Raw genomic sequence first — 57671 nt, forward strand, 5'->3', positions numbered from 1 at the left:
CATTGGGACGTGATCGGCGTTGCGTCTGCTACGGTTATTTCTAACTTGGTCGCGAGTGCATTCTACGCCTTCCATATGAAAGATAAGAGCCAATTCTTAACCGTCTCCGTAAAATGGTTCAAGGCTACCAAGGACATTCTGAGCAATGTATTCAAAATCGGGGTTCCCGTCTTTATTATGAGTATCTTTTTGGGTGCAATGTCGCTCATCTTCAACCATTTTCTTGTCGAATATGGGGATCAGGCCGTAGCTGCTTACGGAATTTCATCCCGTTTATTGCAATTTCCTGAGTTTATTCTGATGGGCTTATGCGAGGGAGTCGTGCCGCTCATTGCCTTCTCTTTTACAGCAAATAAATTACGCATGAAGCATACCATTGGATTTACGGTCAAAGCGATAGTGGCGTTAGCCTTCGTGTTCGGCGTCATCGTCTATCTGATTTCCGATCACTTAATTGGTTTATTTACGAATGACCCGCAATTAATCGAAATGGGCAGCTATATTCTACATGTGACGTTCTTATCCTTGTTCATTACAGGAATGACCACGTTGTGTACGGGGATCTTTCAAGCAACAGCACAAGGAACCGCCGCGTTTATTATGTCAGTTATTCAAGGAATTACTCTGATTCCTGTGCTCTATATCGCCAATCGAATGAACGGCTTCCATGGGGTTGTCTGGTCGCTCGTCATTTCGGATGCTGTCGCGTTCCTTGTTGGAGCCATCATGCTGTATGCTTTGCGGAACAAATTGAAGCCGGATTTGGATCATTTAGTACAGTAGTAACCTATAACACGCAAAAAGGCAGATACGGGCACTCCCCGATCCTGCTTTTTTTGGGTACATGGAATTGGCTGTGTCATTTAAAAAAAGGAAATGCCCCCTATCTGCGGGAGCTTGCTTATTCGGCGCCCCCATCGGCCGGTCATTATACGGTGACGGAGAGCGGCCTTCTCATTTCCTATCGATCAGGACTGCTTCGGCTTTATAGGTACGCCCGGATCGAACCGGTCAAATCGCTAACCACACTTCCGATCTGTTCCGGTGTCAGATGAAAATCGTTCAGAGTCCATTCGATCAGCATCATATGCACGATGGAGGATAGCGATTTGCCGGCGTACAGCCCATGTGTATGACTCGCTCTCTCCCCGTTTCCGCCCGGTTCATTTCTTCTGCTCGCGAGCAGCTCGTCGAAGTAGTCACAAATGCTTTTATAGATGAGCTGCCTGATCTTGCGGTCTTTGGTCAAAATACTATGGATTAAGGCGGCAGGGGCATTGCGCTGCCAATTGCGAAACAGCAAGACGAACATCTCTTCGTCGAACGAGGTCTTCATCCCGACGCCCACATCGTGCCACATCCCTTTCATAAATCCGTCCAAATAGTTTAGCAGGATGACGTCCTTGTCTTGAAAATTACGATAAACGGTTTGCCGTGCAAGCCCGGCCCTATCCGCGATCTCGGTGATCGATATATGGGAGTACTCTTTTTTTTCCATAAGTTGAAACAAAGCCGTTTGAATCCATTCCTGCGATCGTAGAGCAAGCTTGCCTGACTGCGCGTTCAAAGTGTGCCACATCCTCTTATCGTGTAAATTTCGATCTTATTCACTCAACCGGCGCTGCATGAAAAGCTTTATCGTAACCGTTACAACTATACCATATGTTACACATGTACCATGAATGCTTGTTCAAATAAAACATCGTGTTGCGAAAAAATTTTTAAAGGAGAGCCGTTTTATACGTTGATTTGCCGGTACTAAAACGCTGGGCACGCGACATCGAGTCGCACTGGGGTTAACCGAGCGGAGCGATGCTCTTGTTCTCCTTGTCTCCGAAGAAACGGGCAGAGTTTCTTCTGCCTTAAACGGACACCTTTCCCCCGTTACGACCCGCGAATTAACATAAACGTTGAAAGAAAAGTGCTTGAGGAATTGGCTGAACGTTCAAAGTGTGACACATTCTCTTAAGTGTCTATTTTCATTCTCATTTCCTGGACAAGCATTGCATCCAAAAAGATTTTATATTAAGGTAGACAAGGATCACACGTGTTACATCTGTAACGTTTTTGTTTTCATGGAAAGACGCATCATTCAAATCAAGGGAGTCGTCTGTAAACTTCTATTGAGAATGATAATCATTTTTACAAATAAGGGAAACCGAAAGGGGTATTACTGTTGGGAAGAACAAAAAAATGGATGGCGTTGCCTCTCCTCCTCATCATGTCCTTACTTGTCGCAGCCTGCGCCAAGCCGAACGCATCCCAGCCGCCGGAAGAGAAAAGCAGCGAAGCTCCGGTCCGCATGATTAAACATGCGATGGGCGACACGCCCGTTACCGGAACGCCGCAGCGCGTCGTCGTGTTAACGAACCAAGGCACCGAATCTCTACTGGAACTTGGCATTAAACCGGTCGCTGCGGTAAAGTCTTGGATTGGCGAGCCCTGGTTTGATCATATCAAAGATAAGATGGACGGCGTCAAAGTTATCGGCGACGAGTCGCAGCCCAATCTGGAGCTTATTGCCAGCCTGAAGCCGGATATTATTTTAGGAACCAAGGTCCGCCACGAAAAAATATATCCGCAGCTTTCCGCTATTGCGCCAACCGTCTTTACGGAAAATCTCGGCGATAGCATGATTGAAAACTTCGAGCTGTATGCGAAGGCGCTAAACAAAGAAGCGGAAGGAAAAGCGGCACTGGATAGCTACAACAAGGCCATTGAGCAAACGAAGGCGGCTCTCGGCGATAAAACGAAAATGCGTGTTTCGCTGGCCCGATTCCAGCCCGGAAAAGTGCGCGTCTACTACAAAAACAATTTTGCCGGCGTCGTCTTTGAGCAGCTGGGTTTTGCCCGCCCGGAGGCTCAAAACAAAGATAAGTTCACCGACGATCTTACGACGGAACAAATCAACGTGCTTGATGGCGATGTGTTCTTCTACTTCACTTCCGACCGCAACGGTGAAACCGATGCTTCCAAAACGGCGGACGAATGGCTGAAAAGTCCTCTCGGACAAAATCTGAACGTTGTAAAAAAACAACGGGCTTTTAATGTCGATGAAGCGGTGTGGAATACATCGGGCGGTATCATCGCGGCCAAGCTTCTGGTTGAGGACATTAAAGTCCGGTTCGAGAAGCTGAGCTTATAGACGTCCCGGTGAGCGCAAGCTTCGGCTCATTCCTCCCCTTTCGAATTGGGAATGAAATTGTGAAAACTAGAAAAACAGCTCGTTCCTCATCCGAGGGCGGGCTGCTTTTGCTTTAAGTGTCTACTATATAGGATACAGTTTGTCGCGGGATGGCCTTTCTTTTTGATGCACACCCTAATAGATTGAAATGTCCGTTCCATAAAGGTGAAGACGGAGGCGTTTTGCAATAGACTGGGAAGAATAATTATCCCACGATGTACTATATAAAGGGATCCTTCCAGACTGCCGTATCGCTTGTGCCCATGAGGACGTTACGCGCATCGCATATCCTTTGCCTCGGTAATCTTTCAATGTCTCAACTCCGGCCTCTGCCGCCTTATCACTACTTCTTGCGCTAAAACAGACAGATACAGCCATGTTGTTTTCCGTCACCATGAAACAAGGCTCTCGAAACTTCAGTTCCGATAATAGGGCAGGAAACCCTGGTTCCAAACAATATTTATTGTCTTCCGTGACCAATATGGCATCTGTGTAATCCTCTACGATTTCTTGACATGCAAAAGCCGGCCCCATCCATATGCCTTTAATTCCTCTGTGCTTCTCCAAGGCACGCATAACATTAGCAAGCTGCCCGGTTGAATCACCCTGACCCACGAATTGCAGGATGTCATGGACTAAGCGAACGGGTGTGTCACTGCGGAATCTTACAATGCTGCCTGCATCGGTATGTCCCCAAAAAAATCGAGGAGCAGCCTGATTCACAGGCTCATTAATGGTTGTCATACGTCCGGCATGATCATGAGTGTAGAGAACTTCAGCTTGAATGCTCATTAGTTCCAAATGATTGTACAAAGATTTACCTCCTCTGTTGTTGGTCCTTCACCCTTTCCCTGTACAATTTAACTATCATCAAAAATCACTCGCTCTCATCATAATCTATATCAAGGATATCATGCTCTGTCATCTCGTTCATTTTTGTTATTCCCTCCTGTAACCGTAAAATTTGGTTTGTGTTGTGTTCTCTGTTTCGGGGGCTGGTAAATTACGGTGCATATTGCCCGCAACGTATATTTTCCCCTTCTCGTTGGTTTGCACGTACTACTGTGTAATTTCCTTTGCCTTACGTTCCCAATTTTTCCGTCTATACTCCTTTTCCTTTTGTCTGTTCTCTGGATTCTGACGCCACTTCCTTCTGTAGTCCCTTCCGTACTGGCGGCGTGCTTTCTGTGCTTCGGGGCTTAATTGTTTCATATGCCTAATCCTCCACTATTTCAATTATTCCGTCATCTTCATCCACTATCTCAATAACTAATTCATCCTCTGCTCGTCCCTTGGGAATTTCATTCCCATTGAGATACAAGCTTTTCCCGTTGCCGTGTTTTTTTCTAAGGCACTTTGCTAGTTCAAGTTCTCTAGGTAGTAGCATCATCTGCTTTACCCTTCCAGTTCCTTAAGTCTCGTCATCTGGTAATCCAGAGTCCGTTCTGTCTCCTGTATTCGCTCTTCCGCCCGTTGAACCATTGCCAACGCTTCTTCCTTTGCGTCCTCTAGTTCCTGCCGCTGGCGAGCCAACACACGTTCGTTAAACTGTAAAACCTCCTTCAAGTGATTATAATTTAGTCAAAATTAAAGTTGTTAACTGGCAGCGGGCATTAAGCTAACGGACAGGATAATTACAAAGACGAACAGCAACCCATTTGCCAGGAAACTGTTCGTCTTTGTCAGGATGAGGCAGTGCAATTGTTACTATTGTCTCAATCTGCTGATATAGCCACTATCAAGTACTATTTCTTTTCTAATTGTGTTTACCATCACTTGTGGTACGGTTCCCCGTAATGTATCTAAACACAAAGTTCAGTTTGACCACAAAATTTACATCTGTATATAAAGACAAAGCCACTCCTGATAATGGAGTGGTTTCTTTGGATCTTTTATTGCACTATCGTTCGCCGTAGTTGAAAATCCCTATACACCAAATTGAATTTTAATTCAATTTGGTGTATATTTATACGATAATAATTGGGAGGGTTGCATTATGTCACTTGTTATAAGAAATGCTGAAGTTGATGATTTGAACGGTTTGTCCGAATTAATGTATGAATATATAGTTGGTTTTTATAAGAAACCTCGACCTGACATTGAAAAACTACATCAATTGATTCAAACCCTTCTAAAGAAAAAGGAAGGTGTACAGTTTGTGGCATTACAAGATGGGAAGTTAATTGGTTTTGCAACATTATACTTTACATTTAGCACGATGAAGGCAGATAAATACACTGTAATGAACGACCTTTTTGTCATTGAGCCATTACGAGATACAGAAGTGGAAACACAACTGTTTTTAGAATGCCAAAAGTACACAAAAGAGCATCAATACACTCACATGTCTTGGATAACGGCTACAGATAATAAACGTGCTCAACGCTTATTTGATAAGATGGGTGGCATTCAAGGGGATTGGATTAACTACTCTATTATCTAAGCGCTTGAACCCTCTACGGTTGAGCCAGTGAAACAGAAGAACTTGCTTCACTTCATAATAAACAAGATCACAGTAAACGTTGGAAACAATCCCGACCAGAGAAGCGTCAAGGATATTGAATTGTTCTTTGACGCTTCCCTTAACGATGAGTTTGTGCTTACTTATGGTACGGTTCACCGTGGTCAATCCACAAAAAATCTGGTAATATCCCCTTACGGTAGACAACGAAAAAAAGACATCTGTTAAGATGGACTTAAACGTTGCCTACCGGAGGGGATTTTTCATGGGGAAAACAGGTCGAACAAATAACAAGTATCCAGATGAACTTAGAATAAGGGCGGTTCGACTCGTGACCGAGGAGAACGTGTCTTATCGAGAAGCCGCCAAAGAACTGGGCATACGCAATAAGAGTCAGGTACTCGTTTGGGTCCAGCGATATCGAGAGGGGCAGCCCCTTGTACAAGAGACCGCTCGTGAGGGACAACCGAAGACCGAGTTTGCGAGTATGGAAGAAGAAATGGCTTATTTAAGAGCGGAGATTGCATACTTAAAAAAGCGGTATCCAAATCTACACGGGGAGTGACGAACAAAGGCAGTCGATGTGAGATTATCGAGGAAATGAGACGAGAGTATCCGCTGAAGTGGCTGCTTCACCTGGCGGACATTTCACGGGCCGGTTACTACAAGTGGCGAAAGAGATGCTTGAGGCCAGATCCACGCAAGGAGCAGGAGTTGCTGCTAGCGGACCACTTGATGGCCATACACCGTTTGCGTCCCTACTTCGGCTACTTGCGCATGACGGCTGCTTTACGTAAGGAGGGGCTGCATGTCAACCACAAACGGGTTTATCGGGTGATGAAGAAGCTCGGCATTCAATCGGTCATCCGGAAGAAGCGCCGCTTTTTCGGTAAGCAGGTATCGGTGGTTCATCCGAATCGATTGGGGCGCGAGTTCCACGCGCAAGCGCCGCTGCGCAAACTCGTAACCGATATTACCTACATTCGTGTAGGGGATCGTTTTGTGTACCTCTCGGCAATCCAGGATCTCTACAACAACGAGATTGTGTCCTGGCACCTTTCCGAGCGTAATGACCTTGCTCTTGTGACAAAAACGCTGGATAAGCTGCGTGCACAGGCGGACCTTACAGGCGTTCTCCTTCATTCTGACCAAGGCTTCCAGTACACCTCAAGGCCATTCAACGAAAAACTCGCAAAACTGGGGATGGTGGGCAGCCATTCGAGGCGGGGAAACTGCTTGGACAATGCCTCCGTAGAATCTTTCTTCTCTCACTTAAAAACAGAGAACGTCTATCTTACTTCTCCCCAGACTGTTTCTGAACTGGAACAAACCCTTCATGACTACATCTTGTTTTACAATAATGGTCGTTTCCAGAAAAAATTAAACAACCGTTCCCCGGTTGAATACCGGGAAACGGCTGCTGCTTAATGACATGTCTTTTTATTCGCGTCTACTTGACGGGGGGATGACCGACCTTGACCGGTGTATAAGCTTTGTTCCGGTTCACTGTTTACGTTTACGCAAGCCCTTTGCCGGTTTTCGCGCAGCCGGTTTCTTTTTCACCGGTTTCTTGCTCCCTTTCCTTCGTTTGGGGGGAACCGGCAGGGGATCCCGCTGGGGAAGGACGGAGCCTGCCTCATGCCGGAACGTGTTTTCCGGCGGCTGCCTGCTTTCCTCTCTGGCGGCCTCTTCCCTTCTGCGCTCCGCCAGGAGAAGCGGCTCTTCGTAAGTACCCTGGGCCAACTCTTCCAGCTCTTGCCGAGAGATCGGCTCCTTAAGGGCTACGAAATAATACAAGATTTCGTCCACCACATTTAGCGTGGATTGCCGGAGCATACGCCGGTCTTCTTCATCGTAAATGGGAGACAGATACTGCGGCAGATAAAAGAATTCGCAGCGCAGCAGCTTTAAATCGATCTCGGCCCTGGCCCCCTTATCCCATCCGGCGGGCACGTCAGTCATATAGCTGTTTTCACGCAAAGGATCGTATACATACAACTCGTTCGTAAAAAACCGGGGCAGCTGTTCGTCAAACCAGGAACGGAACTTCGGGTTTACCGCATGATAAGAGGTATGCGCGTATGGAGTAAGCAGACAGATGACCGCTTTATGCCGGCAAACACGGTAAATCTCCTTCATCACGTTCATCAGATCGGGCACATATTCCAGCGAACGGCTGGCCATGACGAAATCAACCGTACCGGTTTCTAGAGGGATACCGTCGTTCAAATCGCACTGGAGATCAACACCGGGGAGCGGCTCTTTGTCGATGCCGATAAAACCGGGATGTTTGCGCAGGCCGCATCCCAAATCGATTTTCATACCCATCGCTCCCTATCCCTTTACCAGATACTATTACCGTATGGATGAAGAGGGTATTTGGCGTGGGTCAAGCGCCAATCTCACGGAAATTGTGCGAATCGGCTTGCCTCTGTCTAGAGGTAACGAGATCTTCAGGTTCCAGAATAAGCGTCACTTCGAGCGTGGCCGTATTTTTCCCCGTATAGATCGGTTCGAGAAGCTCGGGGATACCGAAATTTTTGGTTTCCAGGCCGCTGCACCTTGCTTTTAGCTCCATTCGACCGCCGGAATGCTTGATCTCCCCTTTAAACTGAATCGGTTGGGTCATATTCCGAACGGTCAATTCGCCCTCGATCGTCAGCGGGTGAGGTTCCCCTTCCAGCAGCGGTTTTTCGAACCCGCCGACTTTAACGATCCGGAACGAGGCTTCCGGGTAAGCTTTTACGTTAAAAAAATACCAGTCCCGCAGTTTGGCGTTCCAGGCAGGATCTTCCGAATAAAGAGAGGTCATGTCGGCAGCAACCGTACCGACTATGTGTTCCGTGTCTTCCTGGTTGATTTTTAACAGCCCCGAAAGCTTCGGAAACGTCAAATCCAGCGATTCGTGTGGAGATATGACCGAAACCGCCGCCGAAGATCCCGCAGTCACTTTCCACGTCTTTCCCAATTGGAGCGGACCCAGCTTATCCCCTTTTTGTATTTCTTTCTCCTGTATCCACAAGGGTTCCCTGGCAATTGCGATATAGCCCGTCAAACTCCCCAAAATCAGAACAGCTCCAAGCGTACCGAACCACCAATAGCGACTCCGATTCATTCGTAAGCAATGCCCCCTTTTTGGCATAACCGGATGGCCTTCTACTGTTAACATAACATATATTATGAAAACTATTTTACTTTTCTGATAAGCGCTTTCAGTTCATCTCCTAAAAGCCACCGTTATAGGAAATTTGTCCTAGGTAACTAATTCGTCATAAAAATTCATATTCCTCTCCTTATTTTTCTGGGTATACGGAATTATTCAAATTTTAAGACAATTTTTACATTTGCCAGGATTCGAGTACAATAATGGAGCAACCATTCCCTTTAAGAAGGTGTTAGCTTGAAAACTCATCTCTTGATTGCCGATGACGATGCGCATATCCGCGAGCTTCTGCAATTTATTTTCAAAAAGGAAAATTACCTCGTATCCGAGGCCGCTGACGGCGAAGAAGCCGCCGCGCTGCTGGAACGGGAGCAAATTCATCTCGCGGTTATCGACATTATGATGCCGGGCAAAAACGGACTGGAGCTTTGCGAAGAAATCCGCAGCTATTACGACATCCCGGTTATTTTACTCACCGCCAAAGGTCAACTTGAGGACAAGGAAAAAGGATATTTGTCCGGTACGGACGATTATCTCGTAAAACCGTTCGAGCCTAAAGAACTACTTTTCCGTGTGAAAGCTCTGCTGCGTCGGTATCGGCTCGTTTCCTCGGATGCTATCGCACTGAACCGGACGGTTATAGATCGCAAGAGCTATGAAATACATATGGACGGAGAGACCTATGTCATTCCGCTCAAAGAATTTGAATTGCTGGCTCAACTGGCCAGCCAGCCCGGACGCATTTTTACGCGGGAACAGCTTCTGAACCTGGTTTGGGGAGCCGACTATGAAGGAGGCAGCCGGACAATCGATGTGCACATCAAACGGCTGCGGGAACGTTTTCACGAGAAAACGAGCGATTTCGTGCTGACAACGGTACGCGGCCTCGGCTACAAATTAGAGGTGTGCTCCACATGAAGACCTTATATGTACGGATCGTCATCACTTTCCTTCTGATCGCCGTGGTCAGCAGCGCGGCCGCACTTCTCTTCTCCAACGGCTACTACTCCGCCAAGCTCCGGGACTATAACGAACAGAAGATTTTAAGAATTTCTCAAGAGATCCGGGGGCTGTACGAGGAAATTCCGGGGCTTGGGCTCGACGCGTATTTGACCCGCATCGCCAATATGGGGTTTCAGGTTTACGCGGTAGACGACGGACTCCGGGGAACTTTTTACGGGTCGCCTTTTAAACATAAGGAGATCGAACGGGACACGATTGTCCGCGTGCTGAACGGCGACACTTATCACGGAGTTATGGAAGAGCGCCACCTCCTCCTCGTCACGGGTTTTTTCGAGAACAGCATCCGCAACAGCATTGGTCTTCCGGTTCGAAGCGGCGGCAAAACCATGGCCTTGTTCATTCGTCCCGACATGGAGCAGCAGATCGGAGAAGTCCGGATTCTGATGGCGCTTCTGCTCGGTTTCACGTTTCTGCTCAGTCTGGTGCTGATTATTGTTTCCACCCGCTTTATCGTGAAGCCCGTACAGAAATTGACGGAAGCCACGAACAAGATCGTAGGCGGAGACTACAACATCCACATGGACGTCACGCGGCGCGACGAAATCGGCAACTTGGCCCGTCATTTTACGCAAATGGCGCAGTCGCTGGAGAAACTCGATCAGATGCGGCAGGAGTTTGTCGCCAATGTCTCGCATGAAATTCAGTCTCCTCTCACGACTATTCAAGGTTTTGCCCAGAGCATCCTGGAAAAAGGCGCTACACCCGAGGAAGAACGAAGATACCTCCGGATTATTGAAGAAGAAAGCCGCCGGCTGTCGTCCCTCAGCAAAGAGCTTCTGACGCTCGCCGCTCTGGACAAAGAAACGAGTGCCCTCAAACCTTCCTCCTTCCGGCTGGACGAGCAGATCCGCCAAATTTTCATTACGACGGAATGGCAGTGGACGGAAAAAGAGCTTCAGCTTCAGCTGGATCTCCCCGAACTGGTCATTCGCGCGGACTCGCAGCTTCTGCATCAGGTGTGGTTGAATCTGATTGCCAACAGCATCAAATTTACCCGGCCGGGGGACACAATCTCCGTTCAAATCCGGCAAGAACAACATGAAATCCTCGTCTCAATCGGCGATACCGGACCGGGTATCCCTCCCGAAGACCTCCCCCATATTTTTGACCGCTTCTATAAAGGGGATAAATCCCGCAACCGCTCCCGCTCCGGCAGCGGCCTCGGACTGTCCATCGCTCATAAAATCGTCACCTTGCACAAGGGCAGTATCGAAGCAACGAGCCTTCCGGGTGAAGGAACGGTGTTTCAGATCCGGCTTCCTCAGCTGTAATCTTCCGTTCATCGTCCGTTCATAATCCTGTCCTACAATTCATTTGAGAATAAGGACAGGAGGTTATGAACACCATGAACAACCCGTGGAACAAACTCGCGCGCGCCGTGAGCTCCCCCCGAGGGGCTAAAATCGTCGCCGCCCTATGGATAATCGCGATCGTGGCACTCAGCCTGGCTGCGCCGAGATCGAAACAGGTTGCCGTAAGCAGCGGAGAAGGCAGCGCCTTTAGTCAAACGCCTTCGGAAGAAGCTCAAAAAATGATGGATGAGCGGTTTCCATCCGAGGACGGTTTGACGGCGCTGCTCGTTTTTCACAGCAAAAATTCGATTACCGCGGAAGAGCGATCGAAGATCGCCGCTATCAGCGAATGGCTGGCCTCCGCCGGCAAACCGCCGCAGATTGCCGGTGCGCTCCCTTTTCATACGCTGCCCACAGCAGTCCAGGACAAGATGTTTTCCGATGACGGAACGACAATCCTGCTGAACGCCGCTTTCCATAAGGATTTGGAATCCGGACAGATATACGAAGGGCTGCAGCAAATCCGTACGCACGTCGAACAGACGGGAATCGGTTCGCTCGAATTCAAGATCACGGGCCCGGCCGGCATCGCGGCAGACACCACTTCCCTCTTCAAGAACGCCGACTTCGTCCTCATGTTCGCTACCGTCGGCCTGATCCTGGTGATTCTCATGATCATTTACCGGTCACCGCTTCTTGCCGTTATCCCTCTCGTCATTTCCGGTATGGTCTACATGGTCGTGGACCGGATACTCGGCCTTGCCGGGAAATACGGCTGGTTTCTCGTCGACAAACAGGCACTGTCCATCATGATGATCCTGCTCTTCGCCGTGCTGACCGATTACTGCTTGTTCGTACTAACCCGCTATAGAGAAGAACTCCAGACATCCGCGGACAAATACGAAGCCATGCAGCATGCCCTCAGCCGGGTGGCTGAGCCGATCCTGTTCAGCGGCGGGACGGTCCTTATCGCCATGCTCACGTTGTTTACGGCCGTTTTCAAACCGTACCACCATTTTGCGCCCGTTTTCTCGGCAGCCATGGCCGTTATCATGCTCGGCGGCCTTACGCTTATCCCCGCTGTCTTTGCCCTGCTGGGCCGGAAAGCGTTCTGGCCTTTTGTTCCGAAGCTTTCGAAATCTTCACCGGGCAAGGCAAGGGGATTTTGGGCTTCGATGGGCGGATTCGTTACGCGAAGGCGCCGTTTAACGGCAGGCGTTCTGCTCCTTGCCCTGCTCGCGTCTTCGCTTACCGTTACTTCGATGAAGCATTCGTTTAATCTCTTGAAATCTTTTCCGGACAGTACTTCGTCCCGTCAGGGCTTCGAGATTCTTGAAACCAAATTCCCGCCGGGACAGCTCGCTCCGGTATCGGTTCTTTTAACTTCGGAGAAAAGGCTGCCGATTGACGCCGCCTTTTACGAGAAGGTCGCCGCCCTGACCGGCCTCTTAAAAAATCAGCCGGGCGTGAACGCCGTCTCTCCGGAGATTACGCCCGCTTTACCCGCAAGCGGTGCGCAGCTTCCGAAAAATGTGTTATCTGCGGACGGAACCGCCATGAAACTGCAGCTGACGCTGGAGAGCAATCCGTACGAGCCGGTCTCGCTCGATCTGATCGGTCTGCTTCGCGGCAGCAGTCCGGCGCTTCTGGAGAAAAGCGGACTGAGTCCGTCCGAATTTACCCTGCATTACGCAGGACAAACGGCGGCGCAGCTCGATGTCAGGAATATGAACAAGCGGGATACGATTCTTCTTTTCTCTCTGATCACGCTTTTTATTACGATTATGCTGCTCATTCAGACCCAATCGTTTAAACATGCGCTCACCATGATCGCCACGATGCTGCTGTCCTATACGGCTACACTCGGCCTTGGCTGGATGATCTTTCATTTCGTGCTGGGTTATGATTCCATCAGCTACCGCTTGCCGGTATACACCTTCGTATTCCTGATCGCGCTGGGCGTCGATTACAACATCATGCTCGTATCGCGCATCAAAGAAGAGGCGGCACGGTACCCCTGGAAAGAAGCCGTAAGCCGCGGCGTCGCTTTGACGGGAGGAGTAATCTCATCCGCCGGGCTCATTCTGGCCGCCACCTTCACGGTACTCATAACCCAGCCGCTGCAGGAGCTCTTTCTGTTCGGTTTTACGATGGCCCTCGGCATTCTTCTCGATACGTTCCTGGTCCGGGGCATGCTTCTACCCGCTCTGCTCGTGTTTACCGGTGAGCGCAAGAACAGCGCGATCAAACGCGAAACCGTGACAGATCACCTTGCGCCCCGGCAATAAAACTGAACTCAGGAGGAGCTTTTGACATGTTCGGATGGATGTTATTTCTTCATATAACGGGTTTACTGGGTTGGCTGGGTGCTCTGCTCGGTATTCTTGTCACCATGCTTTTGCTAAGAAAACAACTGGGCACACCCGATGCAAACAGTTTGGCCGGAAAAACGATCCGAGTATTCGGACGAATCGCTCATCCCAGCTCGATCCTCGTTCTTCTCAGCGGTGTTTACCTCATTCTCCAAATGGGCCTCGGCTCCGGAAAGCCGCTCTGGCTTCAAGTGATGGAAAAAGGCGGAGGCACGATCATTCTGCTCGCAGTCATCTTTACAGCCGTACTGGGCAGCAAAATGAACAAACGGTTGAACTCAGCGGGCGGGACTTCCGTCCGATTAACCGGCTACCTCAGCATGGTGGGAGTCTTCATGTTTCTGATCGTTTCGGTCGTTCTTGTCGTCAGCTTAAAACTGTAAGCCAGCTTCTTCGTGAAAAACAAAAAAAACGCCTTTTACGGCGTTTTTTTGTTTACCTTTTAGTTAGATCCGCTGGCCGGAACCAGCTTGCGTTTGCTTTTGCTGCTCCAGGAGGTCGAAATGATGAAAGAAATGACCAGGATAACCGCACCGAACATATACGGGAGGTTAATTTGTACGTCGAACAGGATACCCGCGATGGCAGGCCCGAAAATATTCCCGAGGCTCATGTACGCATTGTTCATACCAGCGACGAAGCCCTGCTCATCTCCTGCCATTTTGGACAAGAGTGTATTGATTGCGGGGCGCATGATGGAAGTCAAAGTGAAGAACAGCATAGTAATCACTAGAATATACCAGAAGTTGCCCGAGAGAAGCATCAGAATCAGACACAGCGCCGACAGGATAAAGGTCAAGTTAATGAGCTTCTTCTCTCCGAAACGGCGGATCAGCTTATCGATCAGCATCGCCTGAATGACAGCGCCGATCAACGCTCCGACGGTAATCAGAATCGAAATATCCTTTGCTGTGTAACCGTATTTGTTATCCACGAACAGCGGGAATACCGCTTCAAAGTTAGCCAGACCGAAGGTCAGGGCGAACACAAGCAGCAGCAGGATGAAATACGGAGCTTTGAACGACTGTCCCAGTTGGATAAAAATGCTTTCCTTCTTCACTTGGGACGAACGGTTAGCGGCAAGCTCTTCTTTGGTGAGCGATTCCGGCAGAACAAGCAGGGAACCGATCATAGCCAAGGCGCCGACCGCGGACGACACGTAGAACGGAGCCCGCAAACCGAGTTCCGCCAGAAACCCGCCGATGCCGGGTCCGATAACGAAACCGAGCGACATGGCCGCCCCGAGCATCCCCATTCCTTTTCCGCGTTTCTCGTCGGTTGTAATGTCCGCGATGTAAGCCATCATAGATGGAATCATGGCAGCCGCACCGATACCGCCGATGAGACGGGAAGCATACAGCATCCAGACTTCGGAAGCCATGGCGAAAAGCAGATTAGAGATCGTGAACAGCGCCAGACCGGACACGATCATTTTTCTGCGGCCGTATTTATCCGACCACTCTCCCCCGATCGGAGAGAAAATAAACTGAGTAAGGCCGAAGGCCGCGACGAGGTAGCCCGCTGTTTTGCCTCCGAGACCAAATTCTTTCAAAAATTCAGGCAGGACCGGAATAATAAGTCCGATACCGAGCATCGCGATAAACATATTGATCATCAAGATGACCAACGGCGAGCGGCGGTTTTTCATAGTGCTCATTTGGATTCTCCCTTCAGCTATCCTTATATAAGGGTAACTGCTTCTTTTTGTATTACAGAAGTATAGCGCACAGATTAACTTTTAGTCAATTTGTAAAGTTGTAAAGTTTTTTTATAAGATAACTCTCCGGGACAGGCTTGACTTTGAACAAATCTCATTCCTATGATAAGGTTGGTATTTAATGCTTAACCGAGGTGAAAAGATTGCCGAGAAATCCAGAAAGAGACCAGGAAATCCGTAAAGAACGCTGTGATCAGATCTTATCCGCGGCGGTCGAGCTCTTTGCCAAAAACGGGCTCAGCTCCACGAAGATTTCGGATATCGCCCATAAAGCCCACATGAGCCACGGCCTTATTTATAACTACTTTCAGTCCAAAGAAGAAATTTATATTTCGATCGTAGAGAAAAATTTGTGCATCCTGACGGTTCTGTTCGAACAAGCGCATAGGTTGCCGGATGCTTCTTCCTACGAGAAGCTGACTTGGCTGCTGGATCAGGTCTACAGCGAAAGATGGGACGACGCCGTGTTCTACCAGGTCGTCGCCGATCAGATTCTTACTTCCGATTCCGTGTCGGACCAGTTGAAAACTTCCGTACGCACGAGCATCGGCGACAATTTGAACCTGCTCACCCGTATTTTCCGGGAAGGTCAGGAGAAAGGTGAATTAATCCAAGGAGATCCGCGAGAGCTGGCCTTTTATTTCATGAATATGATTCAGGCCGTACTACTTGCGGAGACAAGAGGGATTTATTTCACGGGCACTCCCCTGCACCGCAATTTGCTTCAGCTCTTCTTGCCGAAGGCCTGAAAGCCAGCCAGATTTTCAGCCGGTCGCTCCTTTCAAGGAAGGCCGGTTTTTTGCGCCCCCTGCAAAACGGTGCACGAATTGTCGGATGCGAAAAATCGGATTCTGCTATTGTAAAGTTGAAAGGAGGTCATGAGCATGAACGGGCTTGAAAAGATGAACAGTGCCCTTGCGTACATCGAAGCAAATCTTGCGAATGACATTGATTTCAAAGAAGTCGCCAGACTCGCGGTATGCTCGGAGTATCATTTCAAACGGATGTTTTCGACCCTTGCGGGGGTTACGCTCTCGGAGTATATCCGCCGCAGACGTCTTACGCTTGCAGCCTTCGAGCTGGCCAGCACGGACCCCAGACTGCTGGATGTGGCCGTTAAATACGGCTACAGCTCTTCGGATTCTTTTGCGAGGGCATTTCTCAGTCTACACGGGATTAATCCATCCGAAGCGCGTACTCGTGGACAATCTTTGAAAGCTTACCCGCGCATGACCTTCCAATTAACGGTACAAGGAGGAAGCGAAATGAATTATCGTTTGGTAGAAAAGGATGCATTCCGGATCGTCGGGTTGAAAAAAAGGGTTCCCTTGATCTATAACGGGGTTAACCCGGAGATAGCCGCTATGTGGGAAAATTTGAATATGGAAACGATCCGGCTACTGAAATCATTGTCTAACGCGGAGCCTTCCGGGCTCATCAGCGCATCCGTAAACTTCTCAGAAGGACGCCTGGAATCCGGGGAACTTGATCATTATATCGGCGCGGCAACTACTGCGGACTGCCCGGGTCACTTGACACAGTTGGAAGTTAAAGCTTCAAACTGGGCGGTATTCGAAGCAGTCGGACCTTTCCCCGGGACGCTTCAAAATATTTGGGGCCGTATTTATTCTGAGTGGTTTCCATCCTCCGGCTATGAAAGCACGGAGGGACCGGAACTGTTATGGAACGAAAGCAAAGACACCAGTTCCCCGACCTATAGAAGCGAAATATGGATTCCGGTCGTGAAAAAGTAAGATTTAATTAAGAACGATGCAAAAAGAGGCCAATAATTTGGCCTCTTTTTTATGTGGGGCTCCATATATCCCAGTTAACGCTGGATCATTCAAAGCGGTTTGCCCGTATAAGAACTTTGTTATTATATTTGAGAACGTCATAACGCAAACCCGTGATTTCCTTGGACAAGCGGATATTAACGATACTGAAGTCTTCAATCATATCAGCGCCCATGTTCGATACGAAAATCGATATAATTGCCCGGCTATACCAGAGCAAAATGGCGATCGCTCCCGGTTCTATACCGTAGAACGATCGCCATTTTGTCAGATAAACAGTACTTTTATAGCATGGACAGCACGGCTTTGGGTACTTTACAAACGACGCTGTAGGCGGGGTTGAACACATTGGCCACCTCGTATTCCACAGCCTGGCCCAGGACCAGGCTTGCTTCCGAGGCCGTCAGGCCGTAGTCTTTCGTCAGCATAGCCAGCATTTCCGTCGTTGCATGCTGCAACGCTTGATCAAGCGGCCTGGCGTTGCCGATGCAAAACCAGTGCGTGTCCGATTCGCCTCGCGGCCAACCGATCGTTTTCCCCTTCAATACCTGAACAGTGAAACGGACGTCGAGCGATATTTCCACACCGGTGCCTACAATTTCCCCGCAGCCTTGAACGGCATGCCCGTCCCCAAGATGGAAGAGCGCCCCCTCCGCAAAAACCGGAAAATAGACGGTAACACCGGCTACAAGGCCTTTATAGTCCATATTCCCGCCGTATTCCCCGCTCGTTGCCGTTGAAATCGCCTGATCTTTCGGAGGAGCAACCCCTAAGCAGCCCAGAAACGGGCGCGCTTCCAGCTTCAATCCGGCCAAACCGGACGTCGGCTTTTCCAAAACAACCAAAGCTTGCTCAGCGTCCACAGACCAACGCACAATGTCGAATGGCGGCAAAGCTGCGGCAGCTATTGGATCGACGACGTTCGGCGCCAGCACGTTGAACGTCCAGCCCCAATCCCGGCTCGGCACCATCGACTCAAGCCGTACGGCAAGCGTATCGCCGGGCTGCGCCCCTTCCACATAGAATGGTCCCGTCATCGGATTGCCTCGCCCGGCCACGCTTTCCCCTCTGTAGTCCCAGCCTCTGGCGTCTACTGTGGATGTCACGACGGAATCGCTGTCGGCAATTTTGAGTACGGGCTCGTGCGCCCCTATGGTGTTAGGGTAATGCTGGGGTTGAAAGTGGTGTACAGCCATCGTTTCGCCTCCTTTAGATCGAGGAATTTCCCTTGGCTTTCACATTGCTTGAGAGCATCGACCATTTCGGTGTTTTCAGTATAAGCGCAACCGCTGACAGCATGCAATCGTTAATGGTGAACATAATCGTGATGGACATTTGCGAAGATCGACTTTGCATCAGACTTTAATGTAAAAAAACATTAGTTCAACTTATATAGTTACCGCCCTTTTTTCTCTCAGACAATTCCACTCTCCAGTCCGTATTCGTATACTGTTTGCCGACGACCGTTCTGACAAGAGTCAGTTTGTCCGGAACGGGAGTTAGAACCGGAAAACGGAATTCGAAGGGCTTGTAGTTTTCGCTGACGCTACTCAAAACGGTAACCCCATCTTTCCAATTATCACCTTTCGGACTCAAGATTCCTCTGCCCTGCGTGGTAAATTCGCTCTTGTCAGCAGTTCTTACCACCCATTTATCGAAGGAGAATTCATTCCGCAAATCTCCCGTTACATGAAGACTGCTTTCAAGTTTATCTCCGTCGCTAGTCGGTTGATTTACCGTCATAAAATCGTTTAAAACAAGTCGATCTCCCTTCCAATCGAGTTTAATCGGTTCTTCTTTCAACTTCTGAGGGTTAAACTCTACTGAAGTTCCGTCCGTTTCCGCAATAAAATATCCGTCCAAAACAAACTTGTATGGCGAATCGATCGGCAATTCCTTAAATGTATAGCTCCAATGCATCAAGCCGGGTTTGTTGCCGGCGGTGTTTCCATCGATCATTACACTGTCCTTCATAGGCATTTTTCTGGTATTGACGCCATGAATTTCATTTCCGGCCAAATCCTCAAAATGAAAGGACAGTTTCTGTTCCTTCCAAAGCCCTCCCGGTGATCGTTTCAAGGCTTCCCCGCTAAGCTCGGTATCGAATTCCAGGCGAACGCCCTGTACCATCCGTGTTAATCTTTTTAAACGCACGGTCATTCCATCCGGGCTTGTATATTCTCCTTGCAGCGGAGTAATGTGCGTCCGTTTATTGGCTTCTTTTAAATCCATATTAAAAGTAAAATCCCAGTTACCGGGTGTGATGGAAGTCTTGGTCGAAGTATTTCCTAATCGTTGAATCGTTCCTTCTACGGTAAGACGATCTGTCTGCACCGGTTCGGGGAATATGGCCATCATGTAATAAAATTCTTCCGTTGATCCATAATCGTACATTTCGCCGACTTTATTTCCTTTTTCATCCTTAATAAAAATATGATTTTTATTATAAAAGGCGATGCTATTCCGGTCATGCTTTCCGTCTGGTCCAAACAATTGGAGCGCTACGACTACTCTGGTAGAATCCGCAACAGCTTCGTCGATTTTCAGCATGTACCCCTTGTCTTTCACTTCAATATTTGGATGTTGTACCAATCCGAGTTTTTGGGCTTTCAATAAACCGGTATCCGCGTTGTTTCCGGCAAACAAGGACCGGACGATGTCCGCCAGCGTAGGAGCGGAAAAGAAGGTTGCGGTACCCATAAATAGCACAAGCGCTGCCGCGGCGGCTGCAAGATTCCAGCGTTTTTTTAGGCCCTTTGGTTCTTTCGCTGCAGTTTCCGCGGCCGTTACGACCGAATCCTTGAAAAGTTCTTCTTCGGAACTGATCGAAAGCATCACTCCTTCGGTAAAAGCAGCGGGAAGCACGTTCGGATAAAGCTGCCGCATCCAGTTCTCTTGTTCTTCCATCCACTCGGTATAACGGTTCCGGCAGCCTTCGCAATCGGCTAAATGATTTTGCATGTTCACCAAGCTGAAGTCCGCCTCCTTCAAAACCGCTTGTTCAAAATCTTCTGGCTTCCAGCATTTCATGGTCGATCCGCTCCTCTCCAAGCATCATTTTTTTTAGTTTCAGCCTTGCCCGGTACAGATCGTTCTGGACCTTGCTTACAGGGCAGCCCATGATCTCGCTTATTTCAGCGTAATTAAGATCATTGGTATATCTAAGTAGCAGGACAAGCCGGTAATTGCCCGGGAGCTTGGAAATTCTATGCCGCATCTCTTTCTGCTTTTCCGACAGCAATAAAATCTCTTCAGGCCCTTTGTCCGCATCCTGTTCCCGTTCCGCCATCAGCGTGGCCGAAATCGTTTTTCTTTTCTTGGCGTCTTTGAACCTATTCGCTGCAATCGTGTATAACCAAGCCGCAAAGCTTTTGTCCGGATCGTGCTGGTCAAGCTTCCGGTAAGCCTTAATAAAGGCCTCTTGCGTTAAGTCTTGGGCATCTTGTGGTTCGGCTCCCATTCCCCGCAGCAGCATGTACACTTTATTCTTGTACCTGTCAACCAGGTAAGCATAATCGTTTTTATTGCCGCTTAGCACGCTTTCGATATGAAGCCTTTCGGTATTCCGTATCTCTTCGTTTGCTTCCACTGCCTGTCCCCCTTCTCTTTTCATACTCTATTGACGGTCGATGGCGCTCCAATCTCTCACTCGGTTCAGCACAAGATCTGGAATAGGGAAAAATACAGCTAAAAAAAGAGCCCCGTTATCAACGGGGCTCCTTCACGTCCGGTTTGCGCCATAAGAGCGCAGCGGGTGCGATTGATATAAATAAGTGCGATTAGATCTTCATGACGCCGCCAGTACTGGCGTTGGTTACTAGCTTGGAATAACGGGCCAGGTAACCGGTTTTCACTTTCGGCTCGAACTCTTTCCAGCCTTTGCGGCGCTCTTCCATTTCTTCGTCGCTGACCTTCAGCTCGATTTTGCGCTCGATCAGATCCAGTTCAATGATGTCGCCGTCCTGTACGAAGGCGATCGGTCCGCCTTCGGCAGCTTCCGGCGAAATGTGGCCGATGCTGATTCCGCGGGATGCGCCGGAGAAACGGCCGTCCGTGATCAGGCCGACTTTGGCGCCGAGGCCCATGCCGACGATCTGCGAAGTCGGAGCAAGCATTTCCGGCATGCCGGGGCCGCCTTTAGGGCCTTCGTAGCGGATGACCACCACGTGGCCTTCTTTGACTTTGCCGTTAGCGATGCCGTACAGCGCATCGTCCTGGGAGTCAAAGCAGATGGCCGGTCCGACATGGCGTCCGCCTACGGAAGGGTCCACCGCGCCGACCTTGATGATGCTGCCGTTCGGCGCCAGGTTGCCGAACAAGACGGCAAGGCCGCCACGCTCGGAATGCGGGTTATCCAACGTGTGGATAACATCCTTGTTCAAAATCTCCGCGCCTGCCACGTTCTCGGCAAGCGTTTTGCCGGTTACGGTGATACAGTCGCCGTGGATAGCGTCCGGTTTTTTGAGAAGCTCGTTGATAACCGCGCTTACGCCGCCGGCTTCGTGGATATCCTCGATGTGCCAGTCCGATGCCGGAGCGACTTTGGACAGATGCGGCACACGGTTCGCCACTTCGTTGATGCGCTCGATCGGATATTCGAATCCCGCTTCATGAGCGAGAGCAAGTGTATGAAGAACGGTATTCGTCGAGCCGCCCATTGCCATATCCAGCGCGAACGCGTTGTCGATGGCTTCTTTCGTGACAATGTCGCGCGGCTTCAGATCAAGCTTGATCAGCTCCATAAGCTGCTTCGCGGATTGTTTTACGAACTCTCTGCGCTCGGGAGATACGGCGAGAATCGTGCCGTTGCCCGGCATAGCCAGTCCGAGCGCTTCACACAGGCAGTTCATGGAGTTCGCCGTAAACATGCCGGAACAGGAACCGCATGTCGGACAGCCGTATTGTTCAAGCTCAAGCAGAGCTTTATCGTCGATTTTACCGACCTGGTAGGCGCCGACGCCTTCGAATACGGAAGTCAGGGAGATCGAACGGCCGTTGCTGTCTTTACCCGCTTTCATCGGGCCGCCGCTTACGAATACGGTCGGAATATTGACGCGCAGGGCGCCCATCATCATGCCCGGAGTGATTTTGTCGCAGTTCGGGATACACACCATACCGTCGAACCAGTGCGCGGAAACGACCGTTTCCAGAGAGTCCGCGATAATCTCGCGGCTCGGAAGGGAATAACGCATGCCGATGTGGCCCATGGCGATGCCGTCGTCCACGCCGATCGTGTTGAATTCAAATGGCACGCCGCCCGCTTCGCGGATAGCTTCCTTAACGATTTTACCGAATTCTTGCAGATGAACGTGACCCGGTACGATATCAATATAAGAGTTGCACACCGCGATAAACGGTTTGCCGAAATCCTCTTCCTTGACTCCAGCCGCGCGCAGCAAGCTGCGGTGCGGCGCCCGGTCGAACCCCTTCTTGATCATATCGCTTCTCATGCCTTGTTTAGCCATCTATGATTCCTCCCGCTTCTATCAAGTGCATTGCCGTTTTACTGCATTAAAAGGAATTGTATCACGGATAATCCTTTTTTGCCTATCTTTTTTACAAAGGAATGTCGAAAAATATCAATCGAAAATTTTCGCGCGCTCCATTGAGGAGAGCTTGCGGCCCGCGATGTCCAGGACGATCTTCCCTCCAGCGAGGCCCCAGATGCGGCTGGCATACCGCTCCGCGAACTCCACGTTGTGCAGGGAGCAGACGACCGTTACCTTCTCCCGCTTGCATAGCTCGCGCAAATCTTTCAGCACGCTGTTGGCGGCTTCGGGATCTAGACCGGATACCGGCTCGTCCGCAATGACAATTCTCGCGCCCTGCACGAGCGCCCGCGCGATCGAAACCCTCTGCCGCTCTCCCCCGCTCAAATCCTCGACCTTTTTCTCGGCTTTATCGAGCAGGCCGACTTTCTCCAGATAGTCCATGGCAAGCACATGCTCGTCCCGGGCATTCGTGCCGGTTAACACGCGCATGACGGACTTTTCGTAAAACCGTCCTTTCAGCACGTTCTTGACGGCCGTCTGCTTCCGGTCCAGCGCCGGGCTTTCTTCGATAAATGCCCAATCCCGCTTCAGCTTGAACTTCTCGGCGATCCCGAGCGACGTAATGTCCCGGTCGTTATAAATGAACTGGCCGTCGTCCCATTTTTCTTTCAAAGCGATGCACTTCAGCAGGGTCGTTTTTCCGCTCCCGCTTGCGCCGACAAGCCCGATCAGCTCGCCTTCGTCGATTTGTAGCGATATTTTGGAAAGGATCTCCTGTCCCGTGGTCAGCTTCTTGGTCAAATTGCGTATCGTCAACATCAGCCGTATGCTCCCTCGTCTCCGTTAGGTGCACACGCTTACAACTGCGTGCGTCAGCCTTTGCTAGTTTCACCTATTATAGCAAAAACACGGTCGATGAGGAATCGTTTCGTCAGGCGGACGCGCGGAACCCTCCCGCCGGTGTCCGAAAGATGACATCCGCAGAAGGGTCCGCAGCTACCGCTTATGAAAATTTAGCTTCCCGGATTAACCGGCCGGATCGCCGGAATGTCACGGAAGACGTACTTCTTCCTTTACTTTTTCAAACTTGCGTTAAGCTGATCGCATTCGGCGGCGGTAACGTTCTGGCCGCACACCGCAATCTGATCCTTCGGCTTGCCGTCCGAAACATCGCTGACCAGCTTGTTGCCCAGGATATGGTTCAGCGCGTTGAGGTTATAGCCGTTGTCCTGCTCAAGCTGCCATCCGAAAATACCGGCAAGCCCGTTGTCCTTGGCATACTGCGTCTTAAGCGCGACGGTGCGCGGCGTTTCGACAGTGATGAACGAGCCGATCGGATTCACGAGATAATCGGCATTGGCCGCTTTGTCGGTGTAAAGCTTATAGCCGTTCTTAGGCTTCAGATCTTTATCCAGGTAATTCTGATAAAGGTCGTAACCTTCGACGACTCCGGCTTCCCAAGAGCCTACGCCGGCGATGCCGAGGATCAGGCTTTTGCCTTTCCAGGCCAGGTCCCCGAACGTCGATTTACCGATTAAACCGTTCGTGTATTCCGTAATGTCTCCGTTTTTCATCGCTTTGGAGCGGTGATAGTTGGCGATGCCGATCATGATTTTATTGGCCGGAACGCCGTATCCTTTAAGCAGCTTGACGGTTGTATCAAGAGAAAGATCCACATGCTTGCCCGTTGCGGGGTCCTTGGAATTCGGGTTGGGATACAGCGGCGTGTGATGGCCAAGCTCCCGTTCCCAGGCTCCGCTCAGATCATAGGTCATTGCATAGAGACGGTTGAGGTATTTGCTCGCTTCGGCCCAGTCGATCTTGGCCAGTTTTTCTTCCGTAGCCGGAATCGCGCTCGACAGGCGGTATTCTTTGCCGGTTTTCTTGGTGAGCCAGTCGAGGCCGGCCCGCAGTTCTTTCAGAAGCTTGATGTAGTTCTCGGGATCGTCCTTACGTGCCATCCCTATGACGGCACCGTCGGAAGCGGGATATTCCCAGTCGATGTCGACGCCGTCAAAGCCGAACTGTTCCAGGAAACGGACGACGGAATCGACGAACGCTTTGCGGCGCGTCGTATCGGAAGCCATCCACGGAAAGCCTTCGCTCAGCGTCCAGCCGCCTACGGAAAGATCCAGCTTCAGGTTGGGGTTCGTTTTGCGGAGCTGGTAGAGCGCGCCGAAGACACCTGCGACATCGTTCGGATCGAGATCGTACATGCTCTCGGTTCCCGTGATTTTGCCACCCGTCTGACCGGGAAGCGTCCGCAAGAAAGCGGCTTCAAAATCCGCGATAGCCATCGCTCCGTCAGGCAGGTTGCTCTGCTTGCACGTCCGGTTGACCGATGCCGGCGCGGTGGTCGGGAAGCCCGGGTCCTGCGTGTTCTGGGCAGCCGGGAAGCAGACGCCCGCGAAGCCGTAGACAAGCCGGTTCACGTTCTTCACCGGAAGCTTGCTGAAATCGAACCGACGGCCGTAGATGGCCCAGTCACCGAGGTACTCGACGACTTCCTGGCCGGCGCTCATTTCGTAGGTGTTGTGCTGCAGCGGCAGGGTGCCGGACGGAAGCTTGGCGACACGTCCGCCCGTATCGGCGTCAAAGCCGGGATGGTTGCCGCCGGGATCGGTGGCGGGATCGATGCCGCCTTTGGTGCCGCCCGTTCCCGTGCCGGAGACGGGATGTCCGGAGCTGATTGCGCCCGTCGGGTTAATTTTGCCGACGTTGGTGTTGCCGGTTCCCGGGTTCGCCGTGCCGTAATCTATGTTGTTCGGGATGGATACCGGACAAAGATCGTTGCTGATTTTGCCGGCTACTTCCCACATGTTATAGATGGTGTCGTCCGGCGCTATGCCGTGTACGTCGGAAATGGCTCTGTATGCCTTTCCTTTATAACCGACAATTTTGCCTTTGGCGTAAATTTTCGAAGCGCTCCAATCCGGCGCGCAGAAAGGCGTCGTCGGTTCGGGCTTGGTCGGATCCGACGTATCGAGCTTCCAGAGCGTCGGCGTCGTAGCCGGTTCCCAGCCCACGAGAGCGGTATGAGCTGCAAGGGCTTTATACGTCTTGCCGTTGTAAGATACGAGATCGCCTACTTTATAGGCGGTTCCGGCCTGCCAAGCGGGTGCTCCCGTACCTGGGCTGGGACTTGGACTTGGGCTGGGACTCGGGCTGGGACTTGGGCTGGGACTCGGTGTAGGGTCCTCGGCTTTTTTCCACAGCGAAGCTACGTTCGGAGGCTCCCAACCGTTCAAGGAAGTATGAGGCTGCAGGCATTCATACGTAACACCGTTGTAGGAAACAAGATCTTTCGCTTTGTAAGCCGTGTTCGGCGCCCATTGGGCGGCCGCTCCCGATGATGTCGAGGGATAAAGGGGAAGTAAACTGAGCAATAAAGTGACCAGCAGCAGCAATGGGAGTAATTTCTTACCGTACGCTTGCGTTGCGTGCATAAAATAACTCCTTCCACTATTTAAGTTTTGTGCGGTCCTTGCCTTCCCTGGCAGGCGTAAAGATTCTTCGTCTCCTTTCCTGTAAATTGTATAAAAACTCCCGGAATTTAAGGAGCTTATACCGGTGTGGGCGCAGAAGCCATGATCCTATTTTTAAATATGGAAGCGTTTTCCACAAGGGGGACATTCGCATCATGGAGGGGGAATTATATCCATTTTACTGGAAATTAAAAAGAAGCCCGGAAGGCTCCTTTTTATAAAGCGGATATACGGATCGGATTCTTCCGCATCAGGAAGAACTTTCTATTGGGCAGCGGGATTCCGCCGCCCGGTTTCTTCTTGTTTCATCACGTGAATACCGGCCAGAAAAGCCGAGATAAGCAGCTTCTGACTCACCTCCACCGAAAGCGCGATTCCGAAGCCTCCGGAACGCTCGATGGACGAGAAGCCGTGCAAAATGCTGCGAAGCCCTCTTGTCGCATGGATAGCCGCATCCCCTTCCAGTCCGTAGTAGCCGAGTACTCCGACGATAAGACGGACAATCTCGGCCGAAATACGATCCATCTCGCTCTCCTTCCGGTCGGGTGCGCGGAGAGTGGCTTCGTAAAGGCCGGGATGTCTGCGGGCAAAGGCCGCATAAGCTTCTCCGAGGGCAAAGACGGCCTCATCGCCTGCCAATCCTTCGACGGCAGCGGCCAAGTCGCCGTGAAGGATCGACAGACTGTAGAGAGCGAGTTTGGCTCTCAGTGCGCCAAGTCCTTCAATATGATTGTACAAAGAAGGCGAACGCACATGGAGCTTCTGTGCAAGCGAAGCCAATGTGACGGCTTCAAAACCTTGCTCGTCGGCCAGCTCGGCAGCCGCTCTGAGAAGCGTTTGTTCATCGAGACCGATTCTGGGTGACATTTTAATGAGAACTCCTTCCATTTAGCGAGACGGCGAGATTGCGTTCGGCAGCGGCAATGGCCAGATCCAGCTTGGCAGCGGGGTCGGACAGCATTGCTCCATGACCGACCGCAAGCAGAGCCGGCGAATAGCCGCGAAGCTTTTTGACGCTTTCCAGCGCTTCGTGTTTGTTCCAGGTAGCGAGAGCCGGAAACGGGAAAAGCAGTTTAACTTGACCCGAAACCGCTATCCCCGCTCTGAGCTGCAGGGCATCGCCCGCGATGACGGCATTACTGCGGACATCGAGGAAGCTCATGGAACCCGGCGTATGACCCGGTGTGGACAGAGCAAGCAGGGAACCGATCCGGTCACCTTCCTTCAGCAGCACGTCGGGAACGGTCGTCACTTTCTTCGGAACGGCCCCGCGCACCGGCATCTGAGGCTCATCCGGATCAAGAGTCGCGTCTCCCTTGAGCAGGCGTGCGTCACGGGCGGAGATAAACACCTCCGCTTGAGGCAATAGACGCTTGAGTTCGTCGAGAGCGCCGACATGATCCTCATGCGCATGTGTCAGGACGATTCGTTTAATCGATTTGCCGATTCCGCCGGCCGCTTTCATAATGCCTTTGGCACTGAAAGGCATCGCCGCGTCTATGAGCGTTAATCCGTCCTTTTCTTCCACCAAGTAACAGTTTACCGGAAACATCCGGGGTAAAAAAGCCAGTTGGTAAAGATCGCCTTCACGAGTTATTTTCATTGAAATGTTCCTCCGCTTCTCAAAACTAATCTTATTAGTTTTATAATAACTAATGCCATTAGTTTTGGCAAGCTAAAATTTTAATTCCATTACCCGCGTGACAAATACAAGCAAAAAGACCCCTGAATTGTCAGGGGTCTTGCAAGCGAGGCCTTGCCGAAGCTGAGCTTCCTTTGCCTTATTTCGCCTGCGATTGCAGGCTGCGGTTCCAGTGGCGGTGCTGGGCGACGGCAGCCGCGAAATCACGGCTGAAGCCGGCTGCTTCATCCGCGCGATCCGCCGCCAGCACGCCCGGCTGAATTTCCGGCGTGGCCGTTGCCGGCGGACTACCGGCAGCCGATCCGGCGATTCCCGCTGCGGCGAGAAGCTCCGCGCCTTCACCTACAGCACCGATGGTCTTGTAGTGCTGGAAGGCTTCTTTGATGAAGTCCGCCGTTTTGGAATCCGCCAGAAGCTCATCGGCGCTTTGGCGTCCCCCCGGTATATAGACGGCATCAAACAGCACGGAATCGGCCGTGAGAAGGGAATGATCCACTTCCAGCGGATTTCCGCCGTCGCATACGATCGTACCGAGCTGCACGCTGACCACTTCCGGCACGAGACCGGCCCCCTTCAACGATTGGAGCATGCCGCTCACTTCTTTGCCGCGGAAGCCGTTGCCGGCCAGCACGGCCACTTTGCGGGTCAGAGGCGTTTTTACCGTGTTCATCTGGCTAAGTGCTGGAGAGGACAGCGTCACGCCGGTGTCGGAAGTGTCTTCCGGCGCTTTGGCACCGATTCCTGCGGCAACCTGCTTCGCCAGATCCACACTCACCTGACTGAACATATCGACGGCACGCTGGCGGATTTCTTTGGTTTTCACTTTGCCGAGCTCAAACCGGAAAGCGTTCACGATATGCTGCTTTTCCACGTCAGACATACTGTTCCAGAACAAGGTCGCCTGGCTGAAATGGTCCTTGAAGCTGTCGCTGCGCGCCTGGATCTTGCGGCCTTCCACCTTCTCCGCGTAGTGAGCGTAACCGCCTTCTTTTTCCGATGCGGGCTCGGGAGAATTGCCTGCCAGCGAGTTTTTATGATAGCTGACCGGACCGCGGTTGATCGTCATCCGGTGCATGCCGTCGCGCTGGTTGTTATGCACGGGAGCAACCGACCGGTTGATCGGAATTTCGTGGAAGTTCGGACCGCCCAAGCGGGAAAGCTGAGTATCCGTATAAGAAAACAGTCTGCCCTGAAGCAGAGGATCGTTCGTAAAATCGATCCCCGGAACGACATGTCCCGGATGGAAAGCGATTTGCTCGGTTTCCGCGAAGAAATTATCGGTATTTCGGTTCAGCGTCATTTTACCGATGATGTTCACCGGAACCTGTTCTTCCGGCCAGATCTTGGTCGGATCCAGGATATCGAAGTCAAACATGAATTCGTCTTCTTCTTTAATAATCTGAACACCGAATTCGAATTCCGGGTAGTTGCCCGTCTCAATGGCATCCCACAAATCCCGGCGGTTGAAATCGGGATCTTTACCCGCCAGCTTCTGCACTTCGTCCCACACCAGGGAATGTACGCCGAGCAGTGGTTTCCAGTGGAATTTGACGAAATGCCCTTTGCCCTGTTCGTTTACGAACCGGAACGTATGTACTCCAAAGCCCTCCATCATCCGGAAACTGCGCGGAAGCGATCGGTCCGACATCGCCCACATCACCATATGAGCCGTCTCGGTATTGGAAGTCACGAAGTCCCAGAATGTATCGTGCGCAGATTGGGCCTGCGGAATTTCATTATGAGGCTCCGGTTTGACGGCATGGATAAAGTCCGGGAACTTCTTGGCGTCCTGAATAAAGAAGACAGGCATATTGTTTCCGACAAGATCGTAATTGCCTTCTTCCGTGTAAAATTTCGCAGCGAAGCCGCGGACGTCTCGGACGGTATCGGATGAGCCGCGCGACCCGGCAACCGTTGAGAAACGGACAAAAACGGGCGTTTTTGCGGAAGGATCCTGCAGAAATTTCGCTTTTGTATACTCCGTCATAGGTTCGTATACCTGGAAATAACCGTGTGCCCCAAATCCTCTTGCGTGTACGATGCGCTCCGGAATACGCTCGTGGTCGAAATGAGTCATTTTTTCCCGGAAATGAAAGTCTTCCATCAAAGTCGGCCCGCGCATCCCGGCCTTCAAAGAGTGCTCATCCTCGCTGACCCGAAGTCCCTGGTTGGTCGTCAACTTCTGCCCGGTGTCGTCCACCCTGTACGGGTCAAGCTGTTTATCTTTGCTTTGTTCGTTTACAGGCTCGCGCTTATCGTCATTTTTCATCGGACAACCTCCTTCGATTTGTTCAGGAAATGAACTCTTCTACTTAGTAACCTGATTCTTATAAAGCCAAACCGAAGTCGCGATGAGAACATATGTCATGACCTTCCACACCGATCCTTCCTACAGGAAGCTTGCGCCTAAAGTCACAAACAAAAAAAATCCCTGCCTGGTCAGCAGGGATTCCGATCACTGAGTTTCGTCTAGTACAAGAAAGTGCGGGAGACTATAACCAGCAGAATGAAGAGAACCAGAATGACAGCTGTGCTGGTGCCTAAGCCTATTCCACCGTAACCCATTCGTCAACACCCTTTCTTTGTTTGGGATAGGATATCTTATGCAGAAGGTAACTTTTGTTTTGGACTCCTCTCCCGGTTCCCGGAAATTTCCGCGGGAACTTGGTGAGCCGGGAGAGGCAGTCCGGCAAGGTCGGCATCAAACTACCAGAAATGGTCATGACATTGACCTACTAAGAGGGAGGCTCTCCTTTTACAATAAAATAAATTCGCCCCGCAGCGGGCCCGTCAACCTGGAGGTTACATCTTGATGAAGCTGTCTTTAAGCATGTGGAGCATGCACCGAACGACCCGTGAAAATCAGGGAACCGTCCTGGATTTTCTCACTTTTTGTCAGCAGGAGGGCATCGGCCAGGTCGAACTTCTGGATGTCTTCTGGAAAGACAAAGAAGCCGAAATTCCGGCGGTTCTTGCCTTCTTGAAAGAAAACGGAATAACCTTGTCCAGCTATGCCGTCGGCAACGATTTCGTAAAAGGGACTCCCGGCGAAAGAGCCGAAGCGCTGCGCGTTGTAAAAGACGGGATCGAGACGGCAGACAGGCTAGGCACGTCGGTTGTCCGAGTTTTCTCGGGAAATATGTCCGACGCCTATACATTCGATTCCGCTCTTGAGTGGATCGTATCCGGCCTCGGGGAAGCGGCGGCTTTAGCTGAACAAGCGGGCATTACCCTCTGTCTGGAAAATCACGGCAAGCTGGCCGGTAAAGGGGATCAGGTTCTGGAGATTTTAAAGCGAGTCGGATCGCCTGCCCTGAAATCGACCTTCGATACGGGAAATTTTCTGCTCGTAGATGAGAAACCGCTCCATGCGCTGGATGTTCTTCTTCCTCACATCGGGCATGTACATATTAAAGACTTTGCCGAGACACCCGAAGGACGATATAAAGCACTGAGCGGCAAAACGTATGAAGGTGTCTTCGCCGGTGAAGGGGACGTCCGGCTTGACGTGATCGTTTCGAGGCTGAAGGAAGCCGGGTATAACGGCGCCTATGTCCTCGAATACGAAGGAACCGGAGACGAAGCCGAAGGAATCCGTAAAAGCTATGAAAATTTCAACCACCTTGTCCAAACCAAAGGAGATTAAACCCCATGACACCCATTCAACTAGCTGATGTCGTCATTATAGGCGGAGGAACCGGCGGCTTCGCCGCAGCACTTGCGTCAGCCGAGTCGGGTAAAAGCGTTATCCTGACCGAAGAAACCGTGTGGATCGGCGGACAGCTCACCAGTCAAGCGGTTCCCCCCGACGAACACCCATGGATCGAAAAATTCGGCTGCACCCGTACATACCGCAGGTTCCGCGAAGATGTCCGCAATTATTACCGGGATTATTTCCCGATGAAGCCTGAAGCCAAAGCGATAACGGAGCTTAATCCGGGCAGCGGCTCCGTAAGCCGGTTGTGCCATGAACCGAGAACGGCACTGGCTGTTCTCCAGCAGATGCTGGCACCTTATGTTCACAGCGGTCAGGTGACCATCCTGCTCCGGCACATTCCGGTAAATGCGGAAACGGACGGGGACGCGATTACATCGGTTGAGGTAAAAAGCCTGGACAGCGGCGCGCTGACTGTTCTGAAGGCCCCCTATTTCCTGGATGCAACGGAATGCGGCGATTTGCTGCCGCTAGTAAAGGCAGAGTATGTGACCGGCGCGGAATCTTACGCGGAAACCGGAGAACCGAACGCGGTAGTCGGAGATCCTCTTCCCGGCGATATGCAGGGCTTTACGTACTGCTTCGCGGTGGATCATCTGGAAGGTGAACATCACGTCATCGAGAAGCCCGAGATGTATGACTTCTGGAAAGCGTACAAAGCGGATTTCTGGCCGGATCACCTGCTTAGCCTGATAGGTGTCAAGCCTGCTACGAACGAGCCGGTCCGGTATGAAATTTTTCCGGGGACGGAACACTTCTCCCTCTTCCGGTACCGGCAGATCGCGGACATGGAGCACTTCCGTGAAGGAACCTACCGCAGCAGCATTTCACTCGTCAACTGGCCGCAGAACGATTACTGGCTCGGTTCCATTATCGACGTCCCCGAAGAAGAGAAGCAGAAGCATCTGTACCAGGCCAAGCAGCTATCGCTCTCTCTCCTGTACTGGCTGCAGACGGAAGCGCCCCGTCCAGACGGCGGCACCGGCTACCCCGGCCTGCGTCTGCGCAAAGATGTCGTCGGCACGGAGGACGGCCTGGCGATGTATCCTTACATCCGCGAGTCGCGGCGGATCAACGCGGAGTTTACCGTGCTGGAGCAGCACGTCGCCACCGCCTGCAGACCCGACGGCCGGGCCGAAGCGTTCGCGGACAGCGTAGGAATCGGCTGCTACCGCATCGACCTGCATCCGAGCACGGAGAACCGTCCGTATATCGACGTCTCGTCCCTGCCGTTTCAGATCCCGCTCGGCAGCCTCATTCCGGTACGCGTGCGCAACCTGCTGGCCGCGGGCAAAAACATCGGCGTCACGCATATCACGAACGGCTGCTACCGGCTTCATCCCGTTGAGTGGAATATCGGCGAAGCGGCCGGATACTGCGCCGCCTACTGCATCGACAACGGCATGACGCCGAGCGAGCTTCGCGGCAATTCTGACGAACTGGCCAAATTCCAGTCGCACTTGGCCAAAGCCGGCATTGAGCTGGAATGGCCTGCCCTTCGGCCGGTCTAATTCCCCCTGCGAGTCCGACCCAACCTGATCGGACGGGATGATCTCCCGCTTGCATTTTATGATGAGATCCTTGGGGAGATCAGTCAGTCCGCCAAATTCTGTAAGCCTTCAGATCTTTCTGGAGGCTTTTTTTGGTAAGATAAAGCACCGAACTCACGTTTTTTTGTTATAATCGGAAAAAATGATTTTCCTTTAGGAGGTTAATGAATGGCCGGCTCTCTTTCCGATGATTTATTCATCGGCTCCATTATTTCCCTGTTAATCTGGGGATGCACCAGCGGAATTTTTACGAGGTTTAATCTGACCCATACGGAGGACAGGTACATACAGCCTCCGGACGCCGAGGAGTACTTCTCTCCTAAACCCGACAAAAAACCTCTCCTGCACGCTTTCCGTTCCTTCTATTTTATTGCGGCCGTACTCGGTTTTGCCGCCTCCGTTGTCGTTTCGTACCTTGAATTTTAACCATTCGCGGCCTTTTTTTCTCTGCGCGCGCTTTTTCGATACTGATTACTCCACGGATGAAAAGGGTAAGCTGAAAATTGGGAGTCCATGCATCCTAATGTGATCCCTACAACGAAAGCCCGATACGGAGGTACGACCATGAGCCGCCGGAAACTGCAGGAAAGACTCAAAATGAAGAGCGTAGAACCCCAGCACGGAGAACAGTTCAACCATTTGCTCCGCTATGTGTTCCAGGTTACGAACCATGATTTACAAACGTTCGGCTGGGAAGACCGCGAAATCGCCCAGGCGAAGCTTCCGGTGCTGAAGCAAGCCGATGTCCTCGGCTGGTTTGATGAAGACAAACTGATTTCACAGCTGGCCGTGTACCCGTTTCAAGTGAATATTTTCGGCCGGATATACGATATGGGCGGTTTGACGGGCGTCGGCACTTATCCCGAATACGCCAATATGGGGCTTATGAACCAACTGATGCGGCAGGCTCTTACAAACATGCGAGGACGCAGGCAATCTATCTCCTATTTGTATCCGTACTCCATCCCGTACTACCGCCGCAAAGGCTGGGAAATTATTTCCGATAAAATTTCGTTCGAAGTCAAAGACACGCAGCTGCCGAAGCTGAAAACCGTCCCCGGCAATGTGGAACGAGTGACGATCGAACACCCCGATATCAAAACCGTGTATCAACGCTTCGCTTTACAGAACCACGCCGCCATGCTGCGGAATAATTTGGCCTGGGAAGAATATTTGCGCTGGGATCTCGACGACATGACCGTGGCCATTTATTACGATGCGGATCATGAGCCTTCCGGGTTTTTGCTGTATTGGATTGCGGGAGAAATTTTTCATATGAAGGAAATGGTTTTTCTCGATGAAGAAGCCCGGACGGGCCTGTGGAATTTCATAAGCGCTCATTTCTCCATGGTTACCTATGTAAAAGGCCATACCTACAAGGACGAACCGATGTCCTTCCTCTTGGAGGACGGGGATATCAAAGAAACGATTGCGCCTTATTTCATGGCGAGGATTGTGGATGTGAGCCAGTTCATTGAACAGTATCCGTTCCAGGCGCAGGGGGAAGAATGCAAGTTAACCTTCAACCTGCATGATCCTATGCTGGAATGGAATCAGGGAACGTTCACTTTGACAGTGGACAAAGAAGGTCAAGGCCGGCTGGCCGACGGGGGCGGAACTCCTTCCGCTTCCTTCGATATCCAGACGCTGACCACGATGCTGATGAGCTACAAGCGGCCTTCTTATCTGCAGCGGATACGCCGGTTTCACGCGGACAGAGAGTCGGTTCAACTGCTGGACAAGCTGATTGCGAACGAGCAGCCTTATTTCTCGGATTACTTCTAAGTGTCACGGTTCCCGCCGCAAGCTTCTATGAAAAAACACGCCAAAAAAGCCGCTCCTTGCCGGAGCGGTTTTTTTTGGCATTCCGCCGTCTAATCATCCAGTTCCACTTTCGCCAGCGGCTTTAAAGCCGGCCCCTCGATGACTTCACCCGTGTAGGCGAAACGGGAGCCGTGGCAGGGACAATCCCATGTCCGTTCGGACGCGTTCCAGTCCACTTCGCAGCCCAAATGCGTGCAGGTCGTGTCGACCACGTGCAGGCTCCCTTCACGGTCGCGGTAAGCGCCCGCTCTTTTCCCCCTGACCTGTACAACGGCTCCTTCATCCTCGCGGAGTTCGCCGGTTTCTCTCGTGGGAAATTCGAGCTTGCCGGAGATGAGCTCTTTGGCGACGTTCGCATTTTCCACCACAAAGGTTTTAATCGACGGGTTCGCGTGAAACCGGGAGGGAGAGAACAAGTCCGTGTAAGGGCTCTCTTCCCCGAGAATGAGCTTCGCGTTCAATTGGGCGGCGGCAATGCCCGTGCTCATTCCCCACTTCTTATAGCCCGTGGCGACGTACAGATTCGGAACGTCATCCAGCTCCTGTCCGATGTACGGGATCGTATCCAGCGTGTACAGGTCTTGAGCCGACCAGCGGTACGCGATTTCTTTCACCCCGAAGGTTTCTCTCGCGAATTTCTCGAGCGCTTCGTAATACTGGAACGTGCAGACGCCCTGGCCCGTCTTGTGGCCTTCTCCGCCCACGATCACCATCGGCTCGCCGTTAATCAGCACGGACCTCAGAGAGCGCTTCGGCTTATCCGCACTAATGTACATGCCTCCGAGGTAGCGCTTGTCCGTTTTGACGGCGAGCACGTAAGAACGCTCTGCGTAAAGACGCGCAAAATACAGCCCGTGCAGGTTGTTAAAAGGAAAGTGAGAAGCGGACACGACATGCGAGCTGCTGACGGTAAACCCGCCGCTTGTCTTGAGAACGGACGGACTCCCCGGCTCGTATCCGGTTACGGTGGTTTCCTCGTAAATCCGCCCTCCTTTGCGCACGATTTCTTCAGCCAGATGAATCAGAAACGGGACCGGGTTGTATTGGGCCTGATTTTTCATCACGACCGCCCCTTTCGTTTCGAAAGGGAGATCGGTTTTTTCTACATAGCTACCGGGGATTCGCAATTTCTCGTAAGCTTCGTATTCTTTGAACACTTTGTGCAGAGAAGAATCCGTATCGGTGTACACAAAGGCATCCTGTTCTTCAAATTGGCATTGAATGTGGTGCTCCTTGACCAGATGACGGACGAACTGAAGAGCGTCTCGGTTCGCCTCGTAGTACAGCCGCGCTTTTTCTTCGCCAAAGTCGGAAATATACTGATCGTAGATCAAGTCGTGCTGGGCTGTAATTTTGGCGGTCGTATAACCGGTCGTCCCGTGTAAAATGCGCCCCGCGTTCAGAACCGCGACTTTTAAACCTTTCATGGCCAGCAGGTAGGCCGTCGTCAGACCGGTTATTCCGGCGCCGACGATAGCGGCGTCTACCCGGATATTTTCGTTCAGCCTGGAATAGGAGGGGATTTGGGCGGAAGCCAGCCAGTACGATTCCGGAAACTGGGGGAAAGCGGCGGCTGATCTCGAGTTCGTTTCGTTCACGTGGATTAGCTCCTTTTACCAATATTCTCCTAACTTCTCCAGAGTGACCTCATTCTATTCGTTCCGGCACAAAGTAAAAAAGCACCCTGCCGGATGCTTTTAAGGCTAATCAGGCGTTATCCACCTGCATAATGTCCATAAATGGAACTTTCGTCAGCTGTTCGCCGTCCTGAACATGTACGAGTCTCGTCCGGGGATCCATGACCGTAATTCTGCCGTAGACCTGCTCTGCCCAGCCCCATACCGTAAGAAGAATTAGAGAATCCTCGTCCTTGGCTTCTACCAGCCGGTTACCGAGTTCTTCCAGCTCGAACTCATCCCGGGTCGGACGTTTTACTTTTGCCTTTGCCATTATACCTCCTGAATGACGGTCTTACCTTCTGCCGTTTATCTTTCTATCTTACCATGTTTATGGGTTTCTTCCAACGGTTTGGAAACTCACGTTCCTATTTTCTTCTCGCGCTAATGTAAAAAAAAGCCCCCGCCCGGTTTGCACCGGACGAAGGCTCGGATTGTTGGACGGCTTATGTTTATCGGTCCGTAAGCATCTGCAGCCAACCTTGATCTGCTCGGTTAAGCTTGAGAAACGGCCATCGTTTCCCGGCACTGTTTGGCGGCCGCAACCATGTTGCGCAGGGCTGCCGCGGTTTCCTCGCTGCCTCGCGTTTTGAGCCCGCAATCGGGATTGATCCAGAAGAGCTGCGGGTCGAGTACGCGCAGCGCACGCTCGATCATGCTTACCATCTCTTCGACGGAAGGGACCCTTGGACTGTGAATGTCATAGACACCGAGCCCGATTCCCTTTTCGTACGTGTGCTGTTCGAAGCTTTCGATCAGCTCGCCGTGGCTGCGGGAAGTTTCGATGGATATGACGTCGGCATCCATATCGCGGATAGACCCGATCATGTCGTGGAATTCGCAGTAGCACATATGGGTATGAATTTGCGTCGTGGCCCGCACATTCGCCGTTGTGCTGCGGAAAGCGTTGACCGCCCAATCGAGATAAGCCCGGTGCTCATCTTTCTTAAGAGGAAGGCCTTCACGGACAGCGGGTTCGTCGATTTGGATCATTTCGATTCCCGCTTCTTCGAGTGCTTGCACTTCTTTCTCCAGCGCGAGCGAAATCTGGTAGGCGACCACGTCTCTGGACAGATCGTCCCGGACGAATGACCAGTTAAGAATCGTAACCGGTCCGGTCAGCATCCCTTTGACGGGACGTGTCGTGAGCGACTGGGCATAGACGGTTTCCTCGACGGTCATCGGCTGCGTAAAAGCCACATCGCCGTAAATGACCGGCGGTTTCACACAGCGCGAGCCGTAGGACTGCACCCAGCCGTTGCGCGTGAAGGCGAAGCCGTCCAATTTTTCGCCGAAAAATTCCACCATGTCCGTCCGTTCGAATTCCCCGTGAACGAGGACGTCCAGATCCAGCTCCTCCTGAAGCTTGATCCATTTATCGATCTCGCTCCGGATAAACGCTTTATACTGCTCGTCCGTCCATTCCGCTTTTCTCCATTTGGACCGCGCCTGTCTGACTTCCGCTGTCTGCGGGAAGCTTCCGATCGTCGTCGTCGGGAGAAATGGCAGCTGCCACTTCTCGCGCTGAAGGGCCCGTCGCTCGCCGAAGTCCGCGCCGCGTGCCGCCGGCACCTTTTGAAGCTGCAGGGCGGCCGCCTGAACGGCTTTGTTCCCGCGAGCTTCGGAAGACCGGAGGGCGGCAAGCGCTTTTTCGTTCCGCTGAAGCGCTTCGGCGGTGTCCGCCGTTTGGGATACCGCCGCCTTGGACAGCAGGACGATTTCCTCCAGCTTCTCGTCGGCGAAGGCAAGAGCGTCTCTCAGCACCGGATCGAGCTTATCTTCGTGGACGGTGGACACCGGCACATGCAGAAGGCTGCAAGATGGCTGGACGATCACCCGCTCCTCGGGAACCACGGCTAAAATGTCGTGAAGCGTACTCAGCTTCTCCTTCAGATCGGAACGCCAAATATTCCGGCCGTCCACGATACCCGCTCCTAAAATTTTGCCTTCAGGAAATCCTTCGCTCTTCAGAAGCTTCAGCGTTTTCTCACCGCCGTGTACGAAATCAAGCCCGATCCCGCTTACGGGCAGCCGTACAACCCTACTGTAATGTTCCACGGATTCGAAGTAGGTCTGGAGCATAATTTTCAGTTTCGGTGCTGCCTCTGCCAGCGCTTTGTAGATCGCTTCAATCCGTTCCATATCCTCGGCGGATAAGTTTGTCGAAAGCACCGGTTCGTCCACCTGCACCCATTCGGCGCCTTCCCGTTCCAGCTCTCGCAGCACTTGGCCGTACAGTGGAAGCAGCCGGTCGATCCAAGCATCGGTTTCCGTCTCGGCGTACCCTTTGGACAATTTCAAAAACGTAAACAGTCCGAGCAGCACGGGCTTGCCCTGGATTCCGAGCGCTTCTTTAGCTTCGCGGTAAGCTTTGAGAGGCTTGTTCTCGACCAGTTCGGGCCTCGCGCCCTGGAGTTCCGGCACAATATAATGATAGTTGGTGTTAAACCATTTCGTCATTTCGCATGCGGCCGCCCCGTCCTCACCTCTAGCCATCGCATAGTAGGTGCCCGGAGATACTTCACCGCCCTCGTATTGAAACCGTTCCGGGACGATTCCGAACATGGCGGAAGTATCCAGCACGTGGTCGTATCCCGAAAAATCGTTGACCGCGATAAGCTCAATGCCCTTCTCCCGCTGAATGCGAAGATTTCCCAAACGGACCTCGGTCAGCTTGTCCGTCAGCTCCCGTTCCCCGATTTTACCGGCCCAGAAAGACTCCAGCGCCTTCTTCCATTCACGTCCCGCTCCGATCCTCGGGTACCCCAAACTGCTGCTTATCAATGCGTTCATGATCTTGACCTCCTGATAGTGGCTTGAATTGGATGTTTGCATAAGTTCCCTGCTTCAATTGCTTGTTTGTACGCGAAAAATAAGAAAAGGACGTCATTATCCCCGAAGCATGCAAGGATAAAGACGCCCTCTGTTTGTATAATCAGCGGCTCGTACTTTAACACCTCCCTATCTCCCGTAGGTAAAGCAGTGCTGTCAGAACAGGCAGGTCTCCTGGCTCCAGAATCATCATCTTCGGCTGCCTTCCCGGTCTAAGACCAGTGGCATAATCGCCTTGACTCCTCTGTTACAGTGGCGGGACCGCGCCGGTTTTTCACCGGACTTCCCTTTTAAGCTCCAGCTCCCGAGGGGCTGGGCACCTATTCCCAACATATTCAATTGGTTAACTTAGGAATGACTATACACAACGAAGCATATTTATGCAAGCTTTATTCCAGAGGAATGCCGAAATATTTAAGCAGAGCTTCCTTGTAGGCCGCGTCGTTATCAGGCACGAACGTGCGCACGCCTTCGGGCGTAAACAGCTTAAACTCCTTGCCGGAGACCGAATTGCGCCCCTCACGGGTCCGTACGGCTACCATCGCATCTTTCGTGAAAATGGAGTCCGGGCTGTGCTCGCACCAGAAGCTGGCCATGACAAAATCTTTGGGCAGCTGCGGCTCCTCGGTAAACGAGTAAATACGCCTCCAACTGCCGCGATGCTTCTCGATCAGCACCCAGCCGAATACGGGGTCCCGCTCCATGGCGTATAACTCCCCGCCCTGCCGCTGTTCCAGCTTCTCGGCAAGACGGACCGGTCTCCGGGGCACAATGCCCCCGACACCTACGTCGCATAAGTAGCTGACTCCTTCCGCCTCCACTTCCAATACGTGATGGCGGCGTTTGGGCGGCAGCTGCGTCTCGTCTCGCCAGAACCGGGCGACATAATCGGTCACGGGGTAACCGAGCTGGCGCAGCAGCCAGCCGAACAGGGCGTTCAGCTCGAAGCAGTAGCCGCCCCGCCGCCGCTCGACGATTTTGTGGCGCAGACGCTTTATGTCCAGAGACAGCGGAACACCGTTCAGGATATCCAGATTTTCATACGGAACGGTGTGCAGATGCTGCTCCTGCAGCAAAGCCAGCGCTTCATAACTGCCGTCCAGCGGCCCTTCGTAACCGATTCGGTTGAGGTAAGCCTCCACTTCAGGTTTCAAAGCTTCTCTATCCGTCCTCACAGGACACACTCCTTTGCGGCAGGTTCACAGACGATTAGTTGTTCCGGATTCCGCTCCAGCATTGGCTGGCTGACGAGAATTTTCAATCTCAGCACCTCCGGCTTATTCTTAAAGATTTCAACAACTTGGTGAAATATTCCTCCATGTTCACCAACTTTTGATGAGTTTCCGCTCAATTGGCATCATTATTTATTGCATTATCTGCCAGAGAACTCCATAATAGGAATCTGAGTTCTTTTTTCTTTTAGAAAGAGAGTGCGGCCCGTGAAAGATATCCTTGTCCATTTATTTATCATGACATTTCCCCCTCATATTTACCAGATTTTTATGCTTACGCGTTTTTACAAAAGAGAAAAAAAACGAAACCGATTTCTGATGGGAATCCTGATGGGGTTTTCCGGGATTTTCAGTATTAGCTATCCGGTTATGTATCTCGTTCCTGATTTTTATTGGGATTTAAGAGGCGTTCCTCTTCTGCTCGCTTTTATATACGGAGGGTATTACGGAGGGTTTACGGCGCTCGGGATGATGCTGATCTTTCATGGGGTTATGTTCCCGTCGTTCGGAGTTTCGGACGTCATCCTCTATGCGGCAGGATTTCTGCCCGTCCTGTTCAGGGCCCGTGATTTCTACCAATATCCTTCGCGAAAAAAAATCGCCCTGTCGCTCTTGTACACAAGCATCGGCGCTGCCGCTCTGCTTATCTGGCTGTCTTACATCGTCTCGCATCACGGTTTTGTCTGGCAGGATCTGCTGCCGCAAGTAAGTCTTCTCGTGACCGTACAGCTTCTGCTGCCGGTGCTGCTCATCCTATGGTTTCAGCATATGCTCCGGCATGATCAGATGAGTATCGAAATCCAAAAAGCCGAGAAGCTGCAGCATCTCAGCGATCTGGCCGCCAGTGTCGCTCACGAGATCCGAAATCCGCTTCAAGTTACGCGCGGGTATATCCAGATTTCCCAGAAGGAAGCCGACGAGAAGCTCGGCCGATATTTAAACATCGCCATCGGAGAACTCGATCAGGCCGAGAAGATTATCTCGGAGTTTCTGCTCTTCGCTAAACCCGAATTGACGGAAACGGGCCTCATCCATCTCGGCGATTCGCTTCAGCAGGCCGTGACGATGCTTGAACCTTATGCCAGCATGTCGGGAGCCGTAATCGAGCTTTCCTGCGAGGACGATATTTTTATCGAGGGAGACTCTTCCAAGCTCAAGCAGGCGTTCGTCAATCTGATCAAAAACGGAATCGAATCGACCCAAACGGACGGTCTGATCCGCATACACGGTTATGTCCGGAAGCACAAAGCCATCATTACGATCACCGATAACGGCAGCGGTATGACCAAGGAAGAAATCGAGAGACTGGGGGCTCCCTTCTATACGACGAAAAGCAAGGGGACCGGGCTTGGCCTGATGGTCACGACCCGCCTGATCGATGCCATGCGCGGCAAAATGCGGTTCTCCAGCGAAGTCGGCACCGGATCGGAGGTCATGATCACCTTCCCCCTGACGACAAAAAACAGAGTATCTAATTCCTGAGAATAGATACTCTGTTTTTTTATACGTGCACGAGATGCTGGAGGGTTTGGCGGAAAATTTCTTTCACGTGATCGTCGTCCAGTGAGTAAAAGACGGTTTTGCCGCTTTTGCGCCGCTTAACGATCCGGACATTCCGTAAATACCGGAGCTGATGGGAGACGGCGGATTGTCCCATTTCAAGCACGACACTCAGATCGTGAACGCACAATTCCTGCTGGGAAAGCGCATATATGAGTTTGACGCGCGTAGGATCTCCGAGAGCTTTGAACATCTCCGCCATGTTGACGGCCATAGATTCGTTCATTTTCGCATGCTCCAGAGCAGTCCCGTCCGTTTCCGTCCCTGCGCAGGATTCGTCGCAGAGGTCTTCGATTGGTTTTTGCATGATCCATTCACCGCCTTCGTTTCCATACGGCTTATTATATCAAAAACATTACGGTTAAGGGAGTCCCTTCTCCGCTGCGCAATAAGAAAGTGCCCCGCACCCGGTGCGGAGCACTTTTTTCTATTGGTTAAGATAAAGAAGAGGGCTTCTTCTCGATAAGAACGGTCAAGCTGATCAGCGTTACGAAAATGGTGGCTCCCATGTCCGACAATATGGCGATCCACAAGGTCAGCAGACCGGGAATAGTCAGAAGCAGGGCGATGGCTTTCAATCCGAGCGCCAGGCTGATGTTCATCTTGATCACCCGGTTCACCTGCCGCGCCACGGAGATAGCTTCGGGCAGTTTGCCGAGGTGATCCTGCATCAGCACGATGTCGGCGGTTTCCACCGCGCTGTCGGTTCCTTTGCCCATCGCAATGCCAAGCTGGGCGGAAGCGAGTGCCGGAGCGTCGTTGATGCCGTCCCCGATCATGGCAACCGTACCTTCGGCGGCGAGCTCCTTGATTTTGTCGACCTTTTGTTCGGGGAGAAGACTGCCGTAATACTCGCTTACACCGACAGCTTTGGCGACTTTCTCCGCGGTTTTCTGGTGATCTCCGGTCAGCATAACCGTTTTATGAATGCCCGCTTTATGCAGGGCGGCGATCACTCCGCGGCTTTCCTCCCGGATCTCGTCGGATATTCCGAACATACCGAGCACCTTTTCGTTATCGGCGACTATAACTAAAGTAAGTCCTTCTTCCTTCAGCGAGTCGATTTGCTGCTGGATATCCGCCGGAATCCGCAGATGTTCCATGCTCTTCTCGTTGCCGAGCCAGTACCTTTCTCCCTTGAAGCTCGCCACCACTCCCCTTCCGGATACCGTCTCGATAGAGTCGGCTTCTTCGGCCCGGATGCCCTTCGCCTCTATCTCCTTCATAATCGCTTTGGCGAGAGGATGCGAGGAAGATTTCTCGATAGCCGCGGCAGCCGGGTAAAACTTGCGCTCATCCAGCACCACGGACTTCTCCACGTGGGGCTCCCCTTTGGTCAGCGTGCCGGTTTTATCGAACGCGAGCGTATCGATTTTGCCCAACTGCTCCAGGAACACGCCGCCTTTGATCAGAATGCCGTGGCGGGCATTGCGGGTAATGCCGGATACGATGGCGATCGGCGAGGACAAAATCAGGGCGCACGGACAGCCGACGATCAGAACGGCCAGCCCCTGATAAAGCCATGTCGACCAGCTTCCCCCCAGGAAAAGCGGAGGGATGACGATAACGAGCAGCGAGATGATCATGATGATCGGCGTGTAATACTTGGCGAAGCGGTTGATGAACAGCTCCGTCGGCGTTTTCGTCTCCTGGGCTTCTTCGACCAGATGCAGGATTTTCGCCAATGAAGAATCCTGATACGCCTTCTCGATGCGGACTTTAAGGAGCCCTTCGTTGTTAATGCTTCCCCCGAACACCTTCTCGCCGGGCGCTTTTTCCACCGGGAGGGATTCGCCGGTTATCGCGGCTTCGTTGACCGAGCTTCTGCCTTCTTCCACGATGCCGTCGGAAGGAATTTTCTGCCCGGAGCGGACTTGAACGAGATCTCCGATCTTAAGAGACGCGATCGGGACGACCGTTTCTTGGCCGTCCGTCAGCAGCACCGCTTCTTTGGGAGCCACTTGAAGCAGCGTTTCCATGGACCGGCGCGCTTTCTCCATGCCCATTCCTTCCAGAAGCTCGTTCAGTCCGAACAGGATGGCTACAAGCGTCGCTTCCTTCCACTCGCCGATCACGATGGCTCCCACGAGCGCGATGGTCATCAGCGTATCAATGTTAAATTTCAGGCGGAACAAGTTTTTAGCGCCTTTGATGAACGTCATGTAGCCGCTCAGTGCCATAATGATCAGATACAAGGGGATGGATACATAGGCCGGGACCCGTCCGTCCGTGAAAAATGCGATCGCGAAAAGCACAGCCGAAACGATAAGATTACGGGTAATCGCCCGGTTGGATTGCCCTCCGTGATCATGATCGTGCCCATGATCGTGACCGTGCGAGTGGCCGTGATGGCTGTGCCCATGCCCCTCGTGCGTATGCCCGGCCGCAGGCTGGGGTTTGACCAGATAAGCCCCGTCATTGCCCAGTATTTTCTCGACGGCAGGCATGGATATACGGCTGTCCACGGTCAGCTTGCCGCTGTTATAGCTGAGTCTGGCTTCCGCCCCGTGTTCCAGCTTCTGAATCTGTTCTTCCAGCTCGCGTGTACAGTTGGCGCAGGATAAACCTTTTACGCGGTGCTCCTCCATCTCCATTCCTTCTTTCCAAACAAACGTTTTTTATAAAGTATGCAAAATATGAGTATATGTTCATATAATAAATTTCCGGAAACGTAAAGTCAAGATGCTGGAAGTTCGTGGGATAAAAAAGAGTTGCCGAACCCGTATATCGACTGTTGCGGTCATGTCTATCCTAGAGACTGAAATCCGCAGAGATGGTAGGATAAGAAAAGAACAGGTCATGAGGACAACGGAGGGTAATATTCCATGACGGAAGCCTTGTACAAGCAGTACCATTCTCTTCTTTATTCCATCGCTTACCGGATGCTCGGAACCCTGAACGATGCTGAAGATATCATCCAGGATGTTTATCTGGAGATCCAGCAGCAGGATCTGGTCCGTATCGGGAATATGAAAGCTTATTTATGTAAAGCGGTAACCAACCGCTGTATCAACTTTCTCCAATCCGCGCGCAGCCGCAGAGAAATCTATACCGGCGAATGGCTTCCGGAGCCTGTATCCGCCCGGCCGGGTCTTGACCCCGCCGAACGGATAGTGCAGCAGGAAACCGTCTCCTACGCGCTGCTCGTCATGATGGAGCGGCTCAATCCGGTCGAGCGTGCGGTGTTCATCCTGCGTGAAGCGCTCGAATACAGTTACCGGGAGATTGGAGATACCCTCCAGAAGTCCGAGGAGAACTGCCGCAAGATTTATAGCCGCGTTAAAGCGAAGCTTGTCCGGAAGGAGGCGGAGCCCCTTCACAAAAGCGAACGGGAGGAACAATTCGTGAAGCTGTTTCTCGACGCGGCCAAAACAGGCGATTTCGCAGACTTTATCGCTCAAATGACTGCGGACGCCGTTCTGGTTACGGACGGCGGCGGCAAAGTCCGCTGCGCGCTGCGTCCCATTTACGGCTCGCACCGAATCCGGGCGCTGTTCGAAGGCATATGGCCGCGCGGTTATTTCAGCGGCTCCCTGCTCCCGTCCCGGATCAACGGAGAGCTGGGCTTCGTCCTCATTCGTGACGAGCGTCCGGTTCTTGCGGTCAGCATGACGTGGGACTGGGAACAGAGCCGGATAGACCGCCTGTTCATAGTCAGCAATCCGGATAAGCTGCACGGAATCCGTCTATAGAGTTACCCCTGGGGAAGGAGGCGATAAACTTTTTTTGCTTCCTTCCTTTTTTCTGTCACAAAACGGCCTCCTGATCTGTTATAGGTTTGAATGCAATTAGGAGGAGGAATATACGATGAAAACACGTCTTCAAATGGATCAGCTGATTCCGAAAGGTTATGCCGCCATGGTGGGGCTGGAGCAGTACTTGGGTTCCACAAGCTTGGACAAATCGCTGAAAGAATTGATCAAAATACGCGCATCCCAGATCAATGGCTGCGCCTTCTGCATCGACATACACACGAAAGACGCGCGTAAACACGGGGAAACCGAGCAGCGCATTTACGCTTTGAACGCCTGGCGCGAAACACCGTTCTTCACGCGGGAAGAACGTGCGGCGCTCGCATTGACGGAAGCCGTTACGCTCGTTGCCGAAACCCATGTCCCGAACGACGTTTACGACGAAGTCCGTCTTTATTTCGACGAAGTTCAGACATCCGAGATAATTATGGCCATCGTCGTCATAAACGCCTGGAACCGGCTGGCCGTATCGGCCAGGAAGATGCCTGCCGCGGACTGATCCCCAGCCCCGGCCTTCCTTGAAGGCGACTAACCAGACTCCCTTGTCTCTATGGCAAGGGAGTATTTGCTTTGCGCAGGCGTCTGAGCAGCAGGTTCTCCAAACCTTTTGTCAGCCTCCCCTTCCTTAAGCTTGTCCGGCTTTCCTGCATAACTTGCAGATATTTCCGCATTCTAAAGAAAAAGGATACCGGACGGATAAAAAGGAGGGGTATGCGTGGAAATGAAAGGTCTGATGTACGAAAATATACAACAACTTCTAGCAGGAAGTGAGGATACGGTTTATCAGCCTTTTCTCCTATACGAACGTTCCTGCGTGCTCATTTATATCCAATCGATCGTCGATGTGAAGACACTTCAAGAGAAGGTCGCTTCCGCTCTCATTGCCGAAGCCCAGGGCGACCATGATTGGGAGGAATTCCTTCAGCTGCTGGACGAAGGGACTTTGTTCCCGCTTCCCGCGAAGCTGGTTTATGCCTCCCAGGATGCCGTCCGGGAAATCGTGCACGGAAAAGCGGCGCTCTGCATCGAAGGACTGGGCTGCGCTTATGTTTTCGATGTCGTCAAGTATCAGAAAAGAGCGGTTTCCGAGTCCCAGAACGAGCTGGTCGTTATCGGGCCCCAAGAGGCGTTTATCGAAGATATCGTCAGTAACTTGTCCCTGCTCCGGCACAAAATCAAGCACCCGGATTTGAAAACCGTTAAATATACCGTGGGCACTTATACGCAGACGACTGTCTATATGGTTTATATCGAAGGACTTTGCAAACCGGAAATTTTAAAAGATCTCGATAAGGGAATCCGGGAAATTTCCATCGACGGAGTACTCGGAATCAGCTACCTTTCGGAGCAGATGAAGAAAGGAAACAAAACGCCCTTCCCTCAATTCCAATATACGGAACGGCCGGACTCCGTCGCCGCTTCCTTGCTGGAAGGCCGTGTCGCTCTCATGCAAGACGGGACACCGTCCGCGCTTCTCGTACCCGTGACGCTCTTCTCCCTGCTCCAGTCTTCCGAGGATTACTACCAGAGCTATTTATCGGCAAGCTGGATACGGCTGGTCCGGATCTTCTTTGCCTTGATTTCGATGCTCCTACCTTCCTTATACGTGGCGATCACTACGTTTCAGCCTGAAATCATCCCGTCGGATCTGCTGCTTACGATTTCGGCGGCCCGCGAGAATATTCCGTTCTCCGCACTGACGGAAGCTCTTATTATGGAGCTGACCTTCGAAGGGCTGCGCGAGGCCGGGACACGCATTCCGAAGCCGGTCGGCCAGACGATTTCGATCATCGGCGCCATCGTGATCGGACAGGCGGCTGTACAAGCGGGAATCGTATCGGCCCCTATGGTCATCGTCGTATCCATCACAGGGATCGCGTCCTATATCATCCCCCATTTCGAGCTGGGCCTCGCCTTTCGGCTGCTGCGTTTCCCGCTCCTGCTGCTCGGAGGAACGACGGGCCTCATCGGTGTTTTCATCGCCACATTCATTGTGTACGGTCATCTCACGAGTCTAAGGTCGTTCGGTGCCCCTTACCTAAGTCCGCTCGCGCCGCTGGTTCTCCGGGACTGGAAAGACATCTTTATGCGCGTGCCCTCGTCTCTTATGACCAAGCGTTCCAAAGCGTACATCGACCGGAACTTCAGGAGGCAGAAATAACATGAGGCGGATAAGACTTTTCCTTGCCCTGCTTCCGCTTCTGCTGATGACAGGCTGCTGGTCGAAGGTCGAAATCGACGAACAAACGTTTATTTTTGCCATGTACATCGATCAAGGGGACACTCCCGATAAGGTAGAAGTTACCATCAGCAGCCCGCTGCCGAACCGCCTTATGTCCGGTCAACAGGCCGGCAGCGGCACTGCCAACGGAAAACCATACGCCGTGATCAGCAAGCAAGGCACTTCGATTCCGCAAGCCCTCATGCTCATTCAGCGAGATCTGACCAGGAAGATTAACTTCGGGCACACCCGGGTCGTTACTGTCGGTAGACAATACGCGGAGAGCGGGATCAAAGATATGCTGAGCTGGATGCAAAGAGAACCTACTTTTCATATCAGCGCTATTGTGAATACCGCACCGGACAAGGCAAGAGAGATAGCGGAACTTACGCCCGTTTACGAAAAGATGCCGGCGGAAGTGATGCTCAAAATGTCCCAGCAACGAGCGATGCTGGATACGAGCGTAAAGGAGTGCTTGATAGCGGAAGCTTCCGGTCAGGGGGTCGCAACCAATTACTTGTCGACGGGCGTGATGAAAATGGCTAGCGAGAACGGAGAGGTTGGGCCATGGGCGGGCATTCAAGGAGTAGCCTTATATAACAACGATAAGCTCACGGGGGTACTTCCGAGTGCGGAAGGCAGAGCCATTGCCTGGGCTTTGGGCAGATTGGGCAGGCAAGTGTACACCCTATCCTGGGACAACGGTCAAAGTAAGGCGGACATCCTCTTTAATCATTTGACGAGCAAAAAATCGGTCCGGATGGGACCGGACGGTCCCCGGTTCACGCTGACCCTTAAAGGCGACGGAGAACTGGTCCACAAAAGGGATCCCATGCACCGCGACGAGAATGAAATGAAAGCTATCCTTGAACAGAAGTTGCGTGAGAAAATCGAAAAACAGTTAAAAAGCGCATTCGCCAAAACACGAGAAGCAGGGTCGGATGTCCTGCAGCTTGGCATGCTGCTTGAATGGAATTACCCTAAATTTTGGGAGAAAAAGCGAGAAAACTGGGGCGATTATTATAAGAACGACCTCGATATCGAATTTAAATGCGAGATAAATGTGAAACAGATCGGAATTCAATTTTAACGGTCAATTCGGTCCGTCATTCTAAGGGAAGGAAAATCCGCTATGATCGCTGTGGCTTTTTTCGCTATCGGCTTGCTGGAATGGGTTAGAACCAACCCCAGACCTCCCGGCGATACCGTCAAATTCTGGGTTCTTTTCTCGGTGCTGGGTTGTTGGAGCATTCTCGCCTCCGTCTTTACGTGGTGGCCCCAGCCCAATCAGCTCATGCATCTGCTGCTTGGCTGGCTGGAGTAAGCTTCTTATTTCTAATTGAAGGAGGTGGTCGCATGCGCTCGACGTCCTGGCAGACGTTCCGGTTTGCCATGATTTACATGATTTCTCAGCCAATCGCTTTTCTTATTACCCCTCTGATTTCAACCTCCGGCTATCAGGGCTGGATCTCCCTGCTTCTGGGAGGGCTTATCAGCGCTTTATTCCTCTGCTGCACGGTCTATATCGGCCGCTTAAACCCTGATGTGCCTTGGGTTCAGTCCGGCGAGCAAATTATCGGAAAATGGCCGCACCGCTTCTTTTTGTTCGTTGTGCTGTTCTGGTGTGTCTATTACGTTTCGATTGATATCGAAAGTTTCACGCTGTTCTACGGATCGATTTATATGAGAGAAACGCCTCAATGGTTCCTGCAGCTTATCATCGGGCTGGTTATCGTGATTACGGCGCGCTGGGGATTAGTCTCGATTGTCTATATGGCGGACGGGCTTTTCCTCATTACGATAATCGGGATCGCCATCATTTTGGGCTTGTTTTCGGCGAACGCCGATTTTCAAATGTTCCCCGCCTTATGGACCCATCACAAAATGGGCTTGGCGTTGCGGGATTCCTTTACCGCCGTTTCCTGGTTTGGCGAATGGTTCGTTTTTTTATTTATAGTGCCCCATTTGAAATTCGGCCCCAAAACGCTTCGCAACCTGCTCTCGGCCTGTCTGCTCGTGACGTTTGCCGTGACCATGCAATGGATGCTGACTTTGTTTAATTTCGGCTCTTACTACGGGAGTCGTATTCAGTATCCCCTGCTCGAATTGATTCGAAGTTCAACGTTAAGCGGATTTCTCGGCAATGCGGATCCCCTGCTGATCGGCTTGTGGACGACATCCATGTTCATTCATGATGCATTTCTCCTGTATATAGGGACCAAATGTGCGGCAGAGCTGTTTAAATTTCAAACGAGAAAAGCGATCCTTCCTCTCCTGGGCGGGACCGCAGTTGTTGTGGCACTTCAATATTCCCGGGACACAACCCGTTTTCTTACTGAAATGAACATCCCTTCCATCGTCATATTTTGGGTATTGGTGGACGCTCTGCCCGTTTATTACGCGGTTATTGCTTATGCGAGAATTAAATTTGGCAAAAAACTTTTTACAAACCATTAAATAAACAGATGTATTTCTCCATTTCAACTAACCTCTCCATACAAAATCACTTTGCGCTGTGATATTCTGTAAGAGCGCTGCCTTCGGTTATGGCGCTCATTCCCAATGTAAACTGGAGAGATATCATGTCAACATTTGCGGCAAAATCAACTGTTCTCTTGAATTTTTACAAAACTGAGTACGAAGACGGGCTCCGTTCCTATTATTTGCCGGACGAGCAGCTGCAGTTCAGCGCCCTGCCTCATGAAGTGCTGAAGTCGGCGGCACAAGATCCCCACCGCTATCCGGTTGTTATTATGGCCGATTCCAAACCGGTCGGTTTTTTTGTTTTGTACGACGGTGAAGAAATCGCCCTCTATTCGGACGACCCGCAGACTATCGTAGTGAGAGCTTTCTCGGTCAACCATGCGGAACAGGGAAAAGGCTACGCCAAGCAGGGGCTGCTTCTCCTTCCCGATTTTGTGAGAAAACAGTTTCCTCTGGCTCGGATTGTCGGCCTCGGGGTCAATATGAAAAATATTCCGGCACGGAATTTGTATTTGAAATGCGGGTTCGAGGATCACGGACGGACCAAGATCGGCCCGCTGGGCCCTCAGCACATTCTTACCCTGCCGCTGTAATCAAAGACAGATGCGGCAGCCGGCGGCTGTGCCTGGTTTTTGAAACGAAAAAGTTGGCGTACTTTTTTGCATAAAATTTCGGAATTTTAGCGGGTAACGCTGCCAGTTATGGGACAGTGAAAGAAATTTTGAGAGTCTGATCGATTATAATTAATCTCATTAATTATAAATTCAATTAACCTCGTTAACTACAAGGATTATTTAATAAGGTTAATTATTTAAAAGAGCCTTCCTAGGCTCTTTTTTCTTATCATTTCACCTGCATCGCCCGTCCAAGAGATATCAAACCACCATTGTACAGCACGGTTAAATTTCGATCCCGGCCGAATAGTGGATGTGCTATCGTAGGAATAGGAGATGCAACTGCATTGGAGGGATGCGAACATGAAAGCTTCACCCGATACGATAGCCTTGGCAGGCTTAATCGGAGAACCGTCGAGGATGCAGATGCTGCTGGAGCTTCTGAGCGGCAAATGCATGCCGGCCAGCGAGCTGGCCGGAGCCGCCCGCATCACTCCCCAGACGGCCAGCTCGCACCTGGCCAAGCTGGTGGAAGGCGGCCTGCTCACGGTCGAGCTCTCGGGTCGCCACCGGTACTACAAGCTTGCGGGCCCGGAGGTCGCCGATGCGCTTGAAGCGCTGAATACACTGGCGCGGCCAAAGCCGGTCAAGTCGCTGCGGGAGCACGACCGGCTTAATCATCTGCGCTTCGCCCGCACCTGCTACGACCATCTCGCGGGGGAAGCGGGAGTCGCGCTGGCGGACCGCCTGCTTGAGACGGGCGTCATCGGCCAGTCCGGCCGCGATTTTACGGTTACGGAGAAAGGCGAAATCTTTCTCCGAGCCTTCGGCATCAACTGCGCGGAGCTCCGCAGAAGCCGGAGACAATTCGCCAAGTGCTGCTTGGACTGGAGCGAACGCAGGTACCACATCGCCGGAAGCCTCGGCGCCGCCTTGACGGAGCAGTTGTTCCGGCGGGAATGGATCGAGCGGATCCCCGGCGGGCGGGCCGTCCGGATCACGGACACAGGGCATGACGGACTGAGGCATTTAGGGGTAGACCTGAATCTGCCGTGAAAACGCGCTGAGCTTGCATGAATAATTCGACGGGGGCCGAATAGTCCATCATGTATACTTCTTGCGAGGTGATAAGAATGATCAAACAAGAAGTACAGGAAACGTTTCGGACGATTCGGCCTTCGATTCTTTATTTCGGAACGCCGGTCGTTCTCCTCACCACTTTGAGCGAGGACGGAAGCACGAATATCTCCCCGTTGTCGTCCGCCTGGGCGCTCGGCAGCCGGATTATTCTCGGCATCGGAAACGGCGGAAAAGGGCTGGAAAATTTGTCCCGAACGGGTGAATGCGTAATCAACCTGCCGGACAGCTCGCTGTGGGAACAAGTCGAGAAGCTGGCCCCGCTGACCGGCAAATCCCCCGTCCCGGACAATAAACGCGAGTTGTACCGGTTCGAGAGAGACAAGTTTGCGGCCGCCGGCTTCACCCCTCTTCCGTCCGCATGCGTGAAGCCCCTGAGAATTCAGGAATGCCCCCTGCAAATCGAAGCCGCTCTCGTTCAGGTGCACCCGAGCGACGGCTTTTGCATCGTGGAAACCGAATCCCGCGCCGTACACGCCGAAGAACGGATCGTGCTGGGGGAACATTATGTGAACCCAGCCGCATGGAATCCGCTCATTTACAGCTTCCGGCATTACTTCGGCTTGGATGCGGAGAAAGGCAAGTCCTTCAAGTCCGAAACCTGAATCGGCATGTACGGACGCTTCTTATTCTGCCTTCCATTCCATCCGGAACGTTCCTTCCGCGTGATCTCCCGTAAGAATAAGGGAAGAAATACCGGATTCGGGGGCACGGATGCGAATCTTGTTATCTCCGGGCGGATCTCCGGGCACCTGCTTTACGTCCGTAAACCGGACTCCGTATCCGCCGTTTTTCATCGTCCACGAGTAGGTTAACAGAGCTGTTTCTCCCTTTTTTATGGGAATCGGAACAGCTTTTTCCCCGTTGAAATAGGCAAAGCTTACCTCGTAAGACGAATGGGTCCGAATCTCCCGCCACTGTTTCGTTTCCGTGAAATCGCCCCCTGCCAATACAAGCAAGACAGCCGGTATACATAGTCCTGCCACCGCCGACATTATCTTCGTTCTTCTGTACAAAGAATCCGCCGCATAGAAAAAAAGCGCGCAAACCGAACCGATTAGTCCGGAAATCGCTATATAAAAGGGATTGAAAACAAACACGACAAACGGAGCAAATCCTCCGGCACCGTAAACGATCATCCTTACCCCAACCTTTGCCTGCGGAAAAAATTTGAATAGAATCAGCTCGACAAGACTGGAATACATAACGGCATATCCATAAACAAGCCACCAAAGATAGGGAAACCTCGCCGCTTCCGAAATTTGGTATAAACCCGCATCATCTTCAAGGGCTATGATCACAAAAACAGTGAACAATGTACCGGCTGCGGCCAGCTTGGAAAGAATAAAGCTCCAGATCTGTTTTCTCCTAATCCCCTCTCTATCTTTCATAGGTGCTCCCCCTTTTTTTATCGCAATTTCAGCGTGTTCGTTGTTAATCGGAAACTTTTTGCCTGGAAGTAACGTTCCCTCGTCGTCTCCCTCATGCCGAGAATACCAAAAGACCCGCTGGTCAAACAGTTCTAACTTTTATAGGTCCTCCCGTCCCGGCAGCAAAAAGAAGCACCTCTTCAATCCGGTTTTTCTTACGACCGTCATGAAAGGTGCTTCTTTTGAAATTCCGTATAAATCGGGCTGCGCTGCCTGCCGGAGTTTAGCTGTGCACTTCGAAATCCGCTTCAAAGGAACGTACCACTTCCGGCAGCCACCGCTGCTCCACAAACTCGATATGCCGCGGAACGGCAGTATACTCGTCATAGTCGCTCTGGCTGGAAAACTCCATCGAGAACGCGTACTGATAGTCGTTTTCCAGGCTGATCTGCCGTAAAACTTGAAGCTTCTGCACCTGCGGTATGGAGGCGAGCAGTTCTCTTCCGTCGCTCAGAAACTTTTCCGCTTCGGCCGAACCCTCCTCATGCTTCAGGTTGAATAAAACCAGATGACGAATGGTGCTCATTTAAGTTCCCCCGTTCATTCGGTTTAGTCGTCCGTTTATATTTCAAACGATCACGGATTATAAGGTTTGTTCGCGATCCCGGTTTACGGGACTGCCGGGCGGCCTTTTATCGGGCTTGGGCATTTTGGCCCGCATGACTTTGTAAATCATCGCCGGCTTAAACAGTTCGGTCGGTTTTTCTACCATGTGCAGGATGCGGATAAACTTCCCGTACACGTCCTGGTCATACTCCGACAGACGGTACAGCCTGCGGACGTACCACTGCATAAAACCGAGGCCCCCGGGTTTCTTTCCTTTCGTATTCGGATACAAAAACGCATCAGAGGTCGCCGTCATCCACGTAGGCTCAACGAGCGCCGACAACCGCTTGTGGAGAGCGATCGGAATCGCTTCGGCCTTGATCTTGCCCGCACGTACTTCCTGCAGAACTTTCTGCAGTTCCAGCGCTTCCAGGCAAGCGATGCTGATGCCCTGCCCGAAAACCGGGTTAAACCGGCAGAAGGCATCCCCGATGACGACAAGTCCTGACGGGAAACGGTCGAGTTTCTCGTAATGCCGGCGCACTTGGCTCGGAAACCGGTACACATGAATATCGCCCGCAGGCTTAAGCGATTTGATATGGTCGTACAAATGCGGATGTGTAAGGGACTTGGCGAAATTCAGGAATCCCTGGTCATCGCGCGGCGGATGATTTCCGTCTCCGTATCCGACGAGGGTAACGGACCAACGGTCGCCTTCAATCGGGAATGTCAGGCCGCCTTTGGACACTTCCGGCGGATTCGGAAAAACGATCACGGACTTGTAATCATGGCTTACGGAAGGATCGCGCTCGTACATCCGTGTGGCATAAGCCAGATTGATATGCACTTCGGATTGCGGAAGGGAATCAAAGCCGTGTTTCAGAAGCTGATCCGGCGTTTTAGTCGCCGAACCCGCCGCATCGACGATCAGGTCCGCCTCCAGACGCTCGGATTGCTTGGTAACCAGATTCTCCGTCTCGACACCCGTAAAGCGGTTCTCACCGGGGCTGCTGATATACTGAACGACTCTGTGCGAATAAGCGAATTCGATGTTGGAGCGCTGCAGCAGCCGCTGATGAACTCGCCATTCCAGCAGGGGCCGGCTTTGGGAAACAACCTCGAACCCGCTGTTGAACCGGACAAAGTGAAAGTTCTGGTAAACCCAGGAAATGTCCCGGATAAAATCGAGCCTTTCCCCACCGTGCCCCTCCAGCTCCTGCATAATACCGGGAAAAAACTTGTCGAGCGTATTTTCTCCGCTTTTTAAAAGCCCGTGGGTATGATAGCTCTGCGGTGTGCCTTTACGAGGGTAAGGCCCCTCCGGCTGAGGGTCCTGCTCGATAATCGTCACTGTATCGAAGTAATCGGACAGAACCCGAGCAGCCAGTTTTCCGGCCATGCTGTTGCCGATGACGATTGCTTTGCGCGGCTTGCCCTGCTCCATCTTGAAATCATTCATTCCGCCACACTTCCTTCCCGTCTAAAAGTCCCCAACTGATCCGCCGTTCGTTCAGGTGCTGCTTTTGGTTACGGTCTGCCGCCAGGCTGATTTGCGGTCCATCCATATCAGCGTAACGGCGAACAGGACGCCGATCAAACCGATGGCTACGCCGGACAATGGTGCTCCCCGGAGTCCGAGCGCGGTATTGATGGCAACTCCGCCCACTGCGGCTCCGATGGCACTGCCTACATTAAAGGCGGAAATATTGAGAGAAGCCGCCAGATCCGCAGCGTCTCCGGCTTTCCGCAGGACAAGCATATTCAGCGGTGTTACGATAGCGAAACCGGTCAGTCCCCAGAGGAAGGAGAAAATCACCGCCAGGATAGGCACCTGCCCGAGCAGAGCGAAAGCCGTCATCGTGATGATCATGGCTGCCAGCGAACCGAGTAATGTTTTCATCAGGCCCTTATCGGCCAGCTTTCCGCTGGCGATGTTGCCGATGGCGGAACCGATCCCGAACGCGAGCATAATGGGAGAAACCGCCGTCGGGGTGAAGCCTGTAATTTCTTCAAGGTAAGGCGCGATATACGTATAACCGGCAAACAAACCGCCGGAGCTGAAAACCGTCGTCATCAAGGCGACAAGGGGTTTGGCACGGAAAATTTCACGGGTTTGTTTAGCCATTCCGACGGCTTTTCCGGACTTGATCGTTGGGACGAGCCATGCCATTCCGATAACACAGATGGCAGCCGCAATCGTCAAGGCATAGAAGGACATCCGCCAGCCGTAGCTGTTACCGATAAAGGTTCCTACCGGAACGCCCAATATGGTGGCTACCGTCAAACCCACGGTTAAATAGGAAATGGCACTGCCTTCTTTACCCGGAGGCGCAAGCCGCTGGACCACCACGATGGCCACACCGACAAGCGTCCCGTGGGAAAACGAGCAGAACAGCCGGCCGACCATCAGCAGATAATAGTTGGTCGTAACCGCGCTGATCAAAGATCCGACAACGAACAGGAGAAGCAGTGCGATCAACAGCTTCTTCTTCTCGACTCTTCCCGTCGCGGCCGTAATCAGGGGGCCGCCGATCGCGACGCCGAGTGCGTAAACCGTAATAAGCAGTCCCGCGCTCGACACATTCATGTTGAAATCCCGGGCAATCTGCGGCAGCAGCCCCATCGGCAGAAGCTCGGCAGTACAAATAATGAAAATACTCACAGCCAGGAAATAAACGGCCAGCGGCATCCGGGTCCGTTCGGGTCCTTGAATCCCGGCACCGGAAGCATGAGCCGCTTCCCCTTCTTTGGGTTGTTTCGTAGACATGGTGCTCACCTCTCTCTATCCGTTTGACTAGTATGTCAGTGATTAACGAGACCGACGGCTTCTTTAACTCCCTCGGCCCGCTTGTTCAGCGCAGGCTTGACATCCAGCAGCGCATAGCGGATGCTGTCGCACAAAGCCTGCCAGCTGGCTTCGATAATGTTTTCGGAGACGCCGACCGTGCTCCAGGTTTCTTCGCGGTCCGAGAATTCGATCAGAACCCTGACTTTCGTGGCGGTACCGTCTTTATCGTCGAGCACGCGGACCTTGTAGTCCGACAGGTGCATCGTCTGAAGACTCGGATAGTGCTGCATCAGGCATTTACGCAGTGCGTTATCCAGCGCATTGATCGGCCCGTTGCCTTCGGCGGCGTTGTACACCGACTCTCCGTGTACCTTGACCTTCACAACCGCTTCGGATAAAATCGCCTGATCGACGGATTTGACGACGGTTATTTTAAACGACTCCAGGGTTAGGATTTCTTCCAGATTCCCGTGAACACTCCGGATCAGAAGCTCTAGAGAAGCGTCGGCTCCGTCAAACTGGTAGCCCTGATGCTCAAGCTCCTTGACACGTTCGATAAGGATCTTCGTATTCGGGTTGTTCGCTTCCAGCTCCAGACCGAGCTCCTGCGCCTTGAAAACAAGGTTGCTCTGGCCGGAAAGCTCGGAAACCAGAACCCGCTGCCTGTTCCCCACCAGTCCGGGCGC

General features: G+C 52.0%; 51 protein-coding genes, 1 pseudogene and 1 riboswitch (2 of these 53 cut by a window edge). Of the genes and pseudogenes, 25 read left to right on the forward strand and 27 right to left on the reverse strand.

What is annotated here, in order from left to right; translation table 11 throughout:
* Window positions 1–783, forward strand: the 3' portion of a protein-coding gene (locus AC2TF6_RS14605; RefSeq protein ID WP_491311661.1) for an MATE family efflux transporter. Its footprint begins 570 nt before the window's first position; only the last 783 of its 1353 coding nucleotides appear in the window; the start codon falls outside the window, past its left edge; its stop codon occupies window positions 781–783.
* A gap of 202 nt (window positions 784–985) precedes the next feature.
* Here AC2TF6_RS14605 and AC2TF6_RS14610 read toward each other — a convergent pair whose 3' ends face one another.
* Entirely contained in the window at window positions 986–1567 is a 582-nt protein-coding gene (locus AC2TF6_RS14610; RefSeq protein ID WP_491307352.1) for a TetR/AcrR family transcriptional regulator, read from the reverse strand.
* 187 nt (window positions 1568–1754) lie between these two features.
* On the opposite strand from AC2TF6_RS14610, the pseudogene AC2TF6_RS14615 reads away from it, so the two are divergent.
* Together AC2TF6_RS14615 and AC2TF6_RS14620 are read left to right on the forward strand one after the other, a co-directional pair.
* Window positions 1755–1907 (forward strand): annotated as a pseudogene (locus AC2TF6_RS14615) (diadenylate cyclase); the annotation flags it as partial.
* 290 nt (window positions 1908–2197) lie between these two features.
* Window positions 2198–3145: an ABC transporter substrate-binding protein gene (locus AC2TF6_RS14620; protein ID WP_491311662.1), complete on the forward strand. Its 948-nt coding sequence runs from the start codon at window positions 2198–2200 to the stop codon at window positions 3143–3145.
* A 174-nt stretch (window positions 3146–3319) separates the two neighbouring features.
* Here the strand turns inward: AC2TF6_RS14620 and AC2TF6_RS14625 are convergent, their stop codons facing one another.
* Together AC2TF6_RS14625 and AC2TF6_RS14630 are read right to left on the reverse strand one after the other, a co-directional pair.
* Window positions 3320–3997: a GNAT family N-acetyltransferase gene (locus AC2TF6_RS14625; RefSeq protein WP_491307353.1), complete on the reverse strand. Its 678-nt coding sequence runs from the start codon at window positions 3995–3997 to the stop codon at window positions 3320–3322.
* Window positions 3998–4400: 403 nt separating this feature from the next.
* Window positions 4401–4574 (reverse strand): hypothetical protein, encoded by a 174-nt coding sequence (locus AC2TF6_RS14630; RefSeq protein WP_491307354.1) that lies wholly within the window; start codon window positions 4572–4574, stop codon window positions 4401–4403.
* Window positions 4575–5180: 606 nt separating this feature from the next.
* Between AC2TF6_RS14630 and AC2TF6_RS14635 the strand changes: the two genes are divergently transcribed.
* Both AC2TF6_RS14635 and AC2TF6_RS14640 read left to right on the forward strand, forming a co-directional pair.
* The gene (locus AC2TF6_RS14635) at window positions 5181–5627 is read left to right on the forward strand and encodes a GNAT family N-acetyltransferase (protein WP_491307355.1); all 447 of its coding nucleotides are present in this window, start codon (window positions 5181–5183) and stop codon (window positions 5625–5627) included.
* A gap of 283 nt (window positions 5628–5910) precedes the next feature.
* Window positions 5911–7073, forward strand: a protein-coding gene (locus AC2TF6_RS14640) for an IS3 family transposase (RefSeq protein WP_491307356.1) whose coding sequence is annotated in 2 segments (ribosomal slippage) — window positions 5911–6187 and window positions 6187–7073 — 1164 coding nt in all. Because the reading frame shifts where the segments join, the coding sequence is not laid out codon by codon here.
* Between the two features lie 75 nt (window positions 7074–7148).
* Here AC2TF6_RS14640 and AC2TF6_RS14645 read toward each other — a convergent pair.
* Window positions 7149–7967 carry a class I SAM-dependent methyltransferase gene (locus tag AC2TF6_RS14645; RefSeq protein ID WP_491307357.1) on the reverse strand — a complete coding sequence of 273 codons (819 nt, stop codon included), beginning with the start codon at window positions 7965–7967 and terminating at the stop codon, window positions 7149–7151.
* A 67-nt stretch (window positions 7968–8034) separates the two neighbouring features.
* Window positions 8035–8760: a YceI family protein gene (locus tag AC2TF6_RS14650; RefSeq protein ID WP_491307358.1), complete on the reverse strand. Its 726-nt coding sequence runs from the start codon at window positions 8758–8760 to the stop codon at window positions 8035–8037.
* 285 nt (window positions 8761–9045) lie between these two features.
* Between AC2TF6_RS14650 and AC2TF6_RS14655 the strand changes: the two genes are divergently transcribed.
* The 4 genes from AC2TF6_RS14655 to AC2TF6_RS14670 all read left to right on the forward strand — a co-directional run bounded on the left by AC2TF6_RS14655 (window position 9046) and on the right by AC2TF6_RS14670 (window position 13878).
* The gene (locus AC2TF6_RS14655; protein ID WP_491307359.1) at window positions 9046–9726 is read left to right on the forward strand and encodes a response regulator transcription factor; all 681 of its coding nucleotides are present in this window, start codon (window positions 9046–9048) and stop codon (window positions 9724–9726) included.
* A complete protein-coding gene (locus AC2TF6_RS14660; RefSeq protein WP_491307360.1) occupies window positions 9723–11102 on the forward strand; it encodes a sensor histidine kinase in 1380 nt (459 codons plus the stop codon). The genes AC2TF6_RS14655 and AC2TF6_RS14660 overlap by 4 nt, the downstream gene beginning before the upstream one ends.
* Window positions 11103–11176: 74 nt before the next feature.
* Window positions 11177–13411 carry an MMPL family transporter gene (locus tag AC2TF6_RS14665; RefSeq protein WP_491307361.1) on the forward strand — a complete coding sequence of 745 codons (2235 nt, stop codon included), beginning with the start codon at window positions 11177–11179 and terminating at the stop codon, window positions 13409–13411.
* 26 nt (window positions 13412–13437) lie between these two features.
* Complete coding sequence (locus AC2TF6_RS14670) at window positions 13438–13878, forward strand: hypothetical protein (RefSeq protein ID WP_491307362.1); 441 nt, start codon at window positions 13438–13440, stop codon at window positions 13876–13878.
* Between the two features lie 59 nt (window positions 13879–13937).
* Here AC2TF6_RS14670 and AC2TF6_RS14675 read toward each other — a convergent pair whose 3' ends face one another.
* A complete protein-coding gene (locus tag AC2TF6_RS14675; RefSeq protein WP_491307363.1) occupies window positions 13938–15152 on the reverse strand; it encodes an MFS transporter in 1215 nt (404 codons plus the stop codon).
* Between the two features lie 194 nt (window positions 15153–15346).
* Between AC2TF6_RS14675 and AC2TF6_RS14680 the strand changes: the two genes are divergently transcribed.
* Window positions 15347–15961: a TetR/AcrR family transcriptional regulator gene (locus AC2TF6_RS14680; RefSeq protein ID WP_491307364.1), complete on the forward strand. Its 615-nt coding sequence runs from the start codon at window positions 15347–15349 to the stop codon at window positions 15959–15961.
* A gap of 135 nt (window positions 15962–16096) precedes the next feature.
* Window positions 16097–16966 (forward strand): AraC family transcriptional regulator, encoded by an 870-nt coding sequence (locus tag AC2TF6_RS14685; RefSeq protein WP_491307365.1) that lies wholly within the window; start codon window positions 16097–16099, stop codon window positions 16964–16966.
* A gap of 323 nt (window positions 16967–17289) precedes the next feature.
* Here the strand turns inward: AC2TF6_RS14685 and AC2TF6_RS14690 are convergent, their stop codons facing one another.
* From AC2TF6_RS14690 to AC2TF6_RS14735, 10 genes are all read right to left on the reverse strand, one after another.
* A complete protein-coding gene (locus tag AC2TF6_RS14690) occupies window positions 17290–18201 on the reverse strand; it encodes an acetamidase/formamidase family protein (RefSeq protein WP_491307366.1) in 912 nt (303 codons plus the stop codon).
* Window positions 18202–18388: 187 nt separating this feature from the next.
* Entirely contained in the window at window positions 18389–20035 is a 1647-nt protein-coding gene (locus AC2TF6_RS14695) for a DUF4179 domain-containing protein (protein WP_491307367.1), read from the reverse strand.
* On the reverse strand, window positions 20007–20594 hold the full coding sequence (locus tag AC2TF6_RS14700; protein WP_491307368.1) for an RNA polymerase sigma factor: 588 nt from the start codon (window positions 20592–20594) through the stop codon (window positions 20007–20009). Before AC2TF6_RS14700 ends, AC2TF6_RS14695 begins: the two co-directional genes overlap by 29 nt.
* A gap of 190 nt (window positions 20595–20784) precedes the next feature.
* Complete coding sequence (gene ilvD / locus AC2TF6_RS14705) at window positions 20785–22470, reverse strand: dihydroxy-acid dehydratase (protein WP_491307369.1); 1686 nt, start codon at window positions 22468–22470, stop codon at window positions 20785–20787.
* Between the two features lie 114 nt (window positions 22471–22584).
* Complete coding sequence (locus tag AC2TF6_RS14710; RefSeq protein ID WP_491307370.1) at window positions 22585–23316, reverse strand: phosphonate ABC transporter ATP-binding protein; 732 nt, start codon at window positions 23314–23316, stop codon at window positions 22585–22587.
* 254 nt (window positions 23317–23570) lie between these two features.
* Entirely contained in the window at window positions 23571–25943 is a 2373-nt protein-coding gene (locus tag AC2TF6_RS14715; RefSeq protein ID WP_491307371.1) for a glycosyl hydrolase family 18 protein, read from the reverse strand.
* Between the two features lie 303 nt (window positions 25944–26246).
* Complete coding sequence (locus AC2TF6_RS14720) at window positions 26247–26849, reverse strand: TetR/AcrR family transcriptional regulator (protein WP_491307372.1); 603 nt, start codon at window positions 26847–26849, stop codon at window positions 26247–26249.
* Window position 26850: 1 nt separating this feature from the next.
* Window positions 26851–27585: an MBL fold metallo-hydrolase gene (locus tag AC2TF6_RS14725; RefSeq protein WP_491307373.1), complete on the reverse strand. Its 735-nt coding sequence runs from the start codon at window positions 27583–27585 to the stop codon at window positions 26851–26853.
* 178 nt (window positions 27586–27763) lie between these two features.
* Entirely contained in the window at window positions 27764–29893 is a 2130-nt protein-coding gene (locus tag AC2TF6_RS14730; RefSeq protein ID WP_491307374.1) for a catalase, read from the reverse strand.
* A gap of 200 nt (window positions 29894–30093) precedes the next feature.
* On the reverse strand, window positions 30094–30189 hold the full coding sequence (locus tag AC2TF6_RS14735) for a YjcZ family sporulation protein (protein ID WP_491307375.1): 96 nt from the start codon (window positions 30187–30189) through the stop codon (window positions 30094–30096).
* A 247-nt stretch (window positions 30190–30436) separates the two neighbouring features.
* On the opposite strand from AC2TF6_RS14735, the gene AC2TF6_RS14740 reads away from it, so the two are divergent.
* The 4 genes from AC2TF6_RS14740 (at window position 30437) to AC2TF6_RS14755 (ending at window position 34674) form a co-directional block, all read left to right on the forward strand.
* A complete protein-coding gene (locus tag AC2TF6_RS14740) occupies window positions 30437–31270 on the forward strand; it encodes a sugar phosphate isomerase/epimerase family protein (RefSeq protein WP_491307376.1) in 834 nt (277 codons plus the stop codon).
* A gap of 5 nt (window positions 31271–31275) precedes the next feature.
* Window positions 31276–32850 (forward strand): FAD-dependent oxidoreductase, encoded by a 1575-nt coding sequence (locus AC2TF6_RS14745; RefSeq protein WP_491307377.1) that lies wholly within the window; start codon window positions 31276–31278, stop codon window positions 32848–32850.
* 207 nt (window positions 32851–33057) lie between these two features.
* Window positions 33058–33315 (forward strand): hypothetical protein, encoded by a 258-nt coding sequence (locus AC2TF6_RS14750; protein WP_317954720.1) that lies wholly within the window; start codon window positions 33058–33060, stop codon window positions 33313–33315.
* Window positions 33316–33453: 138 nt separating this feature from the next.
* Window positions 33454–34674, forward strand: a complete 1221-nt coding sequence (locus AC2TF6_RS14755) for a GNAT family N-acetyltransferase (RefSeq protein WP_491307378.1) — start codon at window positions 33454–33456, stop codon at window positions 34672–34674.
* Window positions 34675–34763: 89 nt separating this feature from the next.
* Here AC2TF6_RS14755 and AC2TF6_RS14760 read toward each other — a convergent pair whose 3' ends face one another.
* The 4 genes from AC2TF6_RS14760 to AC2TF6_RS14775 form a co-directional block, all read right to left on the reverse strand.
* A complete protein-coding gene (locus tag AC2TF6_RS14760; RefSeq protein WP_491307379.1) occupies window positions 34764–36311 on the reverse strand; it encodes an FAD-dependent oxidoreductase in 1548 nt (515 codons plus the stop codon).
* Between the two features lie 109 nt (window positions 36312–36420).
* Complete coding sequence (locus tag AC2TF6_RS14765; protein WP_491307380.1) at window positions 36421–36663, reverse strand: YolD-like family protein; 243 nt, start codon at window positions 36661–36663, stop codon at window positions 36421–36423.
* Between the two features lie 221 nt (window positions 36664–36884).
* The gene (gene metE, locus AC2TF6_RS14770) at window positions 36885–39182 is read right to left on the reverse strand and encodes a 5-methyltetrahydropteroyltriglutamate--homocysteine S-methyltransferase (RefSeq protein WP_491307381.1); all 2298 of its coding nucleotides are present in this window, start codon (window positions 39180–39182) and stop codon (window positions 36885–36887) included.
* A 186-nt stretch (window positions 39183–39368) separates the two neighbouring features.
* Window positions 39369–39560, reverse strand: a riboswitch (cobalamin riboswitch).
* Between the two features lie 50 nt (window positions 39561–39610).
* Window positions 39611–40396 carry an arylamine N-acetyltransferase family protein gene (locus tag AC2TF6_RS14775; RefSeq protein ID WP_491307382.1) on the reverse strand — a complete coding sequence of 262 codons (786 nt, stop codon included), beginning with the start codon at window positions 40394–40396 and terminating at the stop codon, window positions 39611–39613.
* Window positions 40397–40660: 264 nt separating this feature from the next.
* On the opposite strand from AC2TF6_RS14775, the gene AC2TF6_RS14780 reads away from it, so the two are divergent.
* Window positions 40661–41935, forward strand: coding sequence for an ATP-binding protein (locus AC2TF6_RS14780; RefSeq protein WP_491307383.1), 1275 nt, complete (start codon window positions 40661–40663; stop codon window positions 41933–41935).
* A gap of 19 nt (window positions 41936–41954) precedes the next feature.
* Here the strand turns inward: AC2TF6_RS14780 and AC2TF6_RS14785 are convergent, their stop codons facing one another.
* A complete protein-coding gene (locus AC2TF6_RS14785) occupies window positions 41955–42320 on the reverse strand; it encodes an ArsR/SmtB family transcription factor (RefSeq protein ID WP_491307384.1) in 366 nt (121 codons plus the stop codon).
* 127 nt (window positions 42321–42447) lie between these two features.
* Window positions 42448–44601, reverse strand: coding sequence for a heavy metal translocating P-type ATPase (locus AC2TF6_RS14790; protein WP_491307385.1), 2154 nt, complete (start codon window positions 44599–44601; stop codon window positions 42448–42450).
* 237 nt (window positions 44602–44838) lie between these two features.
* Between AC2TF6_RS14790 and AC2TF6_RS14795 the strand changes: the two genes are divergently transcribed.
* From AC2TF6_RS14795 to AC2TF6_RS14835, 9 genes are all read left to right on the forward strand, one after another.
* Entirely contained in the window at window positions 44839–45705 is an 867-nt protein-coding gene (locus AC2TF6_RS14795; RefSeq protein ID WP_491307386.1) for an RNA polymerase sigma-70 factor, read from the forward strand.
* 115 nt (window positions 45706–45820) lie between these two features.
* The gene (locus AC2TF6_RS14800; RefSeq protein ID WP_491307387.1) at window positions 45821–46264 is read left to right on the forward strand and encodes a carboxymuconolactone decarboxylase family protein; all 444 of its coding nucleotides are present in this window, start codon (window positions 45821–45823) and stop codon (window positions 46262–46264) included.
* Window positions 46265–46480: 216 nt separating this feature from the next.
* A complete protein-coding gene (locus AC2TF6_RS14805) occupies window positions 46481–47926 on the forward strand; it encodes a spore germination protein (RefSeq protein ID WP_491307388.1) in 1446 nt (481 codons plus the stop codon).
* 1 nt (window position 47927) lies between these two features.
* Complete coding sequence (locus AC2TF6_RS14810; protein ID WP_491307389.1) at window positions 47928–49076, forward strand: Ger(x)C family spore germination protein; 1149 nt, start codon at window positions 47928–47930, stop codon at window positions 49074–49076.
* 42 nt (window positions 49077–49118) lie between these two features.
* Complete coding sequence (locus AC2TF6_RS14815; protein ID WP_376131082.1) at window positions 49119–49310, forward strand: hypothetical protein; 192 nt, start codon at window positions 49119–49121, stop codon at window positions 49308–49310.
* A gap of 32 nt (window positions 49311–49342) precedes the next feature.
* The gene (locus AC2TF6_RS14820; RefSeq protein ID WP_491307390.1) at window positions 49343–50443 is read left to right on the forward strand and encodes a GerAB/ArcD/ProY family transporter; all 1101 of its coding nucleotides are present in this window, start codon (window positions 49343–49345) and stop codon (window positions 50441–50443) included.
* 125 nt (window positions 50444–50568) lie between these two features.
* Window positions 50569–51063, forward strand: a complete 495-nt coding sequence (locus AC2TF6_RS14825) for a GNAT family N-acetyltransferase (RefSeq protein WP_491307391.1) — start codon at window positions 50569–50571, stop codon at window positions 51061–51063.
* Between the two features lie 384 nt (window positions 51064–51447).
* Entirely contained in the window at window positions 51448–52140 is a 693-nt protein-coding gene (locus AC2TF6_RS14830; RefSeq protein WP_491307392.1) for an ArsR/SmtB family transcription factor, read from the forward strand.
* 77 nt (window positions 52141–52217) lie between these two features.
* Window positions 52218–52826 carry a flavin reductase family protein gene (locus AC2TF6_RS14835; RefSeq protein WP_491307393.1) on the forward strand — a complete coding sequence of 203 codons (609 nt, stop codon included), beginning with the start codon at window positions 52218–52220 and terminating at the stop codon, window positions 52824–52826.
* 21 nt (window positions 52827–52847) lie between these two features.
* Here AC2TF6_RS14835 and AC2TF6_RS14840 read toward each other — a convergent pair whose 3' ends face one another.
* The 5 genes from AC2TF6_RS14840 to cimA all read right to left on the reverse strand — a co-directional run.
* Entirely contained in the window at window positions 52848–53612 is a 765-nt protein-coding gene (locus AC2TF6_RS14840) for a hypothetical protein (RefSeq protein ID WP_491307394.1), read from the reverse strand.
* Between the two features lie 262 nt (window positions 53613–53874).
* The gene (locus AC2TF6_RS14845) at window positions 53875–54177 is read right to left on the reverse strand and encodes a Dabb family protein (protein ID WP_009673837.1); all 303 of its coding nucleotides are present in this window, start codon (window positions 54175–54177) and stop codon (window positions 53875–53877) included.
* Window positions 54178–54234: 57 nt separating this feature from the next.
* A complete protein-coding gene (locus tag AC2TF6_RS14850) occupies window positions 54235–55656 on the reverse strand; it encodes an FAD-dependent oxidoreductase (RefSeq protein ID WP_491307395.1) in 1422 nt (473 codons plus the stop codon).
* 51 nt (window positions 55657–55707) lie between these two features.
* Window positions 55708–56964, reverse strand: a complete 1257-nt coding sequence (locus AC2TF6_RS14855; RefSeq protein ID WP_491307396.1) for an MFS transporter — start codon at window positions 56962–56964, stop codon at window positions 55708–55710.
* 35 nt (window positions 56965–56999) lie between these two features.
* A protein-coding gene (gene cimA, locus AC2TF6_RS14860; RefSeq protein WP_491307397.1) for a citramalate synthase crosses the window boundary here: on the reverse strand, window positions 57000–57671 show its final stretch. 951 nt of this gene lie beyond the right edge of the window; 672 of the gene's 1623 nt are visible here — the last part of the coding sequence; its start codon lies off the right edge, out of view; its stop codon occupies window positions 57000–57002.

Source organism: Paenibacillus sp. JNUCC 35 (assembly GCF_058269095.1).

Coding starts and splice junctions, on each gene's coding strand:
- AC2TF6_RS14790 (WP_491307385.1), bottom strand. CDS start 44,601: ATGGAGGAGCACCGCGTAAAAGGTTTATCCTGCGCCAACTGTACACGC.
- AC2TF6_RS14740 (WP_491307376.1), top strand. CDS start 30,437: ATGAAGCTGTCTTTAAGCATGTGGAGCATGCACCGAACGACCCGTGAA.
- AC2TF6_RS14845 (WP_009673837.1), bottom strand. CDS start 54,177: ATGAGCACCATTCGTCATCTGGTTTTATTCAACCTGAAGCATGAGGAG.
- AC2TF6_RS14825 (WP_491307391.1), top strand. CDS start 50,569: ATGTCAACATTTGCGGCAAAATCAACTGTTCTCTTGAATTTTTACAAA.
- AC2TF6_RS14800 (WP_491307387.1), top strand. CDS start 45,821: ATGAAAACACGTCTTCAAATGGATCAGCTGATTCCGAAAGGTTATGCC.
- metE (WP_491307381.1), bottom strand. CDS start 39,182: ATGAACGCATTGATAAGCAGCAGTTTGGGGTACCCGAGGATCGGAGCG.
- AC2TF6_RS14715 (WP_491307371.1), bottom strand. CDS start 25,943: ATGCACGCAACGCAAGCGTACGGTAAGAAATTACTCCCATTGCTGCTG.
- AC2TF6_RS14795 (WP_491307386.1), top strand. CDS start 44,839: ATGACGGAAGCCTTGTACAAGCAGTACCATTCTCTTCTTTATTCCATC.
- AC2TF6_RS14635 (WP_491307355.1), top strand. CDS start 5,181: ATGTCACTTGTTATAAGAAATGCTGAAGTTGATGATTTGAACGGTTTG.
- AC2TF6_RS14665 (WP_491307361.1), top strand. CDS start 11,177: ATGAACAACCCGTGGAACAAACTCGCGCGCGCCGTGAGCTCCCCCCGA.
- AC2TF6_RS14785 (WP_491307384.1), bottom strand. CDS start 42,320: ATGCAAAAACCAATCGAAGACCTCTGCGACGAATCCTGCGCAGGGACG.
- AC2TF6_RS14735 (WP_491307375.1), bottom strand. CDS start 30,189: ATGGGTTACGGTGGAATAGGCTTAGGCACCAGCACAGCTGTCATTCTG.
- AC2TF6_RS14650 (WP_491307358.1), bottom strand. CDS start 8,760: ATGAATCGGAGTCGCTATTGGTGGTTCGGTACGCTTGGAGCTGTTCTG.
- AC2TF6_RS14820 (WP_491307390.1), top strand. CDS start 49,343: ATGCGCTCGACGTCCTGGCAGACGTTCCGGTTTGCCATGATTTACATG.
- AC2TF6_RS14670 (WP_491307362.1), top strand. CDS start 13,438: ATGTTCGGATGGATGTTATTTCTTCATATAACGGGTTTACTGGGTTGG.
- AC2TF6_RS14840 (WP_491307394.1), bottom strand. CDS start 53,612: ATGAAAGATAGAGAGGGGATTAGGAGAAAACAGATCTGGAGCTTTATT.
- AC2TF6_RS14730 (WP_491307374.1), bottom strand. CDS start 29,893: ATGAAAAATGACGATAAGCGCGAGCCTGTAAACGAACAAAGCAAAGAT.
- AC2TF6_RS14645 (WP_491307357.1), bottom strand. CDS start 7,967: ATGAAAATCGATTTGGGATGCGGCCTGCGCAAACATCCCGGTTTTATC.
- AC2TF6_RS14850 (WP_491307395.1), bottom strand. CDS start 55,656: ATGAATGATTTCAAGATGGAGCAGGGCAAGCCGCGCAAAGCAATCGTC.
- AC2TF6_RS14755 (WP_491307378.1), top strand. CDS start 33,454: ATGAGCCGCCGGAAACTGCAGGAAAGACTCAAAATGAAGAGCGTAGAA.
- AC2TF6_RS14810 (WP_491307389.1), top strand. CDS start 47,928: ATGAGGCGGATAAGACTTTTCCTTGCCCTGCTTCCGCTTCTGCTGATG.
- AC2TF6_RS14685 (WP_491307365.1), top strand. CDS start 16,097: ATGAACGGGCTTGAAAAGATGAACAGTGCCCTTGCGTACATCGAAGCA.
- AC2TF6_RS14695 (WP_491307367.1), bottom strand. CDS start 20,035: ATGAAATGCTGGAAGCCAGAAGATTTTGAACAAGCGGTTTTGAAGGAG.
- AC2TF6_RS14660 (WP_491307360.1), top strand. CDS start 9,723: ATGAAGACCTTATATGTACGGATCGTCATCACTTTCCTTCTGATCGCC.
- AC2TF6_RS14765 (WP_491307380.1), bottom strand. CDS start 36,663: ATGGCAAAGGCAAAAGTAAAACGTCCGACCCGGGATGAGTTCGAGCTG.
- AC2TF6_RS14725 (WP_491307373.1), bottom strand. CDS start 27,585: ATGAAAATAACTCGTGAAGGCGATCTTTACCAACTGGCTTTTTTACCC.
- AC2TF6_RS14855 (WP_491307396.1), bottom strand. CDS start 56,964: ATGTCTACGAAACAACCCAAAGAAGGGGAAGCGGCTCATGCTTCCGGT.
- AC2TF6_RS14710 (WP_491307370.1), bottom strand. CDS start 23,316: ATGTTGACGATACGCAATTTGACCAAGAAGCTGACCACGGGACAGGAG.
- AC2TF6_RS14675 (WP_491307363.1), bottom strand. CDS start 15,152: ATGAGCACTATGAAAAACCGCCGCTCGCCGTTGGTCATCTTGATGATC.
- AC2TF6_RS14815 (WP_376131082.1), top strand. CDS start 49,119: ATGATCGCTGTGGCTTTTTTCGCTATCGGCTTGCTGGAATGGGTTAGA.
- AC2TF6_RS14630 (WP_491307354.1), bottom strand. CDS start 4,574: ATGATGCTACTACCTAGAGAACTTGAACTAGCAAAGTGCCTTAGAAAA.
- AC2TF6_RS14830 (WP_491307392.1), top strand. CDS start 51,448: ATGAAAGCTTCACCCGATACGATAGCCTTGGCAGGCTTAATCGGAGAA.
- ilvD (WP_491307369.1), bottom strand. CDS start 22,470: ATGGCTAAACAAGGCATGAGAAGCGATATGATCAAGAAGGGGTTCGAC.
- AC2TF6_RS14750 (WP_317954720.1), top strand. CDS start 33,058: ATGGCCGGCTCTCTTTCCGATGATTTATTCATCGGCTCCATTATTTCC.
- AC2TF6_RS14720 (WP_491307372.1), bottom strand. CDS start 26,849: ATGTCACCCAGAATCGGTCTCGATGAACAAACGCTTCTCAGAGCGGCT.
- AC2TF6_RS14620 (WP_491311662.1), top strand. CDS start 2,198: ATGGCGTTGCCTCTCCTCCTCATCATGTCCTTACTTGTCGCAGCCTGC.
- AC2TF6_RS14745 (WP_491307377.1), top strand. CDS start 31,276: ATGACACCCATTCAACTAGCTGATGTCGTCATTATAGGCGGAGGAACC.
- AC2TF6_RS14835 (WP_491307393.1), top strand. CDS start 52,218: ATGATCAAACAAGAAGTACAGGAAACGTTTCGGACGATTCGGCCTTCG.
- AC2TF6_RS14690 (WP_491307366.1), bottom strand. CDS start 18,201: ATGGCTGTACACCACTTTCAACCCCAGCATTACCCTAACACCATAGGG.